Consider the following 45864-nt stretch of genomic DNA (forward strand, 5'->3'; position numbering starts at 1 on the left):
TGGGTTTTTCTTAAGTTGCTTAATTAGTTCTGGTGTGAATTCTTCAGGCTTAATAATTCTTTGATCCAACTGATCAAGGGGTATTTCTTGACTTTTAAGGGGGTTTTTAATAGCCTCAGTACTACTTGATAAAGGTTTTTCAATGGCTGATTCAATCTTTCTCTTACCCCCTGAAAAATTGGATTTTTCACTTAATACAGAATCTGGGCGGTTATATGCGATCTCAGATTCTGAAGATATGGGTTTTGAGTTTGATTTTTCTAAGGGTTCTTGGATAGCTTTTAAGTCTTCTAGGGATTTCCTGACTAATACAGATTTTTCAGAATTGGAGGCACTATCTGATTTAACCGCAAATGAAGTTAGATCGCTAATATCTAAGTCTAAACCTTGAGCAAGTCGCCAACTTTCTGCCTTTAGTTTTGATATTTCTTTATAGGGTAGCGTTCTTTTTACCTCCTGCTCTCTTAGCACATGGTAGTTACTATCCATTTGCTTTTTAATGTCCCAATTCTTAGCCGTATTTAGCTGTATCTCACTGGGTACGCCGTTAAACTCAAATTGTACATGCACACCCTTATACCCGCTAGCGTTTCTGTGCTGTAATTCTATTGTAGGTTTTATCCCTCTTGATTTTAAACTATCCTCTAGCCTTACTAACTCTGTATCCAAATGGGTTCTATCTTTACTAATTACTGCCCCTCTTAGATAATCGCTTATGGCGCTTATATCCCCGGCTTTGCGCGCAATTTTACTTTCAATACTAGCTTCACTCTTAAGGATTTGGCCTAATTCTAAAGAATTATTAGCACTCTTAAGATTTTCTAAAAACCCTTTAAACTCTACTTCTTGAGCTTTAGCTATGTTATAAAGTTCTGTGGCTTTTGCTTTAAACTCTTGATTTTTAAACGCCGGTTTAGTAGCTTCCTCTTTGAGTTGGCTAGGGAAGGTCTTAGCCTTAAAAGTCTCAGCGAGTATATTTGGGGCTTTCTCACTTAAGTACAACACTTCCCCACTTTCAGCCCTGTTTTTAAGTGTGTTGAGTGTTTTATAAGAATTAGTGCTAATAGTCCATTGACCTTCAGCATTTTTAGCCACACTGGTGAAGTAATAGGATTTATCAATATTTTTTACAAAGATCAAGGCTTTTTGATCCTGAATAATTAGATCGCTATTTTCAAGCGCCGGTCTAATATAATCTATCAACCCGCTTTTATCCCGTTTAACTAGCTTATACAAACTCCCTTGAGTAAGCTTAATTTGTTCTCCATTTAATACACTCTCTAAAGCCTCCTTAACTTCTGGGGCAAATTTAGGGATAAAAGGTTCATTGGTGTTTTTAAGGTTAAAGGCCTGCATCCATTTAGCATAAGTTACATTGACTATTTCTTGTTTTTCTAATTGCTTAATTTCTGCTTCACTTAAATTTGTATCTACACTAGCTAGCGCGCTTTTTTCTGCTGCACTTCTAGCCTGTGCTTGTTCTAGGGCTTGAATCTCTACACTATCTTTTAGCGCATCCTTAACAGAAATCCAGACAAACGCGTCGCCTTATTTTTTAGCGCTCATGTGTGCTAGAATAAAAAAGTCATTTCAACTCTAAAGGGAAGCTAAAAAATGCTAAAGAGTGCTTGGTGCGTTGTGTTGCGTGTGGTGTTAGTAGGCGCGCTTTGTTTAGGTAGTGTGCAGACTAAAAGGGGATCAGTTCTTTCAAAATGCTCTAAAAGCTTATCAAAATAAAGATTATAAGAAAACCCTAGAATATTTCCAAAAAGCGGCGGACATGGGGAATACTGGAGCTTATTATAACTTGGGGATCATGTATGAGGTTGTAGAAAAGAATTACCAGAAAGCTCTAGAGTACTACAAAAAAGCAGCAAGTATGGGGAATGCTGAGGCTTATAACAACTTGGGGTTCATGTATCTTAATGGAGAGGGTGTAGAGAAAGATTACCAAAAAGCCTTAGAGTACTTTCAAAGGGCTGCAAATGGAGGAGTTACTGAGGCTTATAATGCCTTGGGGAGCATGTATGAGAATGGAAAGGTTGTAGAAAAGAATTACCAGAAAGCCCTAGAGTACTATAAAAAGGCTGCAAATGGGGGGAATGCTTTTGCTTATTATAACTTAGGAATCATGTATAGAGATGGAAAGGGTGTTGTAAAAGATTACCAGAAAGCCTTTAAATATTACAAAAAAGCGGCGGACATGGGGGTTGCTTTGGCTTATTATAATCTGGGGGTCATGTATTTTGAGGGAACGGGTGTAGAACCGGATCGCCAGAAAGCCCTAGAATACTACCAAAGGGCTGCAAATGGGGGATTTGCTGGAGCTTATATCAACTTGGGGATCATGTATGAGTACGGACTAGGTGTAGGAAAAGATCTACAGATGGCTAAAGTGTATTACCAAAAAGGCTGTAGGTTAGGATACAAGAAAGCGTGTGAAAACTCCACTCGTTTTTAATGGATGGAGAGTTACCCACTGCGCGCTAAAGCCCGCAAGCTTGCTAAGCGGATTAAGGCATTTTTGTGTTATCCGCTATAGAGTGAGGGCTCACTCTAATAAAGTAGAGACTGGTAGAGCGTGCCTAGCTACCAAGTCTTGATGATCCTATCAATCCAGTAAGCTAGAGCGCGGGGGGTATGTCAAAAGCCTAAGTCCACCCGTTTTTAGCGGGGGTAAGTTTACTAGCTTTTTGTATAAAACGCCTCTAAACTGCTAAGTTTAGCCCCCATATTTAAGAGTAAAAAATCTGCTACCACTAAGGCTAACAAACTTTCACATACAACACTCCCCCTAATCGCAATACAAGGATCATGCCTACCTTTAAGTTCTAACTCTATGCTTTGATAATTGGTATTAATAGTTTTCTGTTTAAGGGCTATGCTAGAGGTGGGTTTAAAATGCACCCAAACGATCAGCTCTGAACCATTGCCAAGCCCTCCTAAAACCCCCCCGCTATAATTACTCAAAAAACCGCTAGGGCTAAGAGGGTCATTATAATCACTACCCCGCATGTTAGAAGCATTAAAATCGCCTATAAAAACCCCCTTCACCCCATTAAGCCCCATCATCACGCTAGCAATTCTGGCATCTAATTTATCATAAATAGGTTCGCCAAGACCTAGTAGATTTTTATGCGCTTTAGCTTTAATTAAAACAACCCCTCCCAAACTATCCCCCCTTTGTTTAGCCTCTAAAATGGCTTGTTTTTGATCCGCCTCTCTTTTAGCATCTAAACTACAAATAACACTTTCTCTAGCAAAATTAAAATCTAAGTTAGTGGCCTCTATCCCTCCCACACTAAAAACCCCTCCCATAACTTCCATACCAAGCTGCTTTAATAAAAGCTTAGCAATCGCCCCAGCCCCTACTCTAACCACGCTTTCTCTAGCCGATGTACGCCCCCCGCCTCTATAATCTCTAATGCCATACTTAGCGAAAGTAGTAAAATCTGCATGCCCGGGTCTAAAACTCTCTTTAAGATTAGAATAATCCTTACTTTTAACATTTTGATTATGCACTAAAAGCGCGATGGGCGCACCGGTACTTTTACCATCAAACACCCCGCTTACAAGCTCAATTTTATCTTCCTCTTGGCGGGGGGTGGTAAAAGTACTAGTACTCTTGCGCCGATTGGTTTCTGCTTGGATAAAATCCATATCCAGATTTAAACCAGCTGGCAGCCCTTCTAAAACCCCTCCAACCATGCTTGCATGCGATTCTCCAAAGGTGGTGAGCCTTAGCATTCTACCCAGTGTATTCAAGGCAATTGCTCGCTTAGTTGTTTGTAAGCCACCTGCGCACAAAGCTGTTGGGCTTGCTTTTTACTCCCCGCCTTGCAGGTCCCATAAAGTTTATTTAAAATAAAAATTTGCATTTCAAATTCTTTAGCATGATCGGGACCACTTTCGCTTTTAAGCGTATAAATTGGAATGGCTTTAAAACGCGCTTGGGTTAATTCTTGTAAAGCGCTTTTATAGTCCATAAACAAGGTTTGGGGGGATAAATTAGGATAGGCCATGTCTAATAACTCTTGGATTAAGCTCTTAATGATCTCTAATCCGCTTTCTAAATAAATAGCCCCCATTAAGGCTTCAAAGGCACTTGAAAGAATGGAGGGTTTGGTATGGCCATTATTATTAGCTTCTGCTTGTGAGATCAAAATATGATCTTGTAAATTTAAAGATAGGGCTAACTTAAAAAAGGCTTTTTCATTGACTAAAGAGGCGCGCATTTTAGAGAGATCGCCCTCTTGCAAATCAGTAAAACGGGCAAATAAAATCTCAGCCACCACTAAATCTAACACCGCATCGCCTAAAAATTCTAATCTCTCGTTGTTTTTATGCGCCTTTGTACTTCTATGTGTCAGGGCTTGTTGTAGCAATAAAGGGTCTTTAAACACATAACCCAAGCGTTTTTGGAGGGTTTCTAACATTTTAATCCTTTCTTTAAGACGGGCAAAGTGTGGCTTGTTGTTTGTAGCTTAGGGCTTGTTCTCTAGCAAGTCTATCACAGCGTTCGTTTTCTGTATGCCCGTCATGGCCTTTGATCCAATAGGCTGTGATTAAATGATTAGCCCTAAGCGTTAAAAACTCTTTCCATAAATCTACATTTTTAACCTTAGAAAAATTTTTATTAACCCAGACTTGCAACCATTCACTAATGCCATAGCAGACATAGGTCGAATCGCTGTATAAATCAATTTTACACGATTCTTTAAGAACTTTAAGGGCTTCATTGACGGCTTTTAATTCCATGCGGTTATTGGTGGTGTGTACTTCTCCGCCTTGAATGATTTTTTCAACACCGCGGTAACGCAAAATAGAACAATACCCACCAAACCCCGGATTACCCAAAGCCGAACCATCACAAAAAAGCTCGATATGTTTCATGCATGCTCCTAATTTAAATTGCTATTTTTACTATAATCGCTAGGGTGTTTGTCTAAACTCAAGATAACTTCCTTTGGTCCGATTTTAGCACAAACCAAACAGCGATAACTCTCAAATGGAGAAAGGCTTTTACAGGCTGTGCATTTATAGCTAAAGTTTAAACTCAAAGCATATTGTTTTTGGAATGTCTTAAAGACTTCTAACTCTAAAGTATGGCATTTTCCTTGTATATACCCCTTAGCCACAAAGACTTCTAAAAGGTGGGGGTGCAAATCTGACAAATAGGGTTTGATTTCTAAGTAGTCTATATCCCAAAGTAAATCAATAAAAGGTACAGCCTCTTTTAAATGCGCGATTTCCTCAAAAAATAGGGTTTTATGATAGGTTTTAAGGTGTTTAAGGGCTAGTTTATAGAGCTTACTTTGTTGGCGTCCTAATTCTAAAATAGCCATGCTTTTATCCTCTAGCCCTAAATCCTGCTTCATTAAAACTTGCATCTGTAAGTAATAATAATCATCTAATAACCCACTCTCCCCTAGGGCATCTAAACATTCTAAAATCTCTAAAGCTGTTTGTGGATCACACATTGTTTCATAAACCTGTATCATGGCCTGTAACGCATGGGCGTTTCTAGGATCAATACGCAAAACCTCCACCAAAATATCACGCGCTTTTTGCACATAACCCATATCAATATAGGCTTTGGCTAGGTTTTGTAAAATCACAATGCGTTCGTTTTGGTATTTTGGCAGCAGCACTAAATAAATTTTAATAGCCTGCTCACTGCTACCATATGTAGCGTAGTGTTTGGCTAGAAACATCCATGTTTTAAACCCCAAAACCTCTAGCGGGTTTTCTTGTTCCTTTTGTAAAAGTTGTTGTACTTCAAAGGCTAGTTCTACTTGTGTGTAAGAAAGTGAGAGAGCGTTAAGAATCTTGAGATTGCGGCGATGGGCTAGAGTGGAGCGGCAATAATCTAGCAAAATCACACCCCCGATAATAAAAGCCAAAACCGCCACGCTAAACAGCGAGTCTTTATAGATAAAGGCTAATTGCTCCACCAAGAAGCCCTAGCGTAAAAATTTGATCTTAGCTTTAACCCGTAGTTTTTCATAATATTCGGCTAGGATTTTATCTTGTTGCTCCTCTATTAATTTGTTGGCAATAAAACCCCTTGCTTGGACAAAAGACACTTCTTGTTTGCCTAGTTTTTCCTCAATATAAAACGCCACATAATTACCCCCACCCGCATTTAAAATAGGTGTAAAGGTGTGTTCTTTAGTAGAGAGAAACATCTGGGCAATTTGGGGGTTTAAAGCTTTAATGCTAATTTTTTCCTCTCCCTTAGTAACCCCGGGTATGTCTATATTTTTGTTTTCTAAGGCTTTGGTAAGCGTTTGGGTATCTCTAGCCGTATAACGGGTGGCAAGCACATCGCTAGGTACAGTAAATTCATCTTTATGGGCATTGTAATACTCGCGCATTTTGGTTTCGCTATTGGTGTTTACATTAAAAAGTAAAATATTGCGCAATAACTCCCGTGTTTCTAATTGCTTTTTTAACTGCGCTTTGTAAGCAACTGGATTAATCCCCTCACCTGCTAGGGTACGCATAAAATCGCTAACATTCATTCCATTATGTTTAGCGATATTTTCAATCTCAGCATCAACTTTATCGTCCTCTATATCAATTTTAAGCCTTTTGATCTCTTGGGCTTGGATACGCTGGAGAATTAATGAGTTAATCGCTTGTTGGCGGTTAACATGGTTGACTTTCTCTTGCATTTCAATTTGATAAAGAGTGATGGGATCGTTATTTACCGTAAGAGCAATTCCGCCTACAATCCCATCTTTGCGGTTTTCTATCATATCCTCTGGGGAGGGTTTTTGCTGTTTTTGTGGCGCCTTAGCTGCTTGTTTGGTTTGCTTATTTACCGGCTTAGCTTGTTTGGTTTGCTCCATGTGTCTCTTGTGTGATAAGCTTCGCCGTAAAGATTGTTTAATTCTTCTATCTAAACTTCTTGCATGGCTTCTACTACCAGAAGCGCCACTACCCGTAACAGACTCCACCTTAGAACCTGCCCCCTGCAAAAGCACACAACCCATACACAAAACAAGCCCCACACGCAACACCCAAGAACTAGAATTGGAGGTTTTTCTAACAAACTGGATAAGTTTTAACAATTTTTTTCTCGTGTTGGTTTAACCCTTTAAGTATAGTATAGCCAGACTAAGGCGCAGATTAAAAACTATGATACAAAAATAACCAATAATCGTTATAATCTCTACATTTTTTAAAAAGGAACTTTTATGGCTTTTATTTTTGAAAAACTCACGCATAATCTTAAAGAAGCCCTTGATCAAGCGCTTTCTTTAGCCTTACACGCTAAAAATCCTGAGATCGAGCCTTTGCATTTATTCTGGGCTTTACTCTCTAATCATAGCTCTTTACTCAACCAAGCCTTAATCAAAATGGGGGTAGATAAAACCCCGCTAGAGCTAGAAGCCCGTTCTTTAGCCGACAAACTACCCAAAAGTTCGCAAGTAAGCGCGCAGGATTTGCGTTTGAGTAAAAATTTAGCCGATGGTTTGCAAACAGCTTTAGGTTTAGCGCTTAAAAAGGGGGATTTATACGCAGCTATTGATACATTTATTGAGGCTAATATAGAAAGTTTTAAAGCATGTTTTGGCCAGTTTTTAGACACAACAGAGCTTTTAAAAACTTTAGAGAGTTTAAGGCAGGGGGTTAAAATCCAAGAACCCAATGATGATGCCAATTTAGAGGCTTTAGAAAAATATGGGATCAATCTTACGGCTAAAGCTTTAGATAATGGGCTTGATCCGGTTATTGGACGCGATGAGGAAATTTTGCGCATGATGCAAATTCTTATTAGAAAAACTAAAAATAATCCTATTTTACTTGGCGAGCCGGGGGTGGGTAAAACCGCTGTTGTAGAAGGGCTCGCCCAACGAATTGCTAAAAAAGAAGTCCCGCTTTCCTTGCAGCATAAACGGGTGGTGATGTTAGATTTAAGCATGCTAGTTGCGGGGGCTAAATATAGGGGCGAATTTGAGGAGCGTTTAAAAAAGGTAATAGAGGAGGTGAAAAAAGCGGGGAATGTGATTTTATTTATTGATGAAATCCATACCTTAGTGGGGGCGGGTGCTTCAGAGGGGAGCATGGACGCGGCTAATATTTTAAAACCGGCTTTGGCTAGAGGAGAACTACACACTATTGGGGCTACCACTCTAAAGGAATACCGTAAATATTTTGAGAAAGATAGCGCACTAACTCGGCGTTTCCAACCCATTCCTGTAAATGAGCCTAGCGTCAATGAGACTTTACAGATTTTAAGAGGGCTTAAAGAAACTTTAGAAGCACACCACAATGTTAGCATTAATGATAGCGCTTTAGTGGCTAGCGCCAAACTCTCAAGCCGCTATATCCCCGATCGCTTTTTGCCTGATAAAGCGATTGATTTAATTGATGAAGCAGCCGCAGCGCTAAAAATGCAAATTGAATCTGAGCCCTTTGCACTTTCTCAAACCAAGCGCAGTATCCAACAACTAGAGGTAGAAAAACAGGCGCTTTTAATGGAGGAGAGCGAGGGCAATAAAGAACGATTAGTAGTGGTAGAAAAAGAATTAGAACATGCGCTAGAGGAAAAACAACGGCTAGAGGCGCAGTTTAGCAACGAACAAAAGGTTTTTAAAGATATTGCGGAGGCTAAAAACACCATTGAAAATTTAAGGCGCGAGTCAGAAATAGCCAAACAACAGGCAGACTTTAGAAAAGCCGCAGAAATTGATCATGACAAAATCCCTAGCCAAGAAAAAGAGGTGCAGGCTTTAGAAAAACAACTCTCTATCATGCAAGAACAGGGCTCTCTTTTAGAACATGCAGTGAGTAAAGAGGGGATTGCGCGCATTGTGAGCCAGTGGACACAAATCCCGGTACAAAAGATGTTACAAGAGGAGAAAGATAAGATTTTACACATGGAAGAAGAGCTAGAAAAACATGTTATTGGGCAAAGAGCAGCTATTAGTGCCATTTCTAAGGCTATTAAGCGCAATAAGGCCGGTTTGAGCGATCCAAATAAACCTATTGGGAGCTTTTTATTCTTAGGGCCTACAGGGGTGGGTAAAACTCAAAGTGCTAAGAGTTTAGCCCGCTTTCTTTTTGATAGCCAAAAGAATTTGATTCGCCTAGATATGAGCGAGTATATGGAAAAACATGCGGCAAGTAGACTAGTGGGCGCGCCTCCGGGGTATGTGGGCTATGAGGAAGGGGGGCAATTAACAGAAGCCGTTAGGCGCATGCCCTATAGTGTGGTACTCTTTGATGAAATTGAAAAGGCCCACCCAGATGTGTTTAACATGCTTTTACAAATTTTAGATGAGGGGCGTTTGACGGATAATAAAGGGGTGGTGGTGGATTTTAAAAACACCATTATTATTTTAACAAGCAATATCGCTAGCGAAGCTATTATCCAATTAAGCGATGCAGAGGCTAAGAGAAAAGCGGTACAAGATACCCTTAAAAATTATTTCAAACCCGAGTTTTTAAACCGCCTAGATGATATTGTGATCTTTAATCCTTTAGAAATGGAGAGCATTGTACAGATTGTAGATTTACTCTTCATGCAAATCCAAGAAAAGCTTAAGGAAAGAGATATTGTCATTGAAATTAGCCAAGCGGCTAAAGAATACATCGCCAAAAGTGGGTTTGATCCTATCTATGGCGCGCGCCCGCTTAAACGGGCTTTGTATGAGGAAGTAGAGGATAGACTAGCTACTTTGCTTTTAGAAACGCATACAGATACCTCCCATTTAATGTTTGATATAGAGAATGGGGGTATTGTGATTAAGAAATTATAGGGGGTGGTTGTGGCAGAAAAAATAGCCGCGCAAAAAAAGGCTGAACTTTTATTAACCAAAAGAGAGCTTGGTGGTGGCGGCTTAAGCGCATTTTTAAAAAGGGAATAGATGAAAATACGCGCATGGATATACAAAGCAGGGAAATGTGCTTAAAAAATTAAACGCCTTTTAGTCTTTTGAAAGTTTTTAGGGTGAGTGAGCAAATTAGCAGGAGCAGTTTATGCATTTATTTTCTTTAGGTAAACAAATCGTGGCTTTGTGGTTTTTTACGATTTTGGTGGTGGTGGCAACTTTGCTTTTATTTGCTAAGAGCAGTTATGAGTCTGTGGATCGCGTTAATACTTTTGTCAGTAAGGATTTTAGACAGCTTTTGGGCGAAAAACTCCAACTTTCCGTTGATACTTTAGCCTATAGCCTTTCTAATGCCATTAGAAACGCCAATACAGATACCCTTAAACAAGAGATCATCACTGATAGGCTTAAAGGCTTTCGGTTTGAAAGGGATAAATCGGGTTATTATTTTGTTTTTAAGAAAACTACTTTGATGTATACGGGTAATCCGGAGTATCGCATTGGAGTAGATGAGAAAAACCTTAAAGATACTAATGGGGTGCACTATTTTAAAGACCTCTATGATAAGGCGATGCAAGGCGGGGGCTTTGTAGATTACATCGCACCTAAGCCTTTGCCAGAAGGTGGGTCTCAAGATACGCCTAAAATCTCCTACGCCCAAAAGATTGAGGGTACACAAGATTGGTGGGTGGGAGCGGGGGTTTATATGGATAATGTAGCTAAGCGCACCTATATGATCACCTCTGAGATTGAAAGAGATGTTAAACACTCTTTTTATCTTTATGCCTGCATTGTGGCCTTGATTTTGCTGGTTGTAGTTGTACCTTTGTATTACTTTTTTTACCGCAAGATCACAGGTAATATTAAAACCCTCAATGGGGGACTCAACCAGTTTTTTAGTTTTATCAATTATGAAAGTAAGCAAGCCCCACAGATGATGATCTTGCGCTCTAAAGATGAGTTTGGGCAAATGGCACAGGCTTTAAACACCAATGTACAAAAGGCGTGTAGCCATTTAGCAGACGATCAAAACTTTTCAGAGGAAGCGCTAAATATTTTAGGGAGTGTGCGGGCTGGGGATTTGAGTAAAAACATTAAAACAAGCGCCTCTAACCCACAACTCCAGCATTTAGGCAGTAATCTTAATGATTTTTTTACCTTTTTAGATCACATCTTCCGCCAAATTTGTAGCACGATTCAGATTTATTCTAAAAACGATTTTACAAAGGGTATGGATACGGCTACTTTGCAGGGTAGCTTTTTACAGCTTGTTAACGATCTTAACACCTTGCAGCAAAGTATTGTAGACTCGCTAAAGCATTCGCTAGATTTTGCCCATACCCTTAATGAAGAGACAAAAACCCTCAATCAAACCGCCTCTAGTCTGCAAGATGCCTCCAAACAACAAGCCCAATCTTTAGAGCAGACTACTAGCATGCTTGAGCAAATTAGCGCTTCTATGCAGGGGGTGAATGCTAAAAGCCATGAAGTGATCGAACAATCTGATGGCATTAAAAACATGGTGCTTATTATTAATGAAATTGCCGATCAAATTGGTTTGTTGGCTTTAAATGCGGCTATTGAAGCGGCTAGAGCGGGCGAACATGGGCGCGGGTTTGCAGTGGTAGCTGATGAGGTGAGAAAACTTGCCGAGCGTACACAAAAATCTTTAAGAGAAATTGAGGTGAGTACGCAATCTCTTACACAAAGTATCAACGATTCAGCTAGCGCTGTAGAAGAACAAACTGCAAATATTGCTAAGATCAACGAGGCGATGGAAACTCTTAAAGAAACCACGATGCACAATGCTAAAATTGCTAGTACTTCGCTAGATATTAGCCAAAATGTGGCCTCCATTGCACAAAAAATCCTAGATGAAGCCAATAGTAAGAAATTTTAGACACTGGTAAAATCATGGCTAAAGCAAGGCGCGCTAAGCAGAGATAGGGGTTGTTTTTTGCTAAAATGAACAAATAAAATCTTAAAAATAACAACTTTTTAGCAAGGAGTCTTATGCAAAAAATAACAAGTAGAATTTTAATAACATTGGCAATATCTCTTGCACTCTCAGGTTGTGCTATTAGCGGAGTAAAATCTACAAATAACCAAGCTAAAAAGCATACAAGGCTTAAGAAAAATGCCACCTCTTTAGATTTTAACTACCCCGTTGATATTAGGCAAGAGGATTTTAATAACCACACCATTGCTATTTTAGACCCGCATATCCAAGCAGATGAAAATGTGGAGCCCTATATCAAGCAGTTTCAAAGCGCCCTAGTCAAGCAGGTTCAAGAGATTCTTGAAAAAAAAGGTTATAAAATCATACACCTCACATCTGCACAAAATCTAACACCCGAGCAAAAAATTAAAATCTATTCTATTTTAAAAATCAAAGGGTGGGTGGGGATATTAGAAGATGCAGATATTAACATAGATAACCCGGAGGATACTAACATGAAAACGACGGTCGATCAAAGTGCTGGGGCTGTTTTGTTTCAATTCTTTGAACCAAAAACAGGGCGCACCACCCATAACTTTGCTATTAATGTAGGCGCAGAGCATGCAATCACTTATTCTTATTTGCAACAAATAACAAGTTCAGATAGTTTTGCTGGTGCAAACTCAATTAGTCTTGGGGCAGTTAGTTTAGTTGATCGCAACCAAGCAGACAACAACCGTAATGATGCAATCCATACAATCCTGAATAAGGTGTATGGAGTTGTGATCAAAAAACTAGTCTCTTGGGTAATTAACACTAACTTAAAGCAATATAGAAAAGTCATCGATCAAATTAGAAATAAACTTGTTCTTTAATCTCAAATTAAACGGATAGTACGCGTGCTATAAATGCAAATCTAACTGCTAAGCCTAGAGATCAAACTTTTATTCCCCGACATTACTAATTTGGCATTTTTTAGTCTCAAATTTTAAGGTGTAATAAGATTATTATGCTAGACTCAGGCGGTATCTTTTTGGATATGGGGCTGAACAGGATTTCGACAGGAATTGCGTCGCGTGGGTGGCATGCCAAGTGTCTCTTGTAAAACGACACAAACAATAACCGTAAACAATCCTAATTACGCTCCCAACTACGCTAAAGCAGCGTAGCGAGCCGGAAACCTAGCTAATCAACTGGTGTTGGCTAGGTATCTCCGTCATTTTTGCCAGTTGCCTTTAAAAAGTGCTCGCTTTTAAAGTAAGAAAAGAGCTATGGTCTTGCTAAGATTTTTAGAGAAGTTGGATCGCAGGCACCAGAATCTTAGCAATTTCTCTAAGCATGTAGAAGCCCGCGAAAGGATGTGATTTTTGGACTGGGGTTCGATTCCCCACGGCTCCACCATTAATCTAGATTAGTGTATAAAGGATTAATTAGATACATGGATTTTAAATTATACCCCTATGTTTTAGCCCCCATTCTCTTGCTTTTTTCGCTTTGTTTGTCGCCACTGATGGCTATTGATATCCAAGCCCTCGTAGATGAACAAATTAGGAGTGCAGGATTAGCAGCTGATTTAGTTGCCAAGAGTAATAAAATGCTTGAAGATGCTATTAATGCTGGGAAAAGTTACCAACAAGTCAAGCAATTAGATAAGTTACACCAAGAATCACAGAATCTAAAATCTGTACTCTCCCCTAATCAAGATACAACAAACAAACCAAAAAATTTAGGGACAATCTTTAAACACGCCATTGACCCCCCCATTGATTTAGATAAAGCGCTAAGTCTGACAAATGCTTTACGCAAGGAAATTAAAAACGCAACCCAAGCTGGGATTGATTTTTCTCCTCTGCTAAGCATACTCAACCAACTAGGAGACTCGCTACAAAACGCTTTAGATCTTAAATCCCAGTGGCTAGATACAAGAAAGGCTAACTAGCGCATCCAGTGGCGTACATCTCCGCTATAGCGCACGCTTTTAGTGTCTGAATCTTGGATTTTCTGAATGATTTCTTGTAAGCCTAAAGCTTGTGGATCGTCTTCAGCATAGCTATAATGCATATGCGCACTTAAAACCCCTACAGCTTGTTCAATGGCTTTATTAGCCTCTAATTCTTCTTGGACATTATCCGCTTCAATTAGGGCAATTAAAATACCCTTATCCCGATCAAAGGTGGGTACTTCTACATGAGAAATAGCCTCAATAGCCTCTAAAGAAGCCTCAAAAGTTTCTACATTAACCCTGACAATTACACTTGAAATATTCACTTTAACCTCCTTATGCCATGAGTTGGATTGCTTGAGTAGGGCACACCCCCACACACATGCCACAACCCGTGCAAGATGTTTGGATACTAGGATAAAAAAGCCCTGTAAAATGAATAGCATCTACTATGCAAGCATCTTTACAAGAAAAACAGATCACCTTTTGATAACTTAAACATGTACTTAGATCAATCTGGGCAATTGCTTGGATTAAATCACCCCGCGCCTCTTCTAGCACTTTAAACCCCGTACTCTCACAGGCCAAAACACATTTTTTACAAAAGGTACAACCTCTTTGTTCTACCTGCAAGTAGGGTTTATTCTGTTCTACTTTAAAAATAATTTTCTCTGGACAGCTAGATACGCATTCTGCGCTACACTCTAGGCAAGCATCTGCTTTATCTGGATTAAAATAAGGCAAAGGAATAGGGGATTTAGAGGGTTTTAAAAGATCTTTAAAGGGTTTTCTTGTCATGTAAATCCAATCCGACCGGGCAGTGATCGCTACCTAAAATGTGGTTGTAAATAGAAGCACTTTGTAAACAAGAGTTAAGGGTTTGAGAGGTTAAAAAATAATCAATGCGCCAACCGATATTTTTAGCCCGCGCTTGGTTGATATAACTCCACCAAGTATAACTTTCTGTTTTAGTGGGATAAAAATGGCGGAAAGTATCAATTAAGCCTAAATTGAGCAATTGTTCAAATGCATCGCGTTCAGGATCGCTAAAACCGGCATTATAGCGGTTACCCTGTGGATTGGTTAAATCAATCTCATTATGCGCTACATTTAAATCCCCACACACCACAACAGCCTTTTTTTGCATAAGATTTTGTAAAAACCCCCTAAAAGAGCGCTCCCATTCTAAACGGTAGGGTAAACGCAATAAACCTCTTTGTGCATTAGGGGTATAGACATTAACCAAGTAAAAATTAGGGTATTCACAGGTAATCACCCGTCCTTCTGTGTCATGCTCTGCTATGCCAATGCCATAGCTAACCTGCAAAGGCGCAATTTTACTTAAAGTGAGTACACCACTATAGCCTTTTTTTTGGGCGCTATTCCAAAAGATCTCATACCCTTCAAAACAAAAAGACGCTTGCTCTTGTTGCATCTTAGTCTCTTGTACACAAAAAATATCTGCTTGGCTTTGCTCTAAAAAATCGCAAAATCCCTTTTGCATACAGGCGCGCAAGCCATTAACATTCCAAGAGACTAAGCGCATCACCTTCCTTTTTGCTAAAATTTTGGGTAATTATAACATCTTAAGTAAAATTTAGTGTGTGATGTAGTAAAATCGGAGTTTTTTAAGGCTTGATAGCTCAGTCGGTAGAGCAGAAGATTGAAAATCTTCGTGTCGGTGGTTCGATTCCGCCTCAAGCCACCATTCCTCTTAGCATTATGCTACAATACGCCCATGCAATTACACCTTTCTATTATTCAAACACTAGTAACATTTTTACAAACAGAGAGTTTTAAACGCGATTTTTTACGCGTGGTTTATGGTTTAAGTGGGGGAGTAGATAGCGCGGTTGTGGGGGTGTTATGCCAAAAAGCCTTTGAAGATAACGCCCACGCCTTACTCATGCCTACTTTAAACACACCAAAAAGTGCCATGCAAGATGCGTTATTGCTCTGTGAGCGTTTTGGCATTTGCTATACAGAATGTCCCATTACTCCCTACCATAGCGCCTTTAAACAAGCACATAAAGAGGCTGATCTAATTAGGCAGGGTAATTTTTGTGCGCGTATGCGTATGGCTATGCTTTATGATTATGCCTTAGCTAATAACGCTTTAGTGGTGGGCACGAGTAATAAAAGCGAAATATTATTAGGATATGGCACGATTTTTGGGGATTTAGCTTGCGCCATTAATCCTATTGGCAATTTATTTAAAACCCAAATTTATGAGCTTGCGCGCATGTTAGAAATTCCAACTAGTATTTTAAATAAAGCGCCCAGTGCAGATTTTTATAGTAACCAAAGCGATCAAGACGAATTAGGCTATAGCTATGCACAAATTGATCCGCTACTCTTACACATGGAACAAAACCCGCATTTAAATGATCAAGATTTAATTAATCTAGGTTTTTTACCTGATTTGGTACACAACATAAAAGAAAGAGTGGCTAAAAATGCCTTTAAACGCGTGATGCCAACTTTGTGCCCTCTATGACTTGGTTAGAACGCTACTTTTACCACCCCTCTTTCTTCCAAAGAGCTTTAGCCTACGGGCTCTATCCGCTCTCTTTTTTCTATGAAAAGATCGCAACTCTTAAACGGCAATTAGCTTCTTTTGAGGATTTAGAGATTCCTATTGTAAGTGTAGGTAATTTGGTAGCTGGAGGGAGTGGGAAAACACCCTTTATTTTAGCACTTGCCCAAATATTAGCCCCACTTTACCATGTAGGCATTGTGAGTCGGGGTTATAAGCGCGCTTCTAGCGGGTTAGTGGTGGTGAGTGCATATGGGGATATTTTAGTGTCCCAACAAGAGGCGGGTGATGAGGCGTTTTTACTAGCTAAGGCGCTAAATAAATGTAGCGTGATTGTGAGTGAAGCGCGTAAAGAGGGGGTGTTAGAGGCCAAAAAATTAGGGGCACAGGTGGTGTTATTAGATGATGGGTTTCGTTTTAATTTTAAAAAGCTCAATATTTTACTCAAGCCACAATCCACGCCCTATTTTGATTTTTGTTTGCCTAGTGGGATTTATCGCGAATGCCCTAAGTGTTACACTCTAGCAGATATTATCGCACAAGAGGGAGTGGATTATACAAGAGAAGTACAGGTTTTAAACCCCACCCCTAGAATGCTTTTAGTAACAGCTATTGCTAATCCTAGCCGTTTAGATGCTTATTTGCCTAAAGTGGTGGGCAAGCTCTACTTTTTTGATCATGCAAACTTTCCTCTAAAGCGTTTACAACGCGAATTTATCAATCATAAAGCCACTTCTTTACTAGTAACCTCTAAAGATGCTACAAAACTTAGCCACTGTCCTCTCCCCTTAAGTCTTTTAGATTTGCACCTACATATCCAACCAGCTATCCAAGCTAAAATTCTAAATTATGTCCAAATCTAGCACCAGATTATAAGGGTCAAAGACAAAATAATGGTTGGCATGAAAACGCGGGGGGCTTTATTTTGTAAGTGTTGGGTTTTACTAGCTTTATTTTCTATTTGCTTAGCTAAGAATTTAAGTTATATGTCCTCAGCTTACCAAGTGGGTATGGTCTATTTAAAACCCTTAAATGCTAACAAACCTCTTCAAGGGGCTTCTATTACTTGGGGATATGAATACAACCCCAAACACGATTGGTCTTATGGCCGTTATTATGCTTTTTTAGATTATGGCAATGTACTTTTAGACCCCGGAACTTCTAAGCAGGCTAATTTATTCACTTATGGGGTGGGAGCAGATTTAATGGTGGCCTATAATAAAAACCCTATTAATTGCTGGGCCTTTTTCTTTGGGTTACAGCTAGCGGCTAATACTTGGGTGATTAATAGGCGATCTAAAGATTTAATCTTAAATACATGGAGGTCTTTTGGAGATTTTACTTTCAAACCCGCTTACTTTAGGGCTATTGGGACATTTGGGGTACAATTTCGCACGATTGTAACATGGCATATTGTAGATGTAGAAATTGGAATGAAGATTTTTCTAAACCCAGAGAAACAAAGCCCCTTTGAGCGCAATCTCTTATTTTTTATCTCACACGCATGGCATTTTTAAACCATGCGCACTAGCAAATCCAAAAGCATTAACAAAGGATTAACCTCTTTAGGGCACAATAGCCCTTTATAGATTTCTTAGGTTTTCAAATCCAATTAGGAGATAAAGAGCAGCATAACAACAGCAAAAAACTTTCCCCAACAGCTAGGAAAGTGATTTACAAACAGCTTATTATGGATTTGCGGCACGGCTAGGTGTATCAAACACGGCGCGTATTCTACTACAAAGAGCCGCCCTTGTCAAGGTAAAAACGCTAAAAATTTGGCTCATTGATCAAAGAATGATCAGACTTTAGCGTCTAATATAAATTGAATCACAAATAAGCCCCCAAAGAGATAGAGTAGGGGGTGTACCTCTTTAAATTTACCCCGACAGATTTTAATTAGAGGATAAAGAATAAGGCCTATACCCACGCCATTGGTGATACTATAAGAAATAGGAATCCAAAAGAGTACAAAAAAAGCAGGCAAGGCCTCTTCTAAATCTTGCCAATCAATTTGGCTTAAATGACTCATCATCATAAAACCTACAATAATAAGCGCGGGGGAGGTGATGGCTGGTACGCTAGCTAAAGCTTTAGCCAAAGGCGCTAAGAAAAAGAGTAAAGCAAAGAGAAAAGCCACCACAACGCATGTAAAACCCGTGCGTCCCCCCATACTCACTCCCGCACCTGATTCAATGTAGGTAGAGGTGGGCGAAGTGCCTGCAAGAGCCCCTATGGCGCTAGCAATGGCATCTGCTGATAAAGCACCTCTAGCGTTTAAAAAATAATCACCCTCTAAAAGATTAGCCTGTTTAGCTACTCCAATCATGGTAGCTGTAGTATCAAAGAGCATGACTAAAAAGAAGGTAAAGATCACAGCGCCTAAATCTGGTTTAAAGGCATGCAAAATATCTAGCTTTAAAAAAGTGCTATCTATATTTTTAGGGAGTTCAAAGAGATGTTCAGGGAGTTTAAGATGGCCCAAGAGAAGTGCTAAAAAAGCGGTAATAAGAATGCCTAAAAAAATAGCTGCGCGTACGCGATTAACAAGTAAAACAATGGTAACAAATAGCCCAATAAGCGACATGTAAGCAATGGGCTGAGAAAAATTGCCTAAAGTGATGATAGTGGCTGGGGAAGATTCAACCAAATGGGCATTTTGCATGCCAATAAAGGTAATAAAAAGCCCAATTCCGGCTGCAATACCGGCCTTTAAAGAGGTAGGAATTGCCTTAATAAGCGCCTCTCTAAAACCGGTAAGAGAAAGCAATAAGAAAATGACTGAGGCAATAAAAACACTCCCTAAAGCACTTTGCCAAGAAATGCCCATTCCAAGTACCACCACAAAGGCAAAATAGGCATGCATGCCTACACCGGGGGCAATAGCAATAGGGTAATTAGCCACAAGACCCATGATTAAAGTACCAACGATAGTAGCTAGTAAAGTAGCCATAAACACGCCATCAAAATCCATGCCTGCTTTTTGTAAAATGGCTGGGTTGACAATGGCGATATAGGCCATGGTTACAAAAGTGGTAAGACCGGCTAAAGTCTCAATACCAAGCGAAGTACGGCGCTCTTTGAAACGGAAGAAACGGGCTAAAAATGCTACCATGTAGGGGTTGCTCCTTTTGTTAAAATTCATCTAAAGGTAAATGGAGCAACGATTTTGAAATTGTAATTTATCAAACTAAAATAGGGCTTAAATGCAAATTGTTTTAGAACATTTAGAGGTTTTATTAAAGGGGCGGTGTTTGCTAGGGTTTTCAGGGGGGGGTGATTCAGTGGCGTTGTTTTTTTTGCTTAAAGAAGAGGGTGTAAACTTTGATATTGCCATTTTAGATCATGGGTTGCGCATACAAAGTCAAGAAGAAATTGCTTATGCTAGGCATTTAGGGCAAGTATATAACAAACGCGTACATGTGAGACAAGTACATTTAAGCGGGAGTAATTTAGAGGCGCGTTATAGAAAAGAGCGCTATAGCTTTTTTGAAAAAATCATTCAGGAGTTTAACTACACCCATTTGATCTTAGCCCATCATCTTAATGATAAATTAGAGTGGTTTTTCATGCAACTAGCTAAGGGGAGTAGTTTACAGACCTTATTAGGCTTTAGTGCTTTAGAAAAACGCGCAGGCTATGATTTGATTCGCCCGCTTATTTACACACAAAAGCATGCATTGAAAGAATATTTACACGCAAATAAACACCGCTATTTTGAAGATGAGACAAATTTTAGCCCGCGTTTTAAACGCAATGTTTTTAGGCAGTGTGTGAGCAATCCATTTTTAGAAGGGGTTTTTCCGGGTTTTAATGTGCCAAGGGGTTTGGTGCGCAGTTTCAAGGCCTTAGAAAAAGAAAAACAAACACTCTACCCGGCTATTAATTCTATTAAAGTGTGTGGGGTGTGGGTATTTGCTACACATTTGCAAAATCTTTACTACATCGCTTCTTTATTAAAAAAACTAGGCTATGTACTTAGCGCTAAACAACGCCTAGAGTTAGAAAAAAACCACTTTAAGGGAGTTTTTGTAACCGCAAAACAAACCTATCTTGTAGGCTTAGGTGGGGGGCTTGTTTATGTGGGCGTGGCGATTAAAAATGATCCTAGAGCTCTTCCTAAATCTTATAAGCAGGCTTGCCGTCTTTTAAAAATACCCCCCCACATGCGCCCTCTTTTTTTTAACCCTCATTGGGAGCAAAATTTTAAAATCCTTAAAAATCTTGTGTGCGCACAATCAAGCTAGAAGGCAGATTAAAAGCTCTAATCACTTCTTCTTCTTTCTCTCTTTGCTCCCCTGTATCTTTTTCATGATCATAACCTAAGAGATGTAAACAGCCATGGATAAATAAAAGCGTGATTTCTGCAAGTAGATCATGCCCTCTTTGCTTGGCTTCTACTGTGGCTAATTCTACATTGATCACCACACTCCCTAACAGTTTTTGCCCGGGCATTTCTAAAGGGAAACTTAGCACATCGGTACTTTTATTAAGCCCTCTAAACTCTAAATTTAACTCTCGCATCTTTTCTGAATCTACAAGCAATAATTCTACTAAACCTTGTATGTTTAAATACTCCATAAGCAGAAGAAGTTTGTAGGATAAATCTGCCTCTAAATCTGGATCTAAAGTGCTGTGGTTAAGAATTTCTAAGGGCATGGCTTCTCTCCTAAAGCATGGGGATAATACTTTGTAAAAGTTTTAAAAGTGATAAGGTGTTCTTTTTTAGAATCGTTAAAACTTTGGCGGTAAAAAATTTGTGTATGCAAAATAGTACCATCGCGATCATAGTCTTGTTGGCTATACTGGTGCAAATAAAAAGGTGATCATAATCTTACGCGTAATATTTGTAGAAAGAGGGGTGAAAAATTCTAGGGTTACATAATTTCTCTTAACAACAAAATCAGCTTGTCCGGGATATTTTAAACAAAGCGGCATGTTTGTAGATTCTTCACCCCTTTGAGCGATGTTAAGGCATGGATAGCCAAAATTTCTCTCTTTTGAAATACACTTAAAGAATACCGTTTGGAGAAAAGTAATGCTACTTGGGGCTAGAGTAATTTGTAAAGCCTTTTTGTGTAAGCGGAGTTTGTTCAAAAGGTTAGCCGGGCTTTTTGACCCGGTGTAGTGGGTGTGGGGCTTTTGGTAATCTCAGAAAGTTAGATTTCTACAAAATCAGGGCTTTTAGTATTTTTAAGGCGTAATAAATCCTCCATGTTCTCTAAACAAAATTTGCCCTGCATTTTGGAGGCATTGCTCCTCACAAGTTCTGGTACAAATAGAGGTGATCTTTATGCTCTTTAATTATGATAAATTGTTTACTTTCCATGTCTTTAGAAAATGTATGGGAAAGTTCTAAGGTGAGATAACCTCCGTTGTAGATAAAACGGCTTGTGGTGGTGGCAAAGTTCAAGATACCTGCTACTTTTGGTGTTAATAATGTAATCACAACTTAAAAGCAAAGAAGTACCAAAGGAAGAGGTGAGGTTTAAGAGGTAATAAGTTTGACTCCCCATTTTGATTTTTGAGACAAGGACTGCTCAAGATTTTTTATAAAACAGGGGCGTTCATGGGATACTTTACTAAGCTTGAGTAAAAGCTCATTGGTAATAGCGCTCATAGGAATGAGGGCTTGAGAGCCGTTTGAGTTGAAGAGAGACAGTAATGATTAATTCTTTGGTAGGCCGTTTGCCACCCGTAGTACTCCAAATGAAAGGTGTTATAAAAATCATGATCAAGAGGCTTAAAGACTAAAAGAGGCATAGATAGTTTTGGTTTGCAAACTTAAAAAACCTTGTTTTCTTTGCCCCATTCTGCTTCAGGATAGAGAACATAGTAGTTTGTATCATTTGTCTGGGTGTTCTTAGGTAAAAACTCTCGTAGCCACTGCCTAACCTAATGCATCGCTTGAAAATCATCTATTGCTTGCAAAGACAAAGAAAGAGCCAGTAAAAATACAAAATGCGCATGCCATCCCCATTTTTAATAAGATTTTAGCAGAGAAGGGGAAATTAGAAAAGCGCAAATAGAACCAAGTAGATAAGAGGGCGGAGATATAAAAAGATTGAGGGTAAACAAAGGGTTTGGTATGCGTGTATCTATCTAGGATTTAATGTGAATTTAGCCCATTAGTGAACTCTAGCATTTTTAGTGGATTTTAATAGTGGTTTTTAAAATTAAGGAGAGCGATGATCGGCAAGAACTTGGACTATCAGGAATACAAAATAATGGCAGCGGCATGTTGCTAATAAAGCTAGAACAGGAGGATCACAGGAAGCCAGAGGGACAGCGATGAGACCGTATTAGGAGGGGCACACACGCCAGCAAATACAGAGATAGTTCTAAGCTATCATCGGAGCTGAAGATTGCCTCAGAGCTCTACCAGAGACACCAACACCACCGCCACTGTACCAGTTTTGGAACAAGTACAGCTACCAAATGATAGCAGAAGAACGATGCCGATGTTAGCAGAAAAAACACCGTGGCTAAACGATTGAATAGGATCGCTACAACAGGATCAGTTGGATTATAGAACGCAACCTAGATCAGTACAAAATGATGGTAAAGGAATATCCGATGCACATTCTGAAACGTTGGGTGTACAACTTCTTGTACACGACGAGTTATCTAGCGCTAGAAATACTAATGAGAGCGGTTTGGATCAGGCATGGCTAGAGATACCAATTCTCAGATCAAGACCAGCAGCAACGCAGAGAACACAGATGGGGCTGTGCAATGGAAATATTGTAGATGGCAGAAATTCCACTGCACAGGGTGCTAACTCAGTGCTTTCAGATTCTCAAAGCGAGCGGAGCGATGTTCACACCGGGAATATTCAGCAAGGAGGACGCGATGGCACTAGAATACATGATCAAGAATCAGGAGGAATTGATCAAGGAAGCAGGCTTACTCTGGAGACGATAAATTATCCAGAGAAGAGCATATTCAGATAGATCAGACAGAGGAGGATCAAGAGGATCAAGTTTCAATCGTATAGATTGCACCACTCTCAAAAAGTTGGCGGGCATTCTCTAAACTTTATTCATCTGTATTCATTTTCAATCTTTAGACTAATACTTTTTTGCACATCACCTACTCCTGCCTTTGGAGGGTGTGAGAGATTCTCTATATTGCTGTGTTTGTGTTTTAGAAAAGGTTTGAGAGTGTGGATGTGTTTATTAGGTTTTGGTTTGTTTGGCAAATTGATCAGTTTTTAGATATGCCGGGTTGTATCAATTAGAGTTTGTGTAATTGGTGCTACAATCACACCCAAATACCAAACTAGCAACTCGGAAAATCTCTACATATGTCCAATAGCCTGTTGATCTTGCAAACGCGCCCTCTCTTGTTGTCTTGTTGCATGCGGCTACGTTCTTTCTCAAGCTCCTGTTTGAGGGCCTGCTGCTGTTGTTCTATTGCCTTCTTTTGGGTATCAAGGTTTTTAAGAGCCTGTGCCCACTCCTGTTCTTTTTTATTGCGTTCTTGATCAAAACGCGTCTTGTGCCATCTCTTTTTCAAACACATCCTTGACTTGTTTGGAGATAAACTCTTCTATTGAGAAGGCGTGCCCACAATTAGGGCATGTGATGGTGTGATTCATGCAATTCCCCTCTATTTTTATATGTAACCAGCTCGCAGCATAGCACATTTTGTACCCATTTCTAGCCCCCTAAATTATACCGATCAATCACTTCAATACTTTTTTTCATGACCCCTAAGTTTTTATACAAATCTAAATCCCCGATGATATAAAACTCCTCTTTGGCTCTTGTAGCAGCAACATTGACAATATTAGGCTCACTCACTGCCCAAGAAGCCGCCCCTTTAGAATTGACATCAGCACCTAAAACAAAATACACAATCTTGGCTTCTTTACCTTGAAAAGTATGCACGGTACCCACATCTCTTTTATGCTTAAAACCCAAATCTTTTAAAGATTCTGCAAGCTTAAAAGCGACATTTCTAAAAGGTGAAATCACATAGATTGCGTCTTTGTTTTCTTGATCTTTGATACCATTTGGTGTGGCTTGGAGTTTTAGATTTGCTTCTAATTGCTTTTTAATGAGTTCTTTTAAAAAATCTGCTTGTTCTGGTACAAACTTGTCATGGGCGTGCCCTTTGATATCATAAAATTGTGCTTTGCCTTTAGCTTTATCTTTATCCTTACCCTGCACCATTAAATCATCATAAGAAATGGCATTGGATATATCAAACATAGGGCTATTACAGCGCCTATGCACCCATAAGGGAATGCCTATGTACTCCCCTTTCTTATTTTTATAACCATAGGGGTTAATATAATCCATAATGCTTTGTACGGAGGTTTCATCACTTAAAAAATGCTCTGTTACATCGTATTTTCTAGCAATGATATTGATCATGCTTGGGTGCAAACTTAACACAGGTTTAATTTGTGAAGGATCGCCCACTGCCATAACTTTTTGGCTTCTAAAGAGTGCGCCCACACAACTTTGAGGCACGGCCTGCCCCGCTTCATCAATAAATAGATTGCCAATAAAATTTGTCTCTCTACCCAAAGCATTAAACATGCGTTGCAAACTTGCAAAAGTGGTGCCAATAACCGGGATAGCTAGATTAATCCAATGAAAAGCCCCCTTTAATAACTCTTTGCCATTTTCCTTATCTTTGAGTTTATAAGCATTGCCCCATATTTGCTTAGCATTTCTTAGATTGTCTAAATTATCCAGTAAAAACTGCTTTTTAACCCCTAAGGCTAGCAAAAATAGCTGTCCTTGCAATTTTCTAAAATCTGCATCAAACCAAGGGTTGGATTTTTGCAAGTCTTCATAGGATAGAGAAAAATCTAAAGGTTTAATCGTGCTATCCTGAGTGTTTAATAAATGGGTTATTCTTTGTTCTAAGTTTTGCAAGTACTGCTTGCCTTGTGTGATAAATTGTTTAAAATCCTCTTGTAGGGTTTGTTTAGCTTGCTCTATATTTGTTAAATCTTGCAAACGCTGTAATTCTGCAAAGAGGCGCTTATAGTATGCGTGGCTTCTATCCTTTTGTTGGGTAAAACCCCTAATGTGTTGTAAAATTTGCCATTCTTGTTCTATGTGTGATCTAAAACTAGAGGTTTTAAAAAGCCGGGCAAAAAGGCCGGGGCTACTAGATTTTAAAACCCGTCGTTGCTCTTGTAAAGCCTGTAAATTTGTATCCAAGCTAGTTAATTCTTCTTGAATCTGTACTATCTCTTGCTTTAAAGCTTGCTTTTTTGTTTCCAGATTGGTTTTATTATGCTCTAGTTCATAGAGTTTTGCATCCAATTCATTCTGTTTTCTAGTTTTAGCACTTTCAAAGTCTTTTTTCTTAACAATATACTCTTGTTGCAAATGGGTAAACTCAGCTAAGTTCTGGCTATATCTTTGCATTTTCTGACGCTTGCTATCTACAGAGTCATAGAGAGCTAAAAAAGCCTTGTAGATATCAAAACAATCGCCCTTAGTATCATCACTATCATCTTGAAAATCCAAAATATCTGAAAAATCTATACCAATGGGGAAATGCGCTTTAATGTAGGCTTTAAGCAACATCTGGCATGCATGCTTTAAATCCTGTTTGTTGGATAAATCCTGTAGGGTCTCTACCACTGCCCCTATTTTTTCTAATAACTTTTTAATATTAGCAGATGCCCCGCCCTCTAGCGCAAACAAACCCCAATTTTGTTCCCCCTCACTATTAGCCACTTTTATAAAATAGTCTATCTTTTCTGCTAATTCTTTAAACTCTCCAGCAATTTCCTTACTTTTAGGTAAGTCCTTGACAATATTTTGCACCGCCCCATTGTTAGAGCTAGCCACTAATATATTTTTATTCGTTATACTCTCAGGCAAAAGACCTAGTTCAGCCATTTCTATTTTAGACATTCTGCATTTTGTATCACTCTTAATCACTTTATCTTTTAATTGTGTAATCTCATAGGCCTGTTTTACAATGAGCTCTGCAAAAATATCTTTTAAAAGCGTGGTTTTACCCGTACCCGGAGGGCCATTAACACTTCTTAAAGCCCCGTTGTTTTCATCTATGGCAATGTTTAAAGCCACTTGTTGCATGAAAGAAAGAGCGTATTTACTATCAGCCACAAAACGCCCTAGAGGATATTTTTTAGGCGCTAAGAGCTCGTTAAACAAACTAGGGTTAAAGTCAGGTGAATTACTTTTGCTATCACAATTCTTTTTATCTTTACTAAATTCACTAAAGTAAGTGGTGAGATTTTGGTTGTCTAAACCTTTAGCTATCTGTAAATCTTTAACAAAGAAAGAATGTAAATGGATCAATTCTGCATCTATATTCTTGAGTAAGGCAAATCTAAAATTATCCTTATCTACTTGATATTTTGCATAAAGTGCTGCAAAGAGTACATCAAACCCTTCCTCCTCAAATTGTGTTTGTAAGGTATGGCTAAGTTCCTCTTCATAGGCTTGCATATCCTCTATTAGCTCGCCCTTTTCATACACATAAGCGCACATGGTATAAAAAGTCTTTTCCTCTATAAAGTTTAAGTCTTTGTCAAATACAAGAGCCAAGCTAAATTTATCGCCCTTAATGATGTCATCATTTTCATCTTCAACGGGGATATTGTACTTTTCTCTAAAAATCTGCACGACTTTCTCAAAAGCAAAAATGCCAAAATAACACACAAGCCCCATTTTCTTATCATCTTGTATTTTTTGTCTCTCTTTAAATCTTTTTAGCTCGTTTAAAAAATATAGTTTGTAGTCTCTTTGGCTAAACTCAGAGTCAGATATGCCAAGAGGTTTTAATTTTTTATCTCTCTTATCAATATTGCCCTCACTTAAATGTTCTACAACAATGTAGGCATCTAAAATATTTGTCTTAAGATTTTGCACCGCTTATACCTCTTAAGCTACTTTTTGTTAGGTTGCAGTGTAGCAAACACAGGTTAATATACTTAAAAAATGCTTATATATCTGCTTTGAAGAACAAAGTTTTACACGCTACCTAAAATCCCTTTAATAACTTTTTTTTGGATAATAAAGTTTATTAAGAATCTCAAAAGGCTATTTAGCTACAATGCGGAGTTTTTGTTAAATTCCATAAGGGGGTCTGCTTGCCTAAGTTGCCTGTTTTTAATTCTCTCAAATTCTCTCAAATTCTCTCAAATTCTCTCAAATTCTCTCAAATTCTCTCAAATTCTCTCAAATTCTCTCAAATTCTCTCAAATTCTCTCAAAACACCCCCTCTAATCTAAATTGTAAATCTTGCCGTCTCTCTTTTACTCTATTTAGCTCTTGGGGTGTTGTTTTAAAGTCTAGTCTTTGTTGGTTATTGGTGTTTTGCTTATTGGGGGCTGTGCCACTGAAGGCTTTAGAGCCAGTTAATCCTTCATTGCAACAAGGATTAGTCAAACAGGCAAATCCGGGAATTTCTGAAAAATGCATAAACGGGCAACGGCTCTTTAATACTTTTCCTTCCGTTGCAATGCTCATAGCAGCCTCAATTGCTTGTGCCCCACCAGATCACATCAAATTAAACTCTCATGTACAAGAGGGATTAGTGTATCAAAGCCTGCAAAAAGACGAGCAGGCCTACCAAGCTTTTAAAGCTGCATGGAAAGAGGGGGATTTGTTTGGCACAGCGCTTTTAGGAACTGCATACTTAGATGGCAAGGGAGTGCAAAAAAACATTGCAAGAGCAGAGACTTATTTTAACGAGGTGTTAAAAAACCATGAGGCAAGAAAGCATACAATATGGACAGAAAAACAAGACTATTACGCACATAGACCAGTAATTTTCGCAGCAATTACAGCGCGCTTAGGGCTTGCTCAAATCTATGAGTCTACAAATCCAAAAGAAGCACTCAAGATGTACGAGCGCGTTCCTACATCTGCACAAGTCTATTTTTTACCCGTTTTTTTCCATACTGGTATCCATTTAAAATCTCTCAATGCAAATGATTTTGAGCCCTATGCAAGGGAGCTAGTTGGCTTTGCTCTTTATAAGATAGGCATGGCCTATAAAGAGGGTCGTGGCGTGAAAGTCGAGCTTAAAAAGGCCACTGAGTTTCTTAAAAAAGCGGTGGATTTTGGGAATGACAAGGCTATAGAGGCTTTGCGAAGTTTGCAATAAAGGAAAGACATGAAAAATTATTTATTAAAAAGATGGGCGGTATGCTTTGTCTTAATTTTGCTTGTGGTAGGAATACCCTTAAGAGCAGGGGGGGTTAGCACATTCCTAGCAACAAGGGAGGCTAGCGCTCTTGTACAAGAAGGAATGGCAGAACAGAGTCAGGGGCGATATGAACAAGCCTATCAAGCCTACAAAACAGCCCATGATAAAAAAGAGGATTTAGGCACAGCGCTTTTAGCAACCTTACTATACCAAGGACTTGGGGTAAAGGCCGATCCCTTTGAGGCAAAAACTTTATTTGAGTCGGTTTCGCGTAACTATGAAGCAGCTTTTCGCGAATCGCTTTTGCGTAGCAAGAATATGATTGGTACGACCATGTATGTAGCGCAACTCGTAGTGGATTTAGGGTTTGCTGATATGATCTCAAAGGGTATAGGCATGAAAAAAGACCCTAAAAAAGCGCTGAAGATGTATCGGGAAATCTTGCTTAAAGATATTAAAGCATCAGCCAGTATGACGGCTCTAAGTAAAACCCATTGGAGTCTTACAGTGAGCTTATTTACCCTGCCCTTCTCTCACACCATTGATCTTAAACATCTCGATGTACGGGATTTTAGTAAGTTTCCTATAACAAGGCACTTTGCAGGTGTTGCTCTTTATAGGGTTGGCATGGCTTATAAAGAGGGCATTGGCACAAAAGTCAAACCCAAAAAGGCTATTAAGTTTCTTGAAAAGGCGGTGGAATTTGGAAATGAGGAAGCAATGAAGCCTTTAGAGTCTTTGCGCTCAAGGCGCTAGCTGTGGCGAGTAATGCAGAGGTAGAATTGAAAAAAATCATTTCTTATTTTTGTGATATGAAATATCTCGTATTGAGGAGTTTAACATGAGCTTTGGGGGTATTGTGCTAATTGTGATTATTGGCGTATTTGGCATTATGGTGATCGGAGCTATTATAGAGCTTTTTACAGAAGTAGGGCGTGTCTTTGAAGAGTTTTTCAAGTCGCCTGTCTCTGTAACAGTTTTTGTGGTTACTGTAGTTACATTGTTGGCTATTTCCCACTATATTTTGCGGTGGTTTTAGGAGTCTGCTATGCGGGAAGTCAGGCGGATGAATATTACAGACTAACAAAGTCTTATGATAATAAATAAAGATTATGGTAGATCTGTATTCTAAAAGTCTTAATTTCAGAGGAGAATAGAAAATGTCAGAGGATATTTTGGGTGTAGCATTAAAAGCTTTGGGGGTCATGTATGAGAAGGAGGAGGGTGTGGAAAAAGATTTGTAAAATCTAAGGAGTATTCCAAAAAGGCCTGTGATCTAGGATTTAAAGATGCGTGTAGTAAACCTTTTAGTTTGTGGCGCCTTCTTTCAGGTGGAATTTGGAAATGAGGAGGCGATGAAGTCTTTAGAGTCTTTGCGCTCAAGGCGCTAGCTGTGGCGAATAACGCGAAGGCAGAGTTGAAAAAAATAATTTCTTGTTTTTGTGATACTCTACCTAGTGGTAACACACTCCCCGCGCTAGTTTTTTAGTTAAGCATCGTTTTTACTTGTGATAAACCCCCTAAAGCCTTTGAATAACCGCTAAGTTAATGAATTAGCCCACAATCCTACCTAGCAACACTCCCTCCCCATAGGTATGACAAAGGGCTTTATAATATCCCGGTGGGGTTTGTTCAAGCAAACTTTCATTAATTAAAATCTCTCCATCAATTTCTAAACCCCAACGCCTATCCCTTGCTTTTAAAAACAGCCCATCTTCACTTAACCCCTCTACAATCACATCTAAAGTCTGCCCCACAAGCCCTTGCATAGAGTTTTGTACTTGTTGCTCAATAAGGGGGTTAATTTGATTCAAACGGGCATTAATATCCTCCTTACTTAATTGTGGCCATTTAAAAGCTGCTGTGTTTTCCTCAGCACTGAAGGCAAAAAGATTAATGCGATCAAAACTAAAACTCTGTAAAAAGTCTTGTAATTCCTCAATATCGCTACTATTTTCATGCGGGTGGCCTAGTAGTAGCGTGGTGCGTAAAAAGCAATTGGGGATAGCGCGCATGGCTTCTAATAGTTTAAGGTGATTAGCTTTATTAGAATTACGCCGCATGGTTTTTAACATGCGATCTGAAATGTGTTGGATAGGCATGTCAAAATAATTAGCAAAGATAGGCGAGTTAGCAATACTCTCTATAAGTTTTAAAGTGGTGGAGGTAGGATAGAGATAAAAAATGCGCGCGCTTTTAATCATTTGCTGCGCATCAATGGCTTTAATGAGTTTGATTAGCCCGTCTTTGATATTTTGATCTAAGAGATAAGAGCTAGAATCTTGGGCAATAAAGCTAATATCGCTAAAGCCCTGTTTGGCTAAAATTTCTACCTCTTTTAAAATGCGATCAATACTCTTGCTTTGTAAACGCCCCTTAAAGCTAGGAATGGCACAGAAACTACAATTTTGATTGCACCCCTCAGAGAGTTTAACATAAGCATGGACTTTTGAACCGGTGATTGTGCGTTTTTGCTCTCCAGCTAAAAAAACCCGCTTAGAAAATTGGCTTTGTTTGCTCATTAAAAGCGCATCGATTCGATCATAATCGCCTACACCGGTAAAAATATCAATTTCGGGTAATTCTGCTGCTAATTGCTTTTTATAGCGCTCACTCAAACACCCACTAGCAACCACTAACGCCCCCTCTTTGCGTCCATTAATAGCCTCTAATAAAACGCGTACACTTTCCTCTTTAGCCGCTTGGATAAACCCGCAAGTATTAATGATGATCACATCAGCTAGATTAATCTCTTGGGTGAGATCATAATTAGCTAATCTACCTAACATCACCTCGCTATCAACCAAGTTTTTAGAACAGCCTAGAGAAACTAAATACAGCTTAGGCACTAACCCTCCTGTGTGTCTACTTCCCAAAAGAAATCAATCCACGAAGTGGCTTCTTTAAGGATATAATCTGCTTTAAAAGACGCGCTTTTATGGGCAAAGAGTACCGCACTTTTAAAGCGCACCTGTGGGTATTGGCGCGTTAAAACTTCTAATACGCCAATAAAGCTCTTCCCGCTATCTACAATTTCATCAACGATTAAAACTTCTTCATGTTGTGGTTTAATAAGCGGAATATTTTCAATCTCTAAATTGCTTTGGGTACGATCTAATCCATAAGAACTAGCATTAATGGCATAAATAGCCTTAATATCCCAATAAAGCCCTAGAAAATGCGCTAAAGTCATGCCCCCGCGTAAAATTGCAATGAGCGCTTGGGGTTTAAAATCTTGCTCTATTAATTTAGCTAAACGCACCACATCTTGTTTAAAATCCGGGTAGGCATAATATAAACGCATGGCTTTCCTTAGTAATACTCTTGCATGAACGCCTTAATCGCCACACCCTCAAAACTCTTATGCAATTTTAAATCCACTAAAGTTTGCTCTAAAGCATTTAGCACCCATGCAATCTGATAGATCTCTATTAATCCCATATGGTTGATACGCAAAAGACAAGTTTTAAGGTGATCTTGTCCTCCGGCAACTTGTACACCATAGCACTCTAATAAATGCTTTTTAATTTTAGAGGCCTCTATATGGTAAATAGTTGCCATGCTTAAGGCGGGCGCTTTAGGATAGATTTGTAAATGCAAGGCTTCTAAGGCTTTTTGAGTGGCTAAAGCACGCTTTTTAGTGGCGTTATAAAGGGTAGCTAGCCCGCCTAGTTGCTCTACACATTTAAAATAAGTTTGTAAGGCTAGGATATGAGAAATGCCTGCTGTAAAGGCGGTGGTGTTTTTTTGTTGGTTTTTAAGTTCTAAAGACAAATTAAAATAATAATCGCGATCTTCTAGTTTAGAAATTGCAAGCGCGCTAAGCCCTAGGATACTTAGCCCAACAGGGCACATGAAAGCCTTTTGACTGCCCCCAATTAAAACATCAACACAACTCACATCTAAGGCTTCTACCCCTAAAGCTGTAATGGCATCTACAATAACTAAAATTTCAGGGTTATGGGCTTTGATTACTTTAGAGATGCCCTCAAAATCTAGCCTTAACCCCCCTGAGGAATCACATACTTGCAAAGCAACAGCTTTAAGATCAGAATTTTTATTAAGCACTTCTTGTACTTGCTTAGGGCTAATGGGTTCATTCCATGCGTTTTTAATTTCTATGGCATTTAGATTATGGGCTTTAGCAATTTGACCAAATCGTGCACCAAACTTACCATTATTTAGCACCAATAAAGCAGGCTGGCTACTGGGTTTAACAAACTGCACTAAAGCTGCTTGCATGCCACCTGTACCACTACTCACTAAGGTAAGCACCTCCGGTAAACCAATCATTTCTTTTAAATGCGCCCTAACTTGTGCAAAAATGGCTTCAAATTCGGCTGTGCGGTGGTGGATAATAGGTTGGCTTAAAGTGGTGGCAATGCTGGGGTGAATAGGAGTTGGTCCGGGGGTGAAGAGTAGGGGTTGCATTTATCCTCTTTAAGATTTTAGTGTGAGTATAACACAGCTTATTAGTTTTAATGTATAATGCTTAGATGTGGCGTGTATGGCTTGCTTTAGTGCTGTGTGGGTTTTTAAATTTGCTTTTTTGTATTCCCTCTTCTTTACGGGCTATCCAAGAGAGTGTACAACAAATGGCAATCCACCATGTGATTGTGCTAAAAGATATTGTGGCTCTTAATGAGCAGCTGGATAAAGCCGTTATGATGCTACGGGCTAGAGGGGGAGATCAGATAGAGGCTAGCCATGTCGCGCTTTTACTCAAAGAGAGCATTACTCTTTATCAGGTACTGCAAGACTACTACACCAAAGATACCGCCACTTTTGATTATATGGAAGGGATTTTACAGGCCTATACTTCTATTAAAGAGGACACTTCTAAAAGCACACAATCAGTCCCCCAGTTAGCTCTTCTCATGCCCTTATTAGATCAAATCACCAGCCAGTTACAAATAATGGCCACGCTAGAGCATAAGATTTCAAGATTGATGGAGCGATGATTTTAATTTATATTTTTGTTCTAAAGTACTTAATTGCTTATCCTCATCTTTAAAACCAGAAACTAGGGGTTTTTCTACACTCATGCTTGTCCTTTAAAATCTAAAAGGTGGTTTAGATAATAGTTAAATTGCTTTTTACGCGCCTTAATCTCGGCTGGGATTCCTTGTGATAAATCAGAGGTGAGGGTTTGTAATTGATCTAGGATATTCACTATTTTCTTTTGAATAGGTAGAGGGGGGAGGGGGAAGTTAAAATTTTTAAGAGATTGGAGGTTTACCCTAGTAACTTTAGCGCCATGCGCATATTGTTTTTTAAAGCGTAAAAAGCAATGGGTTTGTAACAAATAGGCGATAAATTTAGGGTTTTGCTTGTGTGAATAGATAAAAGTATCCCCGCCGATACAAATATCCTTATCACCCAGATAAGCCACAGCTTTGCAAACATTCTCTACATCTTCACTCACACCCACAATTACAAGATCCCCCCTTTTAACCTTTTTTAATTTCTTAGCCAATTGCGCCGTTACAAAACTTTTTGTAGTGGTCGTGTGGGTTTTATAATAGGTGTGGATTTCTCCATAGTGGATAGCCCCTATAAGTGTGCCATTAGTATTAGCCGGGTGTAAATCAGCCTTAGTAAGTCCATTCCCACGCACAAACTCCCCAATATCCCCCAATCTCACCCACTCCACCCTAAAGCTCTCTTTGAGTAGGGGGTGTTTAATAAGACTTGTTGGGGCATTTAATGCCTCTTTAAGGGGGGCAACTTGCAAGCTATCTTGATTTTTTAAATTTGTCTTTACTGCTACAAAGCGCTTTGTTTCTTTAAACTCATAAGAAGAATTAAAATCTAAAAGCGCATTAAGATAGTAATGGAATTGTTTTTTTCTAGCTGTAAGCTCTGCTGTAAGCTCTGTAAGGCAATCAAGAATGGTTACTATTCTCTCTTGAATAAAAAGAGGGGGGAGGGGGATAAGTGTAGAAAGAATTTGACGCGTTCCTAAATTTGGCTGTGCTGCTGTGTTTACTAACGATTTAATATAACTATTAGTTCTTTGTGTGATCAAAAAATAGTATAGATAAGAAGCATGGATACTAGGATTAAAGTTAGAAAGTTTAACTACCCGTTGATTGAGTAACAAACTTTTATTCTTTGTATCTTTAAGAATAGTAGTCATACCCAAATTACTACCAGTCATGGCGATGAGAATATCATTTTCCTTAAGAACAAATTTTTTGTATTTCTCCGCGAAATGATCCGGTAGATAAACCGCTTTATATTCAGGGTTAAATACACTATCAGGGCGGATATTCCCCATTCTAATAAGCAAGGTGTTAGACTTTTTCACATAATCGGTTTTTTTAAAAGAATAGCCATTAAGCAAGCTACACACCTCCCCCAACTCCACAAACTCCACCCCCCGCGCTCTGAGCTCTTTTAGCGCCTCTTGTAAAGGTAAATCCGCTAAATTTGTATGCAAACTCTCTTGTTTCTCTGGCAAGTTTATAGCCTGCTTATGGTGTTAATCTCACTTAAGGGGGCATTTAACGCTTTTTTAAGGGCTGAGTCTTGTGGGCTTTGCTTACTAGATCGCTTATCTTTCATTCTTTAAAAATCTCAAATCTATGTAAGTTTAACTTTTTCTTTAAAGTTAATTTAAAGCTAATCAAGCGAAGCAACGCGCAATGTTAACCGCGCGTCCGTAACCCTACAGCGCTAATGCTAATTATTTTGATTTAAAAACTAAACTAACTCTTTTTTGCGTACTTCTTTAATGCGCGCTGCCTTGCCTTTTCTGTGGCGCAAGTAGTAGAGTTTAGCCCGGCGCACACGCCCCACCCGCAAAACCTCAATACTCACCAAACTTGCCGCATATAAAGGAAAAATCCTCTCTACGCCTACACCATTAGCGCCAATTTTACGCACACAAAAGGTTTTACCCACTCCAGAACCGCGCAAACTAATACACACGCCTTCAAAATTTTGGGTACGCATTTTATCGCCCTCTTGGATACGAATACCTAATCTTAGCGTGTCTCCTGCTTTAAACCTGGGGGGTTGTACTTTAATCTGCGCATCTTCAAAGGATTTTAGATAGCGATTTTTCATGGGATTAACCTTTCTTGTGTTGTTGAGAGAAACATTGCAAAGACTTACCTAAGTGGTAGAGAGACGGACGGTAATATTGAGTCCGCTTGATAGATAAATCGTGCATAAGCGAGCCTATTTTAGCATGGTTTCCCTTTGAATACTCTGAAATCGTGGGTAATTGCATGCAACTAGAGGCATTGGTGGCTAATTCATAGGTGTTAGCAAAATTAGGGGCTTCTAATAGATTATTTTCAAAGCTTTCTTTTTCTAAAGAAGCGCTATTACCTAAAGTCCCCTCTAAGAGCCGGGCTACACTATCACAGATACAAAGGGCGGCTAATTCCCCCCCAGTGAGTACAAAATCACCCACACTAAGCACCTCATTAGCATGTTTTTCAATCAAGCGTTCATCAAATCCATCATAGCGCCCACACACTAACACTAAATGCGCATAGTTAGCTAATCTCTTAGCATCTTGTTGGATATAGGGTTTACCCACTGGGCTTAAAAAGATCACATGCCCACTATCTACACTCTTAAGCGCATTTTCAACCATGTAGGGGTCTAAAATCTGCCCTGCACCGCCGCTTACTAAAGGAAAATCAGCGCGTTTAAATTTATGGGGGGAAAAAGTGCGCATATTGATAATATCTAGGCTAAAAATGGCGCGCTCCAAAGCCCGTTTTAAAATAGAATCCTCAAAATAAAAAGAAAGTAATTTGGGAAAAAGGGTGAGTAAACTAAAATGCATTAGCTTTCTTCTAAAAGCCCTTTGCTATCTTGTGTATAAATGCGCTGTGTGGATAAATCCACTCGCAAAATATAGCGCGCAATATAGGGGATTAAAAAACTCTTATTAGAATTTTGTACGCGTAAATAAGCCATAGAGGCTAGATCATCTACACTAACCACCCGCCCTAAGATCATGCCCTCTTCTTCAATTTCTAAGCCAATTAGCTGGGAATATAAAAACTCCCCCTCTGCTAAATGGCAATACTTAAGGGTTTCTTCCTCACTCATGGCTAAAGTATAACCTGTTAAAGTTTTGGCAAGTTCTGGAGTTTCTAGCCTTTCAAAAAAGATAAGTGAGGGTTTAGCAATGTATTGCTTAATGCTAAGGGAACGGGGTAAGCCAATATGGTAGGCATAAACCTGCGCGCCTTTTTGTAAACACTCCAAACAATTCCCTTTTAAAAAAAGTTTAAGACCCCCAGCAAGCCCCACACAGCGCCCAATCACGCCCACTACTAATAAATCCTCTATTTTCATAATACATAGGGGTTTTCAGAAGCTAAAACAATGATTTTATAACTTAGCCCGTCTTTTGCCTTCACCCCTGAGATAAAGGTTCTAAGAGCACTGACCATTTTGCCATCTTTACCAATTACCCGTCCCATGTCCATAGGATTGGTGTAGATCAAAATTTCTTTGATTTGTCCTTGCAACCTAGATTGTACTTGCAAAACCTGAGGGTAGGCGACGATTTTTTTACAATACGCCTCTACAAACTTTTCAACGCAAAACCCCTCTTTTTCCTCACAACTAGGGTTTTGCTCACTAAAGCGCTCCATTTGTTAGCCTAATGCGTGCCTTTAGAGAGTTTCTCCACCCGCTCACTCATTTTAGCCCCTACACTTTTCCAATAATCTAATCTTTCATGGTTAATTTGTACCACTTTGGGATTACTCAAAGGGTTATAATACCCAATAGATTCAATCCAACCCCCATCGCGGCGCTTTCTAGAATCTGTAACAACGACTCGATAAAAAGGTTTTTTCCTGCGCCCAATCCGTGTAAGCCTAACAACTGTCATGTTTATCCTTTATCAATTTTTGCAAAACCCCCATTTTAGTACTTTTTTCTAAAAACAAGCTTCACCTACCGCCAAAATACACCAAAGCAGAACCCCAAGTTAACCCACCCCCAAAGGCATCTAATAGCATCAAATCCCCTTTTTTAAGTTTGCCCTGCTCATAAATCTCATTCATGGCCATAGGAATACTCGCCGCTGAGGTGTTACCATACTTTTGCACGGTTAAAATCACCTGTTCCTCTTTAAAGGCTAATTGGTTTTGCACAGCCTGAATAATGCGTAAATTAGCCTGATGGGGGATAAAATAGGTAATGTCTTGTGCTTGCAGATGGTTAGCTTTTAAAATTTCTTCTACATCTTTAAGTAAAGTTTTAATCGCCATTTTAAAAACCCCATTACCATTCATGTGCAGGGTTTGGCTTTGCTCTTGGCTGGCGATAAAAGTACTAGGTTTAAGCGATCTAGGGGTATAAAGATAATCCGCATAACGCCCATCTGCAGCAATTTTGACATCTAAAATACGCTCTCTTGGATCTTCTGTAGCAGAAATCACACACGCCCCCGCTCCATCTCCAAAGAGTACGCAGGTACTGCGATCTGTAAAATCTAGTACGCTGCTACACTTCTCTGCCCCCACGATTAAAACATGGCAATACATGCCACTTTCTACAAAAGCTTTAGCTGTGGCTAAAAGATAGATAAACCCACTACAAGCGGCGATAATATCCATGCTAGGGGTGTTTTCTAGCCCTAATTTAGCGCTTAAACTACAGGCTGTAGAGGGCATGGCTACATGATCTGGGCTAAGAGTGCCTACTAAAACTAGATCAATTTCTTTTAGCTCTAAATTAGCGCGCTGAATAGCTAGCTGTGCAGCCTTTAAACCTAGATCGCTACTCCTTTGATCAGGTGTAGCAAAATAACGGGTTTTAATCCCTGTGCGTTTATAAATCCAATCATCGCTTGTATCTAAAAAACTTTCAAAAACATGGTTTGGGATACATTTTTCTGGCACATAAGCAGCGACAGATCGCAACATCGCATAGGGCATGCTCTTCCTTTCCCTAAAAACTCAAGCGGAAGGGTCTTGTGTTGTAGTCCCCTCATTTTTTTTATGATCAAATGCCAACGCTATTTTTTCGGCTACGCCACTCTCTTTAGCCTTGATTGCTTGATAAATCGCGCACTCAACAGCCCTAGCATTGCTTTTACCATGGCTAATGATCACGACCTTATTCACACCCAAAAGAGGCGCGCCCCCGTATTCGGCATAATCGGTTTTTTGTTTGAGTGTGTTAAAAGCCTCTTTTAATAAAAACGCCCCCATTTTAGCGCCAAAACTTCCCTTGATAGTGTTTTTAAAAATACCAGCAATAGCGCTAGCAACGCCCTCTGTAGTCTTTAATAACACATTGCCCACAAAACCATCACACACCACAACATCTACGCTATTAACAAAAATATCACTGCCCTCAACATTGCCTTTAAAGATAGGTGGGCTATCTTTATCCACACAAAAAAGGGGGTATTCTTTGATGAGTTTAAAGGCCTCTTTAGTGATAAGATTACCCTTGCTATCTTCCTCACCATTAGATAAAAGCCCCACTGTGGGGTTTTCATAACCTAGTACATTTCTAGCATATTCATAGCCCAAAATGGCAAAATCTAACAGATACTCTGCCTTACAATCGGTGTTAGCCCCCACATCTAAACACAAACTAGGGCGCTGACCCACTGAGGGCATTAAAGTACAAAGTGCTGGACGGCTCACTCCCTTAATACGCCCCAATCTAAGCGTAGCTAGCCCCATAGTAGCCCCGCTATGCCCGGCAGAAACTAACGCATCAGCTCCGTTGTTTTTCAAAATCTCCATGCCCACAAAGATAGAAGACTCTTTGCGTTTGAGTGCGTCGGTGGCTTGCTCGTCCATGCGGATATAATCCGCACAGTCAACAACTTCTACTTTAGAAACTAAATCCTTAGAGATAAAAGCCTTAGCCTTTTTAGCATCTCCAACTAGCACCGGTTTAAAGACTTGGGTACTTAGCGCCTTAGAAACCCCCTCAATAATGGGCAAAACTCCCAGGTCTGCTCCCATCATATCAACGACAATTTTCATTGTAACTTATTTATAATTGCCCGTAAACTGGTTAAGAAAATGGGGCAGTTTCCAGCTTCCATCTTTACCTTTAACAGGCATTGCTAACTTTGTAGTGTAGTGGGTGCGTCTTTTTTTTGCTCTAGTTTTACTCACGCGTCTATCAGGAACGGCCATGTTTATCCTTTGTGTTAATCTAAGTAATGGTAATCAGCTTGAATGGATTGCACTTCTGAGTGCAACACATCGGCTATATCAATCATGCCATCAAAACTTTCAATGACATCTAGGGCATCTATGCCTGCTTCACTCCCCTCTTTAGGATCAAAAATCCCATCACAGATAAAGATTTTTAAATCCTGTAAAATCTCTTTAAAGAAAGGTTTAGCACTTCTAGCACACTCTACTTGTATTCTGCCTTGCAAATGCCCCTCTAGCAAAAAGAGATTTAAACCAACTCTTTTAACCCCACCTTCTAAGCGCATGCCCTCATGTTCATAGACAATAGGGCTAGAAGAATAGCCTATTTTTTGCATTTTCAGACGCATCAAAGCTTACTTGCCAAAGAAAAAAGCAATCTCTCTTTGGGCATTTTCAACACTATCGCTTCCATGCACCACATTTGCATCAATATTTTCGGCAAAATCCGCTCTAATTGTGCCAGGCTTAGCCGCTTTTGGATCGGTTGCACCCATTAATTCGCGGTTTTTCTCTACAGCATTAGGCCCTTCTAACACCATAACCACCACCTCGCCACTGGTCATAAAAGCGATCAAATCATTAAAAAAAGGCCTCTCTTGGTGGATTGCATAAAAATCTTCAGCCTGCTTCTTACTCAGGCGTAAGCGTTTGATTTTTACCACCTCCAAGCCCGCCTCTTCAAAACGGGTAATGATTTTCCCAATGATACGCTTTTTCACGCCATCGGGCTTGATAATTGAAAGAGTGTCCACATAGATCCTTGCTTAAGAATTCTAAAATTGCGTATTCTAGCAAACTAAGTGAATTTTTTAGCTTAAAACCTTTAACCAAGATATGCAAAACTATAGTACAATGCTTGAATAATGAATAACATAGACCCTAATCTTACCCGTGCCCGCGCGCTTTATTACCGCCTGTGGCATTATATGGTGGTTTTCATAGAGACAAAAGAAAGCTTTGAGGAATTAAAAGCGCTTGTGGATCATTTAAAAAACTTCCCCTTTGATATACAAACACAACAGGCGTGGCAAGAGTGGTATACTTTTTTAGAGAGAGGTTTTGAGCCCTTTTTGGCCGAACAAAATGCCGTATTATTTGCCCCCGATTCTTCCTTTGTACCCATGAGTGCGTCTTATTATTTGGAGGGTCAAGATAATGGCAAAAAACGCCTTGAGGCCATTGCCATTTTAAAACAATCTGGTTTGCATTTAGAAAGCCACACCCTCCCTTATGCAGTGAGTGAAGACGATCTAGGTTTTTTAACCCTAATGATGAATGCCTTTTTGCAACAAATCCTAGAAGGGCAGGATTTATGGGAGTTGCACACACGGCTTTTTAAGGACTTTTTCCACCTCTTTAGCGATGCTTTTATAGAGGCTATTGCCAGCCATAAAAAAAGTATTTGTTATCAAAATTGCGCTATAATACTAAGTGCATTTATCAAACATGAAAGGTTATTTTTTAACCTCATTTCACATTAGGAGTTGGCCATGCAAGAGAAAAGACGCCAAGCCTTAAAAACTTTGGGGGCTTTAGGGGCAGGTGTTTTAGCAGGAGAAGCGCTAGAGGCGACAATGCCCAAACGCGCACTTTTTAATACCGAGCCAGATAGCAATGGGGTCGTGGTGGGTAAGAGTACTAAAAAAGAAATTCTTTACCATAAAACCCCCGCGTGGGACATCTTCTATAGAACCGTCTGGTAAATTCTAAAGAAAGGATAAATATGGGAAATTTAAGCCGTCGTTCGTTTTTGAAAATGGGCGCTATTGGGGCAGGCGCTGGGGCAAGCTTAGCCTTTGCTAATACAAAAGCCACCAAACAAGAGCCCGTCATTGATCCTAATGAGGGAGTCAAACGGGTTAAAACCATTTGTAGCATTTGCTCAGCTGGTTGTGGGATTATTGCAGAGGTTAAAGATGGGGTGTGGATTCGCCAAGATGTGGCCCAAGATCACCCCATTAGTGCAGGAAGCCACTGCTGTAAAGGCGTGGATCAAATTGACTTAGTCAAATCTAAAATGCGCCTTAAATACCCGCTTAAAAGAGAGGGGGGGCAATGGAAACGAATCAGTTATGATCAAGCCATTAATGAAGTGAGCGCTAAAATGATTGCCATGCGCGCTAAATACGGGCCAGATAGCATGATGTTTCTAGGCAGTGCGAAGATGAATTCGCAACAAGCCTACTACTGGCGCAAATTTGCGGCCTTTTATGGCACGAATAACATTGACCATGTAGCTAGGATTTGACACAGCACCACAGTCGCCGGTGTGGCGAATACATGGGGGTATGGTGCGATGACAAATCACTTTGGAGACATTGTCGGGCATTCTAAAGCTATTTTGATGATTGGCCTTAATACGGCGGTGAGTAACCCCATTGGCTTTAAACACTTTTTACAGGCAAAGGACCGCAATAACGCTAAGCTTATTGTGATTGATCCGGTCTTTACTAAAAGTGCGGCTAAGGCAGATATTTATGTGCGTATCCGCTCAGGTACAGATATTGCCTTTGTTTATGGCATGTTGCATTTGATCTTTAAGCATGGCTGGGAAGATAAAGAGGTGATTAAAAACCAAACTTACGGGATTGATGCGATTAAAAAAGAGGCCTTAAAATATACACCAGAAGTGGTGGAAGATATTACAGGCGTACCTAGAGACTTGCTTATCCAAACCACCCGCGTGTTTGCACAGGCTAAGCCAGCTACTCTAGCGTGGGCTCTTGGTATCACCCAACACACCGTGGGCAGTTCTAATACCCGTATTTTGTCTATCTTGCAATTAGTTTTAGGCAATATGGGTAAAAAAGGCGGGGGCTGTAATATTGTGCGCGGGCATGATAATGTACAGGGCTCTACGGATATGTGTTGTGTAGCAGATAATTTACCGGGCTATTATGGTTTGAGTGAGGAGAGCTGGAAATATTATGCCAAATGCTGGGGCGTGGATTATGCGTATTTACAAAAACGCTTCCATGCGCCCGAATGGATGCATAAAAAGGGCTATAGTTTGTCTTTGTGGTATGAGGGCGTATTACAAGAGAGTAAAACCCACTCCAACGCCCCCATTAAAGGCTTGTGGGTACAAGGCAACGGGGTTTCCTCTCTAGCGCACAATACAAAAATGGCTAAAGCCATTGAAAAGCTTGATTTAATGGTCATTGCTGAGCCTTTCTTAAATGAAGCGGCCATTTTAACCGAGCGCTCTGATGGAGTTTATGTTTTGCCAGTAGCCACCCAGTTTGAATGTGAGGGCATTGTGGTAGCCACTAATAGAGGCGCGCAGTGGCGTAGCCAAGTGGTTAAACCTCTTTATGAAACCAAACAAGATCACGAATTGATGTTTGAAATGGCTAAAAAATTTGGTTTCTATGATGAGTACACTAAGTCTTTATTGTGCGACTTTGATAAGGACGGCAAACTTGTACAGGTGCGTAAAAGCTTTAGCTGGCCTGAAGATGCTACAAGGGAGCTTGCGCGCACGGTTAAGGTGATTGGATTAGGGGGCTGGACACCAGAGCGCTTAAAAGCCCAGCAAGAAAACTGGCATATGTTTGATTATGAAACTTTAGAGGGCTATGGGCCTATGAAAGGGCAGTATTATGGCTTGCCTTGGCCAGCTTGGACGCCACAACACCCCGGCACACCTATTTTATATGACACCAGCGTACCCACCAAAGAGGGGGGCATGGGCTTTAGGGCGCGCTTTGGTGAGGAGCGCAACGGGCAAAGTTTGCTTGCAGATAAAAGTATAACGGTTAAGGGTTCGGCTATACAGGGAGGCCATCCAGAGATCACTAAAGCTAATATTGAAAAGGTACTTGGCATTAAACTTACCCCGCATGAAAGAGAGATCATGGGGGATAACTGGAAAGTAGATACCAGCGGGCTTATCCAGAAAAAATGTGATGAAAAGGGCGTATGCGTCTATGGAAACGCTAGAGCGCGAGCAATTGTATGGAGCTTTATTGATCAAATTCCTTTACATAGAGAGCCGCTACACTCCCCACGCCCTGATCTAGTCAAAAAATACCCCGCTATTAAGGATCAGATCAATAACTTTAGGGTAGATGTGCGCTATGCAAGCGAGCAAGACAGACAAACTTGGGCTAAGGAGTTTCCAATTGTCATAGCCTCTATGCGTCTTGTGAATTTAAGCGGGGCGGGAATGCTTGAGCGCACCAGTAAATACCTCTCCCACATTACCCCGGAGATGTTTTGTCATATCCACCCGGATCTAGCGCTTAGCCATGGGATTAAAGATGGGGAGATGATGTGGGTGCATTCACCGGAGGGTACAAAAATCAAGGTTAAGGCTATTTTTAGCCACGCGGTTACCCCCGATCGCATTTGCATGCCCTATAGTTTTGCAGGAGTTTTACAAGGGGTGGATTTAAGTCATCGCTACCCAGAGAACACTAAGCCCTACACTACCGGTGAGAGTTCTAATACGATTACAAACTATGGCTTTGATCCAGTAACCCAAATCCCTGAATTCAATGCCGGCCTTTGCCGCATTGAGAAGGCTTAAAGGAGAGTACATGACTAATTTAGCGCCCGCCAAGCAAATCCCAAATGCTAACCGCATGAAGTTTTATTGCGATGATAACCGCTGTATTAGTTGCTTTGCTTGCTCGGTGGCTTGCTCACACTCTAATGAATTAGCGGTAGGGCTTAATAGGCGCAAGGTTGTTACGCTATATGAAGGCGTAGAGGGCAAGGAAAAATCTATCTCCATTGCCTGCCAACACTGCACAGACGCGCCCTGTGCGCAGGTGTGCCCGGTGGATTGTTTTTATATCCGCGAAGATGGCATTGTACTACACAACAAAGAAACTTGTATTGGGTGTGGGTATTGTTTATATGCCTGCCCCTTTGGTGCGCCCCAATTTCCCAGAGACGGGGCTTTTGGCGTACGCGGGGTGATGGATAAATGTACCATGTGTGCCGGAGGTCCAGCGCCTACGCATTCTAAAAAAGAAATGGAACTTTATGGAGTTAATCGCATCGCTAGCGGGCAAGTACCCATGTGTGCGGCAACTTGTGCAACTAATGCGTTATTAGTAGGGGATGCGCTTAGCATTGCAAACATCTATAGAAAACGCATCATGGCAAAATATGCTAATGCGCAGGATTTTAAAACCAAAGCACAGCACCAATTAGAGGGCGCAGAACAACCCTAAGGAGGGATTTATGAGAAAGTTTGTACTCCTTTTTATCGCCTCCTGTTTGCAAGCACAAGATTTGCCCCTAGATCAAGAACGGATTTTAGGGATTTTGCCTTATGGGCAGATGCAGACAAGCAAGCTAGGGCAACTCTGGACTCTCTGGCAGGCGCATTATTTTTTAGGGCTATTTTTAGCGGTGGTACTAGGGGTTGCTTTTGGGTTTTTGTTGCATTATTTAATCATCGGGCCTAAGATTTTTGCACATGGTGGTAAGAAAATCCCCTTTTTCACGCGCTTTAACCGCATTATCCACTGGATCGCTGGGCTCTCTTTTGCTCTACTTGTGCCTACAGGCTTAATCATGATTTTTGGGGTGTATTTTGGGGGCGGGGCATTTGTACGCTTCTGTCGCATCGTGCACAGTGTGGGCTGTGTGATCTTTATGGTAGCGGTGTTGCCCATGCTTGCTATGTGGTTTAAGGATATGCTCTTTAGACTAGCAGATATTAAATGGATGCTCATCGTGGGGGGTTATTTGTCTAAGGAGAAAAAGCCCGTGCCTGCTTATAAATTCAATGCAGGCCAGAAGATATGGTTTTGGATCGCCACTTTAGGCGGGTTTGTGATGATTGTTAGCGGGGCGGTTTTGTACTTTAACACAGATGATTTAGGAAAAGTTGCTGACTTTTTTGGGCTCTACCAAATCTCGCTTTTACGCTTAAGCGCTTTAGTTCATAATTTCCTTGGCTTAGCTATGGTGGGCTTTTTCATCGTGCATTTGTATATGTCCTTGTTTGCTATTAAAGGTTCGCTAAACTCTATGCTTGATGGCAACAAAGAGGAGGAAGAGGTCAGAATTTTGCACAGCTTGTATCATAAGGGGGTGTAGGTACAGGTTTTACATTTTAGGGAGGGGTGTGGCAGGAGGGGCCTTTTTATCACATGCAAATCTTTTAACCCCCTGCTCAAACTTTCCCTCTAAAAAATAACAATTCAAAAAATAATTATTGGATTTTTTATCCCCCGCATCACCCTACTTTCCCACTCTTGCAAAGAGCAGTATCATCGGCGTTAGAGAGCTTGACTTCCAGGTTCGGGATGGAGCTGGGTATTTCCTCT

General features: G+C 40.0%; 48 protein-coding genes, 1 tRNA gene, 1 rRNA gene and 1 other RNA gene. 20 read left to right on the forward strand and 31 right to left on the reverse strand.

What is annotated here, in order from left to right; genetic code table 11:
* A partial coding sequence (locus G6Q00_RS06465) for a PBECR2 nuclease fold domain-containing protein (RefSeq protein ID WP_275896770.1) occupies positions 1–1356 on the reverse strand: 1356 nt, incomplete at its 3' end.
* A gap of 322 nt (positions 1357–1678) precedes the next feature.
* On the opposite strand from G6Q00_RS06465, the gene G6Q00_RS06470 reads away from it, so the two are divergent.
* Positions 1679–2461, forward strand: coding sequence for a tetratricopeptide repeat protein (locus G6Q00_RS06470; protein ID WP_163532492.1), 783 nt, complete (start codon positions 1679–1681; stop codon positions 2459–2461).
* A 224-nt stretch (positions 2462–2685) separates the two neighbouring features.
* Here the strand turns inward: G6Q00_RS06470 and aroC are convergent, their stop codons facing one another.
* The 5 genes from aroC to G6Q00_RS06495 are packed head-to-tail and all read right to left on the reverse strand — an operon-like array spanning position 2686 to position 7076.
* On the reverse strand, positions 2686–3765 hold the full coding sequence (gene aroC, locus G6Q00_RS06475) for a chorismate synthase (RefSeq protein WP_163532493.1): 1080 nt from the start codon (positions 3763–3765) through the stop codon (positions 2686–2688).
* Positions 3762–4436: a ribonuclease III gene (gene rnc / locus G6Q00_RS06480; RefSeq protein WP_163532494.1), complete on the reverse strand. Its 675-nt coding sequence runs from the start codon at positions 4434–4436 to the stop codon at positions 3762–3764. Before rnc ends, aroC begins: the two co-directional genes overlap by 4 nt.
* A 13-nt stretch (positions 4437–4449) precedes the next feature.
* Positions 4450–4893: a ribonuclease HI gene (gene rnhA / locus G6Q00_RS06485; protein WP_163532495.1), complete on the reverse strand. Its 444-nt coding sequence runs from the start codon at positions 4891–4893 to the stop codon at positions 4450–4452.
* Between the two features lie 8 nt (positions 4894–4901).
* Positions 4902–5954 (reverse strand): tetratricopeptide repeat protein, encoded by a 1053-nt coding sequence (locus G6Q00_RS06490; protein WP_240331032.1) that lies wholly within the window; start codon positions 5952–5954, stop codon positions 4902–4904.
* A gap of 9 nt (positions 5955–5963) precedes the next feature.
* On the reverse strand, positions 5964–7076 hold the full coding sequence (locus G6Q00_RS06495; RefSeq protein WP_205426555.1) for a peptidylprolyl isomerase: 1113 nt from the start codon (positions 7074–7076) through the stop codon (positions 5964–5966).
* A 126-nt stretch (positions 7077–7202) separates the two neighbouring features.
* Here G6Q00_RS06495 and G6Q00_RS06500 point away from each other — a divergent pair, with 126 nt between their 5' ends.
* From G6Q00_RS06500 to G6Q00_RS06520, 5 genes are all read left to right on the forward strand, one after another.
* A complete protein-coding gene (locus G6Q00_RS06500) occupies positions 7203–9770 on the forward strand; it encodes an ATP-dependent Clp protease ATP-binding subunit (protein ID WP_163532497.1) in 2568 nt (855 codons plus the stop codon).
* A 220-nt stretch (positions 9771–9990) separates the two neighbouring features.
* Positions 9991–11742, forward strand: coding sequence for a methyl-accepting chemotaxis protein (locus G6Q00_RS08735; protein ID WP_163532498.1), 1752 nt, complete (start codon positions 9991–9993; stop codon positions 11740–11742).
* Positions 11743–11855: 113 nt separating this feature from the next.
* The gene (locus G6Q00_RS06510; protein ID WP_163532499.1) at positions 11856–12656 is read left to right on the forward strand and encodes an HpaA family protein; all 801 of its coding nucleotides are present in this window, start codon (positions 11856–11858) and stop codon (positions 12654–12656) included.
* A gap of 166 nt (positions 12657–12822) precedes the next feature.
* Positions 12823–13182: a transfer-messenger RNA gene (gene ssrA, locus G6Q00_RS06515) on the forward strand.
* Positions 13183–13219: 37 nt separating this feature from the next.
* On the forward strand, positions 13220–13720 hold the full coding sequence (locus G6Q00_RS06520) for a hypothetical protein (RefSeq protein ID WP_163532500.1): 501 nt from the start codon (positions 13220–13222) through the stop codon (positions 13718–13720).
* Here G6Q00_RS06520 and G6Q00_RS06525 read toward each other — a convergent pair.
* The 3 genes from G6Q00_RS06525 to G6Q00_RS06535 are packed head-to-tail and all read right to left on the reverse strand — an operon-like array spanning position 13717 to position 15269.
* A complete protein-coding gene (locus G6Q00_RS06525; RefSeq protein ID WP_163532501.1) occupies positions 13717–14049 on the reverse strand; it encodes a chaperone NapD in 333 nt (110 codons plus the stop codon). The two genes, G6Q00_RS06520 and G6Q00_RS06525, sit on opposite strands and share 4 nt — an antisense overlap.
* Positions 14050–14059: 10 nt before the next feature.
* On the reverse strand, positions 14060–14521 hold the full coding sequence (locus tag G6Q00_RS06530; protein WP_163532502.1) for a 4Fe-4S binding protein: 462 nt from the start codon (positions 14519–14521) through the stop codon (positions 14060–14062).
* Positions 14502–15269 carry an exodeoxyribonuclease III gene (locus G6Q00_RS06535; RefSeq protein WP_163532503.1) on the reverse strand — a complete coding sequence of 256 codons (768 nt, stop codon included), beginning with the start codon at positions 15267–15269 and terminating at the stop codon, positions 14502–14504. The genes G6Q00_RS06530 and G6Q00_RS06535 overlap by 20 nt, the downstream gene beginning before the upstream one ends.
* 86 nt (positions 15270–15355) lie before the next feature.
* Here G6Q00_RS06535 and G6Q00_RS06540 point away from each other — a divergent pair.
* The 4 genes from G6Q00_RS06540 to G6Q00_RS06555 all read left to right on the forward strand — a co-directional run bounded on the left by G6Q00_RS06540 (position 15356) and on the right by G6Q00_RS06555 (position 17776).
* Positions 15356–15431: transfer RNA gene (locus G6Q00_RS06540), tRNA-Phe, on the forward strand.
* A 30-nt stretch (positions 15432–15461) separates the two neighbouring features.
* The gene (locus G6Q00_RS06545; protein ID WP_163532504.1) at positions 15462–16220 is read left to right on the forward strand and encodes an NAD+ synthase; all 759 of its coding nucleotides are present in this window, start codon (positions 15462–15464) and stop codon (positions 16218–16220) included.
* Positions 16217–17122, forward strand: coding sequence for a tetraacyldisaccharide 4'-kinase (locus G6Q00_RS06550; protein WP_163532531.1), 906 nt, complete (start codon positions 16217–16219; stop codon positions 17120–17122). Before G6Q00_RS06545 ends, G6Q00_RS06550 begins: the two co-directional genes overlap by 4 nt.
* 30 nt (positions 17123–17152) lie before the next feature.
* Positions 17153–17776 (forward strand): outer membrane protein, encoded by a 624-nt coding sequence (locus tag G6Q00_RS06555; protein ID WP_163532505.1) that lies wholly within the window; start codon positions 17153–17155, stop codon positions 17774–17776.
* Positions 17777–18060: 284 nt separating this feature from the next.
* Here G6Q00_RS06555 and G6Q00_RS06560 read toward each other — a convergent pair whose 3' ends face one another.
* Positions 18061–19374 (reverse strand): NCS2 family permease, encoded by a 1314-nt coding sequence (locus G6Q00_RS06560; RefSeq protein ID WP_205426556.1) that lies wholly within the window; start codon positions 19372–19374, stop codon positions 18061–18063.
* Between the two features lie 91 nt (positions 19375–19465).
* Between G6Q00_RS06560 and tilS the strand changes: the two genes are divergently transcribed.
* The gene (gene tilS, locus G6Q00_RS06565; protein WP_163532507.1) at positions 19466–20506 is read left to right on the forward strand and encodes a tRNA lysidine(34) synthetase TilS; all 1041 of its coding nucleotides are present in this window, start codon (positions 19466–19468) and stop codon (positions 20504–20506) included.
* Here tilS and ybeY read toward each other — a convergent pair.
* The 6 genes from ybeY to G6Q00_RS06590 all read right to left on the reverse strand — a co-directional run bounded on the left by ybeY (position 20475) and on the right by G6Q00_RS06590 (position 27130).
* A complete protein-coding gene (gene ybeY, locus G6Q00_RS06570; protein ID WP_163532508.1) occupies positions 20475–20918 on the reverse strand; it encodes an rRNA maturation RNase YbeY in 444 nt (147 codons plus the stop codon). The two genes, tilS and ybeY, sit on opposite strands and share 32 nt — an antisense overlap.
* Positions 20909–21073, reverse strand: a complete 165-nt coding sequence (locus G6Q00_RS06575) for a hypothetical protein (RefSeq protein ID WP_163532509.1) — start codon at positions 21071–21073, stop codon at positions 20909–20911. The genes ybeY and G6Q00_RS06575 overlap by 10 nt, the downstream gene beginning before the upstream one ends.
* Positions 21060–21356 (reverse strand): hypothetical protein, encoded by a 297-nt coding sequence (locus G6Q00_RS06580; RefSeq protein ID WP_163532510.1) that lies wholly within the window; start codon positions 21354–21356, stop codon positions 21060–21062. The genes G6Q00_RS06575 and G6Q00_RS06580 overlap by 14 nt, the downstream gene beginning before the upstream one ends.
* 503 nt (positions 21357–21859) lie before the next feature.
* A complete protein-coding gene (locus G6Q00_RS08740; RefSeq protein ID WP_275896771.1) occupies positions 21860–21991 on the reverse strand; it encodes a hypothetical protein in 132 nt (43 codons plus the stop codon).
* A gap of 1549 nt (positions 21992–23540) precedes the next feature.
* Complete coding sequence (locus G6Q00_RS06585) at positions 23541–23777, reverse strand: hypothetical protein (protein WP_163532511.1); 237 nt, start codon at positions 23775–23777, stop codon at positions 23541–23543.
* Positions 23778–23920: 143 nt separating this feature from the next.
* Complete coding sequence (locus G6Q00_RS06590) at positions 23921–27130, reverse strand: DEAD/DEAH box helicase (RefSeq protein ID WP_163532512.1); 3210 nt, start codon at positions 27128–27130, stop codon at positions 23921–23923.
* A gap of 442 nt (positions 27131–27572) precedes the next feature.
* Here G6Q00_RS06590 and G6Q00_RS06595 point away from each other — a divergent pair, with 442 nt between their 5' ends.
* The 3 genes from G6Q00_RS06595 to G6Q00_RS06605 all read left to right on the forward strand — a co-directional run bounded on the left by G6Q00_RS06595 (position 27573) and on the right by G6Q00_RS06605 (position 29451).
* Positions 27573–28370, forward strand: coding sequence for a tetratricopeptide repeat protein (locus tag G6Q00_RS06595; protein ID WP_163532513.1), 798 nt, complete (start codon positions 27573–27575; stop codon positions 28368–28370).
* Positions 28371–28379: 9 nt separating this feature from the next.
* Positions 28380–29168: an SEL1-like repeat protein gene (locus G6Q00_RS06600; RefSeq protein WP_163532514.1), complete on the forward strand. Its 789-nt coding sequence runs from the start codon at positions 28380–28382 to the stop codon at positions 29166–29168.
* 85 nt (positions 29169–29253) lie between these two features.
* On the forward strand, positions 29254–29451 hold the full coding sequence (locus tag G6Q00_RS06605) for a hypothetical protein (RefSeq protein ID WP_163532515.1): 198 nt from the start codon (positions 29254–29256) through the stop codon (positions 29449–29451).
* A gap of 514 nt (positions 29452–29965) precedes the next feature.
* On the opposite strand, the gene rimO is transcribed toward G6Q00_RS06605, so the two are convergent.
* Genes rimO through G6Q00_RS06620 form a run of 3 tightly spaced genes read right to left on the reverse strand, consistent with a single transcriptional unit; the run spans position 29966 to position 32843 of the window.
* Positions 29966–31261, reverse strand: coding sequence for a 30S ribosomal protein S12 methylthiotransferase RimO (gene rimO, locus G6Q00_RS06610; protein WP_205426557.1), 1296 nt, complete (start codon positions 31259–31261; stop codon positions 29966–29968).
* A complete protein-coding gene (locus G6Q00_RS06615) occupies positions 31261–31716 on the reverse strand; it encodes a phosphoribosyltransferase (RefSeq protein WP_163532517.1) in 456 nt (151 codons plus the stop codon). Before G6Q00_RS06615 ends, rimO begins: the two co-directional genes overlap by 1 nt.
* A gap of 8 nt (positions 31717–31724) precedes the next feature.
* The gene (locus tag G6Q00_RS06620) at positions 31725–32843 is read right to left on the reverse strand and encodes a pyridoxal-phosphate-dependent aminotransferase family protein (protein WP_163532518.1); all 1119 of its coding nucleotides are present in this window, start codon (positions 32841–32843) and stop codon (positions 31725–31727) included.
* A 65-nt stretch (positions 32844–32908) separates the two neighbouring features.
* On the opposite strand from G6Q00_RS06620, the gene G6Q00_RS06625 reads away from it, so the two are divergent.
* Positions 32909–33373, forward strand: coding sequence for a hypothetical protein (locus G6Q00_RS06625; RefSeq protein WP_163499645.1), 465 nt, complete (start codon positions 32909–32911; stop codon positions 33371–33373).
* Between the two features lie 80 nt (positions 33374–33453).
* Here G6Q00_RS06625 and G6Q00_RS06630 read toward each other — a convergent pair whose 3' ends face one another.
* The 11 genes from G6Q00_RS06630 to ndk form a co-directional block, all read right to left on the reverse strand.
* Positions 33454–34875 carry a restriction endonuclease subunit S gene (locus G6Q00_RS06630; RefSeq protein ID WP_163532519.1) on the reverse strand — a complete coding sequence of 474 codons (1422 nt, stop codon included), beginning with the start codon at positions 34873–34875 and terminating at the stop codon, positions 33454–33456.
* 242 nt (positions 34876–35117) lie between these two features.
* Entirely contained in the window at positions 35118–35483 is a 366-nt protein-coding gene (gene rplS / locus G6Q00_RS06635; protein ID WP_163499643.1) for a 50S ribosomal protein L19, read from the reverse strand.
* Positions 35484–35487: 4 nt separating this feature from the next.
* A complete protein-coding gene (gene trmD / locus G6Q00_RS06640; RefSeq protein ID WP_163532520.1) occupies positions 35488–36216 on the reverse strand; it encodes a tRNA (guanosine(37)-N1)-methyltransferase TrmD in 729 nt (242 codons plus the stop codon).
* Positions 36216–36734, reverse strand: coding sequence for a ribosome maturation factor RimM (rimM, locus tag G6Q00_RS06645; RefSeq protein ID WP_163532521.1), 519 nt, complete (start codon positions 36732–36734; stop codon positions 36216–36218). The genes trmD and rimM overlap by 1 nt, the downstream gene beginning before the upstream one ends.
* Positions 36731–37036, reverse strand: coding sequence for a KH domain-containing protein (locus G6Q00_RS06650; RefSeq protein WP_163532522.1), 306 nt, complete (start codon positions 37034–37036; stop codon positions 36731–36733). The genes rimM and G6Q00_RS06650 overlap by 4 nt, the downstream gene beginning before the upstream one ends.
* Before the next feature lie 8 nt (positions 37037–37044).
* Positions 37045–37278, reverse strand: a complete 234-nt coding sequence (gene rpsP, locus G6Q00_RS06655) for a 30S ribosomal protein S16 (protein WP_163532523.1) — start codon at positions 37276–37278, stop codon at positions 37045–37047.
* A gap of 61 nt (positions 37279–37339) precedes the next feature.
* Positions 37340–38329 (reverse strand): beta-ketoacyl-ACP synthase III, encoded by a 990-nt coding sequence (locus G6Q00_RS06660; RefSeq protein ID WP_205426558.1) that lies wholly within the window; start codon positions 38327–38329, stop codon positions 37340–37342.
* A gap of 21 nt (positions 38330–38350) precedes the next feature.
* Positions 38351–39397, reverse strand: coding sequence for a phosphate acyltransferase PlsX (gene plsX / locus G6Q00_RS06665; RefSeq protein WP_163499638.1), 1047 nt, complete (start codon positions 39395–39397; stop codon positions 38351–38353).
* Between the two features lie 6 nt (positions 39398–39403).
* A complete protein-coding gene (gene rpmF, locus G6Q00_RS06670; RefSeq protein ID WP_163499637.1) occupies positions 39404–39553 on the reverse strand; it encodes a 50S ribosomal protein L32 in 150 nt (49 codons plus the stop codon).
* Positions 39554–39567: 14 nt separating this feature from the next.
* Positions 39568–39924 carry a DUF177 domain-containing protein gene (locus tag G6Q00_RS06675; protein WP_163532524.1) on the reverse strand — a complete coding sequence of 119 codons (357 nt, stop codon included), beginning with the start codon at positions 39922–39924 and terminating at the stop codon, positions 39568–39570.
* A gap of 6 nt (positions 39925–39930) precedes the next feature.
* Complete coding sequence (gene ndk / locus G6Q00_RS06680) at positions 39931–40329, reverse strand: nucleoside-diphosphate kinase (RefSeq protein ID WP_163499635.1); 399 nt, start codon at positions 40327–40329, stop codon at positions 39931–39933.
* 111 nt (positions 40330–40440) lie between these two features.
* Here ndk and G6Q00_RS06685 point away from each other — a divergent pair, with 111 nt between their 5' ends.
* From G6Q00_RS06685 to G6Q00_RS06710, 5 genes are read left to right on the forward strand one after another with little or no spacing between them, the layout of a single operon-like run.
* A complete protein-coding gene (locus tag G6Q00_RS06685) occupies positions 40441–41058 on the forward strand; it encodes a formate dehydrogenase (RefSeq protein ID WP_163532525.1) in 618 nt (205 codons plus the stop codon).
* A 9-nt stretch (positions 41059–41067) separates the two neighbouring features.
* Positions 41068–41280, forward strand: a complete 213-nt coding sequence (locus G6Q00_RS06690) for a hypothetical protein (RefSeq protein WP_163532526.1) — start codon at positions 41068–41070, stop codon at positions 41278–41280.
* Between the two features lie 20 nt (positions 41281–41300).
* Positions 41301–44108: a formate dehydrogenase subunit alpha gene (locus tag G6Q00_RS06700; protein ID WP_163499632.1), complete on the forward strand. Its 2808-nt coding sequence runs from the start codon at positions 41301–41303 to the stop codon at positions 44106–44108.
* Positions 44109–44118: 10 nt separating this feature from the next.
* A complete protein-coding gene (fdh3B, locus tag G6Q00_RS06705; RefSeq protein WP_163499631.1) occupies positions 44119–44760 on the forward strand; it encodes a formate dehydrogenase FDH3 subunit beta in 642 nt (213 codons plus the stop codon).
* Positions 44761–44770: 10 nt separating this feature from the next.
* Positions 44771–45634, forward strand: a complete 864-nt coding sequence (locus G6Q00_RS06710; protein WP_163532529.1) for a formate dehydrogenase subunit gamma — start codon at positions 44771–44773, stop codon at positions 45632–45634.
* 131 nt (positions 45635–45765) lie between these two features.
* Here G6Q00_RS06710 and rrf read toward each other — a convergent pair.
* Positions 45766–45864 (reverse strand): 5S ribosomal RNA (gene rrf, locus G6Q00_RS06715); the annotation flags it as partial.

Origin of the sequence: Helicobacter suis, from assembly GCF_902196125.1 — a bacterium.
Classification (GTDB): domain Bacteria; phylum Campylobacterota; class Campylobacteria; order Campylobacterales; family Helicobacteraceae; genus Helicobacter; species Helicobacter suis_B.

Bases quoted from the DNA above. Each gene is read 5' to 3' on its own strand.
- rnc (WP_163532494.1), bottom strand. From the start codon at position 4,436: ATGTTAGAAACCCTCCAAAAACGCTTGGGTTATGTGTTTAAAGACCCT.
- rnhA (WP_163532495.1), bottom strand. From the start codon at position 4,893: ATGAAACATATCGAGCTTTTTTGTGATGGTTCGGCTTTGGGTAATCCG.
- G6Q00_RS06500 (WP_163532497.1), top strand. From the start codon at position 7,203: ATGGCTTTTATTTTTGAAAAACTCACGCATAATCTTAAAGAAGCCCTT.
- G6Q00_RS08735 (WP_163532498.1), top strand. From the start codon at position 9,991: ATGCATTTATTTTCTTTAGGTAAACAAATCGTGGCTTTGTGGTTTTTT.
- G6Q00_RS06510 (WP_163532499.1), top strand. From the start codon at position 11,856: ATGCAAAAAATAACAAGTAGAATTTTAATAACATTGGCAATATCTCTT.
- G6Q00_RS06520 (WP_163532500.1), top strand. From the start codon at position 13,220: ATGGATTTTAAATTATACCCCTATGTTTTAGCCCCCATTCTCTTGCTT.
- G6Q00_RS06530 (WP_163532502.1), bottom strand. From the start codon at position 14,521: ATGACAAGAAAACCCTTTAAAGATCTTTTAAAACCCTCTAAATCCCCT.
- G6Q00_RS06535 (WP_163532503.1), bottom strand. From the start codon at position 15,269: ATGCGCTTAGTCTCTTGGAATGTTAATGGCTTGCGCGCCTGTATGCAA.
- G6Q00_RS06545 (WP_163532504.1), top strand. From the start codon at position 15,462: ATGCAATTACACCTTTCTATTATTCAAACACTAGTAACATTTTTACAA.
- G6Q00_RS06550 (WP_163532531.1), top strand. From the start codon at position 16,217: ATGACTTGGTTAGAACGCTACTTTTACCACCCCTCTTTCTTCCAAAGA.
- G6Q00_RS06555 (WP_163532505.1), top strand. From the start codon at position 17,153: ATGGTTGGCATGAAAACGCGGGGGGCTTTATTTTGTAAGTGTTGGGTT.
- G6Q00_RS06560 (WP_205426556.1), bottom strand. From the start codon at position 19,374: ATGGTAGCATTTTTAGCCCGTTTCTTCCGTTTCAAAGAGCGCCGTACT.
- tilS (WP_163532507.1), top strand. From the start codon at position 19,466: ATGCAAATTGTTTTAGAACATTTAGAGGTTTTATTAAAGGGGCGGTGT.
- ybeY (WP_163532508.1), bottom strand. From the start codon at position 20,918: ATGCCCTTAGAAATTCTTAACCACAGCACTTTAGATCCAGATTTAGAG.
- G6Q00_RS08740 (WP_275896771.1), bottom strand. From the start codon at position 21,991: ATGATTTTTATAACACCTTTCATTTGGAGTACTACGGGTGGCAAACGG.
- G6Q00_RS06600 (WP_163532514.1), top strand. From the start codon at position 28,380: ATGAAAAATTATTTATTAAAAAGATGGGCGGTATGCTTTGTCTTAATT.
- G6Q00_RS06605 (WP_163532515.1), top strand. From the start codon at position 29,254: ATGAGCTTTGGGGGTATTGTGCTAATTGTGATTATTGGCGTATTTGGC.
- G6Q00_RS06615 (WP_163532517.1), bottom strand. From the start codon at position 31,716: ATGCGTTTATATTATGCCTACCCGGATTTTAAACAAGATGTGGTGCGT.
- G6Q00_RS06620 (WP_163532518.1), bottom strand. From the start codon at position 32,843: ATGCAACCCCTACTCTTCACCCCCGGACCAACTCCTATTCACCCCAGC.
- G6Q00_RS06625 (WP_163499645.1), top strand. From the start codon at position 32,909: ATGTGGCGTGTATGGCTTGCTTTAGTGCTGTGTGGGTTTTTAAATTTG.
- rplS (WP_163499643.1), bottom strand. From the start codon at position 35,483: ATGAAAAATCGCTATCTAAAATCCTTTGAAGATGCGCAGATTAAAGTA.
- trmD (WP_163532520.1), bottom strand. From the start codon at position 36,216: ATGCATTTTAGTTTACTCACCCTTTTTCCCAAATTACTTTCTTTTTAT.
- rimM (WP_163532521.1), bottom strand. From the start codon at position 36,734: ATGAAAATAGAGGATTTATTAGTAGTGGGCGTGATTGGGCGCTGTGTG.
- G6Q00_RS06650 (WP_163532522.1), bottom strand. From the start codon at position 37,036: ATGGAGCGCTTTAGTGAGCAAAACCCTAGTTGTGAGGAAAAAGAGGGG.
- rpsP (WP_163532523.1), bottom strand. From the start codon at position 37,278: ATGACAGTTGTTAGGCTTACACGGATTGGGCGCAGGAAAAAACCTTTT.
- G6Q00_RS06660 (WP_205426558.1), bottom strand. From the start codon at position 38,329: ATGCCCTATGCGATGTTGCGATCTGTCGCTGCTTATGTGCCAGAAAAA.
- plsX (WP_163499638.1), bottom strand. From the start codon at position 39,397: ATGAAAATTGTCGTTGATATGATGGGAGCAGACCTGGGAGTTTTGCCC.
- rpmF (WP_163499637.1), bottom strand. From the start codon at position 39,553: ATGGCCGTTCCTGATAGACGCGTGAGTAAAACTAGAGCAAAAAAAAGA.
- G6Q00_RS06675 (WP_163532524.1), bottom strand. From the start codon at position 39,924: ATGCGTCTGAAAATGCAAAAAATAGGCTATTCTTCTAGCCCTATTGTC.
- G6Q00_RS06685 (WP_163532525.1), top strand. From the start codon at position 40,441: ATGAATAACATAGACCCTAATCTTACCCGTGCCCGCGCGCTTTATTAC.
- G6Q00_RS06690 (WP_163532526.1), top strand. From the start codon at position 41,068: ATGCAAGAGAAAAGACGCCAAGCCTTAAAAACTTTGGGGGCTTTAGGG.
- fdh3B (WP_163499631.1), top strand. From the start codon at position 44,119: ATGACTAATTTAGCGCCCGCCAAGCAAATCCCAAATGCTAACCGCATG.
- G6Q00_RS06710 (WP_163532529.1), top strand. From the start codon at position 44,771: ATGAGAAAGTTTGTACTCCTTTTTATCGCCTCCTGTTTGCAAGCACAA.